Origin of the sequence: Paenibacillus vini, assembly GCF_018403325.1 — a bacterium.
Lineage (GTDB): Bacteria > Bacillota > Bacilli > Paenibacillales > Paenibacillaceae > Fontibacillus > Fontibacillus vini.
Genome location: NZ_BOSL01000025.1, coordinates 1 through 53919 on the forward strand (window position 1 = coordinate 1; position 53919 = coordinate 53919).

Below are 53919 nucleotides of genomic sequence, written 5' to 3' on the forward strand. Positions count from 1 at the left end.
CCGTCTTTCATTATTTCACCATGCGGTGAAATAAATTATCCGGTATTAGCTACCGTTTCCGGTAGTTATCCCAGTCTTACGGGCAGGTTGCCTACGTGTTACTCACCCGTCCGCCGCTAACCATCAGAGGAGCAAGCTCCTCATCAAGTCCGCTCGACTTGCATGTATTAGGCACGCCGCCAGCGTTCGTCCTGAGCCAGGATCAAACTCTCCAATAAAGGATGAACAAATCATTCGATCAACGACCGAAGGATTTTTCATCCAAGATGGAAGGAGTCTCATACCCGAAGGTAAGAGGTGTTCCATCAAGGTGTTTGACTTGCTCATTTTGAAACTGACGATTATAAAAATCGTTCATTTTTTGACGTGTTCCATTTGTTCAGTTTTCAAAGAACTTGCTTGCTTTTGTTCAACATTTTTAATGAATATCATAATTTGTCGAACAGTTACTTATTATATCGAATCTTTCTTTCAGTGTCAACTTCTTTTTTCTCGATGCAAGCAATTCAGCAAGCAACCGTCCGAAGCGACAAGAAATAATTTATCACGCCTGAACAAGGAATGCAATAAGTATATTTTTCCAAAATAATATTCAGTGAGCCGGATGAAAATAAATAAGACTAACCCGCCCCGTTCAAGGTTCGGATTAGTCTTTTGTAAACTAACTTTATTATTCAGTAACTGTCTCTGTCTCTGTTTCCGTTACATTGACGGAACCCGCATCTGAAGTGGCAGCATCACCGCTGCCTTCTTCCGCCTTACCTTCCTTACCCGCATTAGCCTCTTTATCCTTGATGGCCTTGTCGAGCGCTACCTGGCTTTCCTGCTCCATCGTTTTCAACGCTTCATCCAAGGATTTCTTCTTTTCTTGAACAAAGGCTAACTCACGATCTTGTATCTGCTGGAATTGGGAGTAGAACTCAACTGGAATTTCATCCGTACGCGAGTACATATCCGCTGACACTTTAGGTTTCAGCTTGTAGAAAACATCCAAGCTGTGCCCGTCAAACTCTTTATTGTATCCCATCCGGGACAGCAACCCGTTGTTCATAGTTCTGGATTTGATCTTTGCAAAATCCTCCCCATTAATAAACTTGATGAAATCCCATGCAGCGTCTGCATTCGGGGAACCCGCCCTAATTCCGAAAACATCATACAAATATACGCTTCTCGTAGTTTCCGGATCGGCCGGATCAACCGGTCCTGATACCATTCCGAGTTCAAACGGCTTGTAATCTTTGAGAGAGCTTTTAACTTCTTTTAAATTTTGCAGGATGTACGGGTCACCCGTCGTGATGGCCATCCGGCCCATAAGGAACAATTGGCTCTGGTAATACTCCTCCATCGAGCCCCCCATAAACCCGCCATCTTTCGGATTATAAACCGTCTTCGAATCTATAGCATCGAGGGCGAGCTTATATACTCTTTTCCATGAGTCCGTATTGAGCGTGACCTTTTTGGTACCTGGATTAACCGCAGTCAACCCTTCCGCCGAGGAGATATTCTGTGCCAGCATGCTTAGCGACATTCCGTAATTCGTGCCGTAACCATAAATCCTCGTTTTGTCATCTCCATCCGTCGGGAATCTCCGGGCCAAATCGAGAATATCCTGCCAACTCATCCCGTCGTGTGGAAGTTCTACGCCATGCTTTTTGAACAGATCCGCATTATAAAAAACAGCGCTCCCGCCAAAGGTTGGACTTAAACCGTAAAGCTTGCCGCCCCCTTTTTCCTTCAGGATCTCAAGGAGGGCCGGGTAAATCGTCTCGGTATCATATTTATCCCGTTCAATTAATGTATCCAATTCCATCAGTTTGCCGTCGTTGGCCAATTTATCGTAGTTATCCGTGCCCACCATAACGACATCCGGTTGTTCTTTGTCGATGAAATCCCGTACAGCCTTGTTATAATCCATAACCTCCCCGTTATTGCCGGAGTAAATCGATTGAGTGCTGATTACTTCAATTTCGGTGTTGGGGTATTTCATCGCAAACAAATCACCATACTGCTGAAAAAAATAGCTTTCGTCGTAAAACATAACTTTAAGGCTCCGCTGGGTTTCACTTTCTTTCGCGGGACCGGTCGAGCAACCGGCGGCAATCACCATTAGACTGGCCATTGCCGTCAGCGTAAGTTTACGAACCAATTTACTTTTCAACATAAAATAAAAGATCCCCCCATCATAAAATATCATTTCCTAATAAACTCTAATTTGCGGATTTAGTCTCAACTGTTATGCTCTGCTCTCCAGCAGCTCCGTCTCCCGCGCCTTCTGCGGAATCCGAATCTTTCTTGCTAGCCTGTTCCTTTACCGCTTTATCAAGTATGACTTGCCCTTCCTGCTGGATCGCCTTCAGCGCTTCGTCCACGGATTTACTCTTGCTTTCGACGAGGCCTATTTCTTTAGAGACGATCGGATAATATTGGGTATAAAAATCATTCGGAATTTTCTCCATATTCCGATAAGTGTCCTCGGGGCTCGGCTTCAATTTATAGAACGCATCCAGACTTACACCATCAAATTCCTTGGACATGCCCATTCTGGACAGAACTCCATCGTTCATGGTTCTGGATTTGATCTTCGCGTATTCATCGCCGTTTACAAATTTCATAAACTCCCAAGCTGCGTCTACATTCGGTGAATTCGCCCGGATTCCAAAGATTCTGCCCAGGTAAATATCGCGGGACGTATCCGGACTTGCCGGGTCCGCCGGCCCTGCGGCTATGCCGATCTGAAACGGTTTATAGTCTTTGATCGAACTCTTGGCTTGCTTTAGATTCTGTAAGAAGTAGACGCCGTCCACCGTCATGGCCATGCGACCCATCAAAAACGGCTGGCTTTGATAATACTCTTCCATGGTCCCGCCTTGGAAGCCGCCATCCTTCGGATTGTAGATAGCATTTGAAGCTAATGCATCCTGCGCAAGCTTATAAGTCTGTTTCCAGGAATCCGTATCCAGCGTGATCTTCATCGTATCCGGATTAATGGCCTTCAGCCCTTGGGTCGAAGCAATTCTGGAAGCCAGGTTCTCAAGAGTCGTGCCGCCGTATTGTTCACCGTATCCATAAATCCGGGTCTTCTCATCCCCGTCGGCCGGAAAACGACGAGCCGTTTCCAGAATTTCCTGCCAGGTCATTCCATCGTGCGGTACTTCAACGCCGTGTTTAGCGAACAAGTCGGCATTATAATAAATCACGCTTCCGTAAAAGGATGGAGCCAGTCCGTATAACTTTCCGCCACCCTTTTCCTTCAACATTTCAAGCAGGCCGGGAAAAATCGTATCGGTGCTGTATTTATCCTTGTCAATTAGCGTATCGAGTTCCATCAACTTGCCTTCGGACGTAAATTTCTCAAAGTTATTGTTATCCATCATGATAACGTCCGGCTGTTCCTTCTCTACAAAATCGCTAAAAGCTTTATCCATATCGGTTTGCTCGCCGTTATACAAACTGTTCGTGCTTACGACTTCAATATCGATATTCGGGTATTTCATCGCGAAGAGATCGCCGTAGGTTTGATAGAAATATCCTTCATCTCCGAACATGACTTTGAGGCTTTGCTGTGTTTCCTTTTCCTTGGCCGGTCCGGCGCTGCACCCCGCGATGAGCACTAGACTAATTGTCAAGATCAAGGACTTATGTACCCATTTGAATCCCATTGTTACCCCCTAAGTTATTGTATAAATTTGGACACTCTAGTCATATAACGTACACCGCTCAACTAAAGTTACATATTAATTGTTATAGTTTTCCACGATTTGTTACATATTTTGGAGAGTGTTCTCTAAAGAAAGGTCCAAAGCGGCTTGTCCTTCAGCCTGCATTGTATTCAAAGCTTCTTCCAATGATTTCTCCCCGCTTAGAAAGAGTTGGGTTTCCCTATTCCTTATAATCTGAAATTCGCTAAAAAAAGAAGAAGGAATCCCCTTCAGGTCTGCATTGTTAGAATTTATCGTCGGCTTTAAAGTGTAAAACGCATCGAGCGCGACTCCGTTATACTCCATTTTGTAATCGCTTCTCGACATTAAACTGTAAGGCGTTTTTGATTTAATCGCTGCCAGTTCGCCGCCATGCAGAAACCGGAAAAACTCCCATGCCGCCTCCGGATTTGTTGAATTTGCATTTATTGCTGTAATGTCTCCGAAGCTGATTTCCCGGGTTGTCTCCCGGTCTGCAGGATCGACAGGTCCAGAGACGAGTCCCACCTCAAAAGCCTCGTAATCTTTAATCATCTCCTCCGCTTGCTTCAACTTCTGAAGAATATGGGAGCCATTCACCGTCAAGGCGGCGCGCCCCATGATAAAAGGTTCTCTCAGCATCGACTCTTCGGTTGTTATTAACGAAGCCCCAGCCTCATCAGAAGGGCCATATATTGCATTCGAATGATATGCGCTTAGCGCAGTCTCATAAACTTTTCTCCAAGAGACTGTATCTATAGTCATCTTCATTGTCTCGGGGTTCACATACGTCAAGCCTTCTGCATGGGAGAATAGTGAGAGCAAATTTTCAAACGTCAGGGAATAATTCGCCCCGTAACCGTAAACCCGGTTCAGTTCATCTCCTTCCGCCGGAAAGTGGCGTGCCAACTCCATAATCTCTTCCCAAGTCATCCCATCTTGCGGCGGTTCAATTCCATACTTCGTGAACAGGTCTTTGTTGTAATATACGGCGCTTCCGTAAAAAGAAGGGGGTAGTCCATATAATTTCCCGCCACCGATCTTACGCATCGTATCGACAAGACCAGGAAGCATGGCTTCCAGGCTGTAATGGTCTTTTTCAAGGAGGGGATCCAGTTCCGCAAGTTTGCCTGCACCTGCATATCGTTCAAAGATATCGGTACTAACCATAAGAATATCCGGCCGTTCCCGCTCTACCAATTCATCCAAAGCATCATCATAGGTTTTGTCCCCCAAATTATTACGCAGGTCTTGCGTGCTAACGACCTCAATGTCCACATTCCCGTTCTTCATCACAAATAGATCGCCATATTGCCGAAAGAAATAATCCTCATCCGAAAATAACACTTTAAGGCTGGTCTTCGATTTCAGCTCTCCCCGCGGCTCGTTTCCGGCACAGCCGGCAGCAAGACCAAGGCTTAGCGTCATTAAGATCAATTTCATTGCAATCATCCTTTTCAAACGAACACCCCCAGAATATGGATAATTCTCTTGAATTGAACGTATTGCGATCATAAAAGTTACAGAGATGAAAAAATCCCTCGCCGCCAACGGCCAAGGGATCTTCACTGAAGCAGATTTGTTAGCTCAAATTACCCGGCACCGACTTGGAGACACGGCCCGTTTTAATTAGTGCAGCTTGAGCTGCGGAACGAATTACCTTCACAATGATTCACCTCCTTGAAAAAAAATGGGCATGATGCGTTGTGATTCAGTTAGAATGCACCACTTCATTCGCTTCGTCCGCTTCGTTCTGAAGCCAGATCGTCCGGAGCGCACGTTTAATCTGTCGTTTCTCGTAAGAGCACGGACGCTGTCCGGTGCGCATACGGAATAAAGGACAATGATTACCATGACAGGCAGGGCGGAAGAAGCAAGACTGGCAATTCTCGTCGCTCTCCTCGCCGGAAGTCGTCCATAGCGCCAGCTTGTCGTAATCCATGTCCAGTGTGCCGTCTTGATGAATCACGCCCAGCCTGTTATTGTCCTGCTCCATAGCCACGGAACATTTGTACAACAAACCGTCGGAACCGATGACCAGAGAATTCGGCTTCGCCGCATAACACACGGCACCTGTTGGCAATAACGTATCCGAAATAAAAGAACTGACGGTAAGCCCAGCCGCAATCGCCTGCTCATTGAACTCCCAGATTTTAATATCCTTGGTCCGCTCATCGCATACCGGGAGGTTCAGATCATTCTCCCCTCCCATGCAGCCGACGGGGCGGAAATACACTTTAAACCGGGGATCGTCTCCGAACATATCACGCAGCACAGGAATGAACCGGGAAACGGAGTCCAGATTGCTGTTGTCAAAATTGACTCGGACATTGATTTCAAAATGACGGTTCACTTCTTTTAAGGACAATAGATTGTCGACGATGGTTTGATAGGTTCCGCCACCCCCATGGAGACCCCGGCGGGTGTCATGCACCTGCCCTTCGCCGTCCAGCGTTACCATAAACCGCTCGACTTGCAGATCCAGCATCTGCTCGAACCGTTCCCGGGTTAAATAATAGCCGTTGGTTGACATTTCGGCGCCGTAAACCGCCCCGCTCCGTTCACAAGCAGCCATAAAAGAGCGGGACAGCCGCTCAATGATATGCGGTACAAGCAGCGGCTCGCCGCCGTGCCAGCTAATCGTCAGGCGATTCAGCGTCTTTGCGCGATCTTCCATATAAGCTTCCAGGCCATTAATGACGTCCTGACGCATGGAGGCCCGTGGAAAGTGTTCGTAACAATAGTTGCAGCGGAAATTACACGCTTCAGTTACCAGGAGGACCAAATGCATCGTATCCTGAGCGTGCATGGATTGATGAAGGAACAGAGCCCGGCGGAGTTCATCCGTTTCTTCTCTGACGAGGAAACCGTGCTCAATCAGTCCGGAACGAATCTCTTCATCGCTCTCATCAACAACTTCCTCGGCTCCTCCTGGATACAAACAATCCAACACCCGATTTCTTTCTTCTCCCGTAAAGGATGCGATGGCCCCCGTATAGCTGTTGTAAAGCACCAGGGCGCCTTCTTCATTGTCACTCTGCGCATTAAAGCGCGATGGCTTCCACTGGAGCCGGAATGCATCCAGATTCATCGTGTCCATTCCAAATTCCCATCCTTCACTTCTTCATTTCTAAGTTTCTAAGTCTCCAGGTTCCAAATTCCTAAGTGCAAAGGGAAAGAACCTTTCGTTTGGCACTTTCCATCATGAAAGGAACCCCGGGTCGCTTCAATGACCTCAGTCACTTTGCACAAAAAAACTCCGGGCTTAAGGTTCCGCAAGGGAGCCTGCAAGCCCGGAGTTTCTCCGGCTTATGCCGACTTCTACTTAATGAGATGAGTATACCAATCAAAATCTAAGCCCATTAACCGTTCAACCTTTTGGTATGGAGTAGTAGGTAATGTAGAGTTTAATGACCTCAACTCTCTTTTTATATCATTTTTAAATTTTGTTAATTCCGTTTGATTTAAAAATAAAGATATGCAAAACATCAAAGAATAGATGCTGTGTCTATGGCGTTCAATTTTTTCAAATTGTCTATTGACTAAATATCGCGTTCCACCTTTTAACGTATTTATTTGAGTTGATTGAGGAAATTTACTCAAATATCCCATAAATTCATCATCAATAGGGATATGGACATTATTACAATAAAACCGTTCATTATGCGCACATGAATTACGATACAGCCCTAAAATATGTATTACTCTTGAAGCATTTAACACTTTTAACTGGTTTGATAAGCCACCGCCATTTAACTTCAACTTATCTAAAACTAATAATTGAACATCTAAAGTCAAGATCTCGAATAGTTTACTCACATTCCCAAAAGTCATAATATTAGTAAGTATCCACATAGGTAGATATGTATGTTTATCTAAGTAAGAACTAATCGATTTGTTTTTTTTACGTTGTTGACCAATTTGTTTATAAACGATAGCAATCAATGAATGATATATTTCGTCTTTATTAATTATGTATTGTTTTGGGTGCCGTCTCATCGTATCATTACGCCCTGGATCCGTGCCAATTACAGTATATTTATGTCCACTTTTCTCATTCACCACATATGTTTTTACATCTGTTAAATCATAGTAACTACGTCTTAAATATTCACTTTCTCTATGTAAGATGTTAACTAATTTTTGTTTCTTCCCCATATCTGTATGATGTTCATAAAAAGATTGTACAATTACATCTTTAAGACACTCTTCAATTATTAATATTCTCTCTAGGAATATCCTTCTTAATTTTTCATCGAATATATACAATGCCTCTAAATGAGATGGAGTTGTCCCTGGTATATAATAATCTTCATTGGGATCTGCATGAGCCGGATAGTTATTTCTATCAAGCAAGAAAGGGTCTTTATAGCCATTAACCAAATTATAATAATTATAACGTTTAATGACTCCACGTTCTTTTTCTTTGTCTTTTGGTATTGCCATTCCACGAGCTCTTAGTTTATCTAATCTACCACGAAGTGTATTGTAATGCTTTTCCATACTTTTCCTCCCTACAACGAGAAAACCCCATACATACTCGAAGGTACATACAGGGTTTTCTAACTGATCTCTAATATTATTATACAAAACAATAAAATATATGTCATCCACTTTTTTATTTACAGAAAATATTCCTCGCGCTATATGAAAAAATCCCCGCCATTCAGCAGCCTGATAAATTCGTTCTCATCCTCGATCACCGGAATGCCGAGTTCCTGTGCCTTGGCCAATTTGCTTCCGGCTTTCTCGCCGGCGATCACCAGATCCGTCTTCTTCGAGACGCTGCCGGTAACCTTCGCGCCGAGCGCTTCCAGCCGCTCCGTCGCCTCGTCACGGCCGAGCAAGTGCAAGGTGCCGGTCAATACGACGGTTTTGCCGGAGAAGAAGGAATCCGTCACCGGAGCCGTTACCTCCGGCGCTTTGGCCTCAACGCCTTGGGACAGCATCTTTTGAATGCCGGCTTGCATAAACGGGTCGGCAAAGAACGAAACGATGCTCTCGGCCACAATGCCACCGATATCCGGCAAGGAGGTCAGCTCCTCGACAGTGGCGGACATGATCGCGGACAAATCGCGGAAATGATCGGCCAACACTTTCGTTGTCGACTTGCCGGTGTTTGGAATACCGAGCGCGAACAGGAAGGAAGCGAGGTCGCGTCCCTTGCTCTGCTCAATCGCCTGGAGCAGATTATTCGCCTTTTTCTCTCCGAACCGGTCCAGCTTGATCAAGTCCTCAAACGATAGAGTATACAACTCAGCCGGTTCGCGGACATTCAGTTCGTCATGCAGCTGTTCGGCGGTTTTCTCGCTGAACGTTTCGATATCCATCGCGTCGCGGGACGCAAAATGCGTGATCCGGCTGACGATCTGCGGTTTGCAGTCCAGCCGGTTGTTGCAGAACAGATGAGCTCCGCGCTGCTCTAACGGAAAACCGCAGGCCGGGCAGTTTTCCGGATAAACGATCTCCCCGCCGTCCTGTTCCTCGGTCACTTTGCCGAGGATTTCCGGAATAACGTCGTTGGAGCGGCGGATGAACACACGCGTGCCAAGCGCGAACTTTAGATTCTTGCGTTCAATATCGCCCACATTGTTGAGCGTGCAGTTCTGCACGGTGACTCCGGCGAGTTCCACGGCTTCCACCTTCGCGAGCGGCGTGATTTTGCCGGTGCGTCCCACGTTCCAGGTCACCGATTCAAGAATCGTGGTCGTCTCCTCGGCTTCAAACTTGAACGCAACCGCCCAGCGCGGGAACTTGTCGGTATAGCCGAGCGCCTCACGTGTGCGCATGTCAGTGATCTTAATGACGGCCCCGTCGATCAGATAGTCCAGCGAAGAGCGCTGTTCCACGATCGAGTGAAGCACCCCCATCACTTCCTCAAAGCTCTGGTGATAAGTCACGTAAGGGTTCACCTTGAAACGGTTCTCCTTGAGGAATTCCATCATCTCCCGGTGATCGCTAAACTGAATGCCGTTAGAGTACCCTACATTATAGAAAAAAGCACTCAGCTTCCGCTCCGCCGTCGTGCGCGGATTCAAGTTACGAAGAGCTCCTGCCGCGGCATTGCGCGCATTCTTGAGCGGCTCCGCCGCAGTCTCGTTATATTTGGCGAGGACGGACAAATTCATAATGCCTTCGCCCTGCACTTCGATCGTACCATCTTTGTACGGAATCGTAAGCGGTACGGAACGAATAGTTTTAACCTGGGCCAAAATGCCTTCTCCGACGGCTCCGTTCCCCCGCGTGGAGGCTTGCACCAGCTTGCCGTCGGTATAAGTCAGGTTGAGTGTAAGGCCGTCAAACTTAAGCTCCACTACATATGTGGGCTGAGGCAGCGGGTTGTCGGGATGTTTGCTGTTGTAGTCGGCGACCAATTTTTGAACCCGATTATTCCAGTTGATCAGCTGCTCTTCATTTTGCGCTTTGTCGAGGCTCCATAATGGAGCCAGGTGCTTATGCGGCTTAAAGCCCTGCAGCAATTCGCCGCCGACCCGAAGCGTAGGGGAATCGGGGAGCTGCACTCCGGATTCCTTCTCTAAAGCGACCAACTCGTCGTACAGCACGTCATACTCCTTGTCGCTGACGAGCGGCTGGTCCAAAGTATAGTAGTGATAGCTGTACTGATTCAATTGCTCGACAAGCTGTTCCATTCTTTGCATAGCATCCATGCGGGACAACCCTCCTTATATGTATGGAAACGAAGGGACCCGGGGCTTCCGGGGCCGCTTGCGTCTCGATTTAACTATCATTTTCTCTGGCTCTGGCTGCTCTTGCAGGCTGGCTGATAAAAAACCTGGGCGGGTACAATATATCCATTTGTCCACTTTTAGGTGGACACTTTTCCGTTTTGTCCTCCTCAGGCGCACAAAACGACCTGGAAGTTGCAACAGCCAGTGCTTGGTACACTGGCTGTATGGCTGAATGCCTGCTGAGCTTCTACTACTCCGTCACCTTCGTGATCGGAGCGAATCCCGCCAGCAGGCGCTTCACGCCGACCGGCGCCGGAAAGGCGATTTGCAGCTCCATGTCATTGCCGGAGCCTTTAATCGCCACGACGGTGCCGATGCCCCATTTGCCGTGCGACACTTTGTCGCCGGCGCTGAAGCCGTCGCCGGAGCTGCCGGCGCCCGGCGTTGATTTCCTCGCGGTGGACGGGCCGCCGGAGGTACCGGCCATGCCCGGTACCGTCACGGTTACGCCGCCGCTGCTGCCATTGCCGCTTCGGCCGCCTGCGGCAGGCCGCGAGGCCGGTGATTCGGCCCCGCCGCCGCGGTGGCCGAAGTTGCTGCCGCCGCTGGCGCCGAAGCCACGGCCGCTGTACGCGCCGCCGATGCCCGCCCCCCGGCGGTAGCGGTCGCGCTCAATGCCTGTATCTTCCTTGAGTTCCTCAGGAATCTCCTCCAGAAAGCGCGACGGCGGGTTCGCCGTAGTGCGGCCGAACAGCGTGCGCATCTGCGCGCAGGAGAGGAACAGCTTCTCCTCGGCCCGCGTGATGCCAACATAGGCGAGGCGGCGCTCCTCCTCCAGCTCTTCATTATCAAGGAAGGCCCGGCTATGCGGGAACACGCCTTCCTCCATCCCGATAATGAAAACGATCGGGAACTCCAGTCCCTTCGCGCTGTGCATCGTCATCAGCACAACGGCGTCATCGTTTTGTTTTTCCGCATCGCTATTGTCGTTCATGCTGTCGATATCGGCGATCAGCGCCAAATCGGTCAGGAAGGATACGAGCGTCTTATCTTCATTATTATTCTCAAATTCCATCGTTACTGACAGGAACTCATCAATATTTTCGAGCCGGGAACGTGACTCCAGCGTATTTTCACTTTGCAGTTCCATCCGGTATTGAGACATTTCCAGCAGTTTCTCGGTCAGTTCAGTCACGGACAGATACTCGACCATTTTGTGCAGCGCGGCGATCATGTCATAGAACTCAACCAACGCATTACGCGTACGTCCTGCGAAGCCGAGGTCGTCCACCGTCTCCAGCACGCGGAAAATGGAAGTGCCCCGCTGCGCCGCCGCATCCGCCAGCTTGCCTACCGTCGTATCGCCGATCCCTCTTTTTGGCACATTGATGATCCGGGTCAAGCTGATATCGTCGTCCGGATTGGACAGAAGCCGCAAGTAACCGAGCAGGTCCTTAATTTCTTTACGATCGTAGAACTTGATGCCTCCGACGATCTGATACGGGATATCCGATTTGATGAGAATTTCCTCGATTACCCGGGACTGGGCATTAGTCCGATACAAAATAGCATGATCGCGGTGTTGCTTGCCGTCTTTTACATTTTTGGCGATCTCCGAGGTTACGAAATACCCCTCATCATGCTCCGAATCTGCGCGGTATACTTTGATTTTGTCCCCGTCGCCTTTGTCGGTCCACAGTTTCTTCGGCTTGCGTCCGGTATTCCGCCCAATTACGCCGTTCGCCGCGTTCAGAATCGTCGAAGTGGAACGGTAGTTCTGCTCCAGCATAATCGTGCTCGCTTCAGGATAATCCTGTTCGAAATTCAGGATGTTACTGATGTCCGCCCCCCGCCAACGGTAGATCGACTGGTCGCTATCGCCCACGACGCAAATCCGGTGATGCTTGTCAGCCAGCATGCGGCACAGCATATATTGGGCCCGGTTTGTATCCTGATACTCATCGACGTGGATGTATGCGAATTTTTTTTGATAGAAATCCAGCACTTCCGGCGTCTCTTTAAACAGCTCGATCGTCTTCATGATCAAATCGTCGAAATCGAGCGAATTGTTGTTGCGGAGCTTCTTCTGGTACATGGTATATACTTTAGCGACGATGCCTTCAAAATAGTCCCCGATCTTTTGCTCATACTGTTTCGGGGTGATCAATTCGTTCTTCGCCGTGCTGATCATCGACTGAACCGCCTTCGGCTCAAACTTTTTCGTGTCGATGTTCATCTCTTTCATGCAATTGCGGATCACGGAGAGCTGATCGGTAGAATCCAGAATGGAAAAGTTCGACGTAAACCCGATACGCTCGATATCTCTACGGAGAATCCGTACGCACATGGAGTGGAAGGTGGATACCCAAATGTCGCGGCCTTCCGACCCGCCAACCAGCCGGGAGACCCGGTCCTGCATTTCGCGGGCGGCTTTGTTCGTAAACGTGATCGCGAGAATCGCCCAAGGCGGGGCCTTGCGCGTAGCGATCAGGTAGGCGATGCGGTGCGTGAGCACGCGCGTCTTGCCGCTGCCCGCGCCGGCCATAATCAGCAGCGGGCCTTCCGTCGTCTCGACGGCTTTGCGCTGCTCCGGGTTTAGGCGGGCCACCGCCTCTTGTATATTAACAGGTTGCATAGAAAATGCTCCTTTCCAAATGCTCAATACTTAATGTGAAGTGAAAGTGACTCCACGTTTTATCGAATAATATAGGATGAATTGTGAAGAAGATTAATGATAATGACGATGGACGATGGCGATGATGATTCGCTGGATAAACTAGTTGATAGGCTCTAGGACAAGGTAGATTGATGCTTGTAGATTAGTAATATGATAATAAATATAGTGTTTAAATCGAGTGTTGGACATTAACTGGAAAATATACAGCTAATTTCGCCGTCTTCGTGCAATCTCATTAACTAACTGTAAAACCTACAGCTAATTCGCCTTCTACACGCCAAAGTTGCCTAATTCGTCTTAAATAGATGGAGGTTTTACAGCTAATTTAGTCGTAGGCTGCAATTTTGCCAAAATAGCTGGAGAAAATGCAGTTAATTTGTTTTCGGTAGGGCTTGGGTTACTTGGGTTACTAAGGTTGCTCTTACCTGCTACCACTGCCGTAGAAACTACCGTTACTGCTACCGCCAGTAATACTATTCCCTTTCACCGCCCGGACTGTGCTCAGCGCACCTTGAAGGTCGCTGTAAATTGCGTTACCGACAACGATTGTGTCGCTGACGGCCGCCGCTCGGCGTGCTGTTTCGGCATCGTGAATCCCCCCGCCATAAAAAAGACGAGCACCCTCAAGACATCTGCGCACATCCGCTACAAGCTCCATGTCGCCGAATGTCCCGCTATACTCTACATAGATGATCGGCATCTGCAGCAATTTGTCCGCAACCTGGGCGTACGCGGCGGCAGCCGCTGCATCCAGGCCAGTGGTGGCCTCCGTAACTCGGGCAACCGTGGAATCGGGGTTCAGAACGAGGTAGCCTTCCGGAACCAACAACTCCCAAGGAATCATATACCCGTACTGCTCGACCGCTCGGGCATGCTGACCGACCAGCCAATCACTCCGCGAGGTGTTCAGCACCATCGGTATCATATATAAATCAAATCCCGGCACGACGGCTTCCAAATCGGAAACCTCCAGCACGCATGGAATTTCAAACCGGCGGATGCGCGACAAGAGATCCACCGTATTCTCATACGTCACTCCGCTGGAGCCTCCCACCATAACGGCATCGCTCCCGGACATACAAATGGCTTCCAGCACCTCGTCTTCCAATGGACGATCGGGGTCCAACTTGAATACATGCCGCCAAGACTGCAAACTTTGCTTCAACACCGACTCCTCCAAGCTTGTCCAAACTATTCATATACCCGTTTCGGTCACGAAAAACGGGGCCTCTCTCCCGCCCCGCTCGTGCTTTGTCCGCTGTATTAGGTCAACCTTTATTTCGTATCAGCTGATTCATGCAAACCGGCTATTTTTCATAGCCACTTCTAGTCTAAGTGACTGTTAGAATACTGTCAATGTTCGTATGAAATGCGAACAAAAAGAACCCGGTCTCCTGAGCTGATCCACAAAGAATGAACGTTCATTATGAAGCTTCCTGGATTTATTATCCCTCAGTAGAAAAGAGCATTTGCATTCTTCCTTCTTTGCATTTATCTGGGAAAAACTCGGATTGTCCTTTAATTTTGAGTAAGACGGTTCAAATTCGAAATGGTATGCTCCGGAAGGGAGGAGGTGAAATTTACATTTTTGTAAGCGCTTTACCATTTTCGACAAATTTGGTGCAGGAGGAATGCTTTAAATGAGGAGATCGTTCAAACAAATTGCTTCAATCTTACTTACAGCGGCCTTGCTAATGCCGGCGGGTCTCATTGTCCGGACCGCGCAGGCAGCGGATTCAGCAGCACCTAATTCGGTAATCGTATACCACGAAAACTTTGAAAATGGCCCGGGTAAGGCAACCCAATCGGGTAGTGCCAACCTGGAGGCGGTAACTGGCAAGAAATTCACCGGCAATGAGGATGGAGCAGCATTATCAGTAAGCAACCGGTCCAATAATTGGGACGGCGTTGACTTCGCATTCGGTGACATCGGCTTGGCGGCTGGACAGGAATATACCGTAACAGCTTCCGTTTATGTTGAGGATGATTATAATCTGCCTCAAGGTGCGCAAGTCGTTCTTGAAGTTGTAAGCAATAAAGGCAGTGATGATGAATCGTACAATGGAATTAGCTCCACAGCGTTTAAAGCAGGACAAGGCGTCTCACTCTCTGCTAATCTCCCAGTTACGAACGTAGAGGGTACAGCTCTTCGGATAAAATCCAATGATGAAGGTGCAAAAGTTCCCTTCTATATCGGGGATATTTTAATCACCACAGTAGAATCCCCTCCCTCATCTGCTGTAGTGCTTCAACAAAGTTTTGAAGATGGTGCTGCCGGGGGATGGGCTAGGCTCTCTTGGGGCACCAGCGGTGAAGTTTCCGTTATTGACGGTATCGCCTCCGCTGGCACTAAATCATTAAAGTTTTTTAACCGGGCCAATGAGAAAGCAGTTCCTGCTCTCGCCCTGACGAACATTGTCAAATCCGATCGAAAATACGACATTTCTCTCAAAGTCAGACTCGGTTCGGATTCAGGCAATTTCCATATCGCCTCTAAAATAGATTCCGACTTGCTCGAAAACAAGTATCCCTGGATCGTTGGAAATAAGGTAGTAAACGCTCTTGAATGGACCACATTTGAAACTAAAGGCTACGAGATTCCATCTAACACCAAGGAAGTCATTATTTACGTTGAACCGGCCGAAGGCAATATGTTGACCTCGGATATTTACATCGACGAAGTGATCATCACGGATGTCACGCCGGGCGGGACTAACCCTCCGGAAGTTGTAGACAAAACAGGCATATCCGCCGACTTTGAAGATGGCCTGGATGGTTTCAAAGCACGGAATGGCCGGGAAACTGTAGTACTTTCCAAAGAGGACAACCATACTTCTGACGGCAGCCAGAGTCTCCTTGTTACTACTACAACCCAATATGATGCTGCATTGGTCGACGCCGGCGGCAAAATGGCCAAGAACCACCAGTATGAGCTGTCGGCATGGGTAAAAATGAAATCAGGCGAGGCCCCTACCACTCTGCGCATTAGTGTCCAATACGCAGACAGCGGCTTTGCAAACGTGTCACCGAATGTAACCGTAACCGATCAACAATGGGTAGAACTGAAGGGCAAATATACTCTTACGACTACCCCAACCGTACTCAATGCTTATGTTGAGACCGCAAATAATGATGGAGGCAACCGTACCTTCTTTCTGGATGATTTTAAATTGTCCTATTTGGGGCCGGTAGCTGCGGCGCCTCCGATTCAAGAAGGACTCCCTAACATAAAGGATGTTTACACTGACGATTTCCTGATTGGTAATATTGTTAACCCGGGAAGTTTTGACGAGAATCGGCTCAAGCTTCTGAAGAAGCACCACAATGTCGTCACGTTTGAGAACGATATGAAGCCGGACTATGCCTATAACAGCAATAGAGTGTTTGACTTTACCGCAGAAGATGCCCTTGTACAGAGAGTACAAGATGCAGGCCTTGACTTGCACGGACACGTACTCGTATGGCATGCGCAGTCACCAGAATGGCTTCATACCGCAGCCGATGGTCAACCGTTGAGTCGTGAAGAAGCTCTGGACAATCTAAGGACCCATATTCAAACCGTCATGGAGCACTTCGGTGACCAAGTAATCTCCTGGGACGTTGTCAATGAAGCGATGAACGATAACCCGGCGAATCCGCAAGACTGGAAAAAGGCATTGCGCAATTCGGGCTGGTTGAAAGCCATCGGCGATGACTTTATTGAGCAGTCCTTCCTTGCGGCCAGAGAAGTCATTGATGAAAATGGATGGGATATCAAGCTCTACTACAATGATTACAATGATGATAACCAGAATAAATCCACCGCCATCTACAGCATGGTTAAAGAACTCAATGAGAACTATGCCAAGACTCATCCAGGCAAAAAGCTGGTTGACGGGATCGGCATGCAGGCCCACTACAATCTGGGCACCAGAATAGACAATGTCAAGAGTTCGCTCGAGCGCTTCATATCCCTGGGCGTTGAAGTCAGCATTACCGAACTGGACATTATGGCGGGCACCAACTCTACAATCACTGACAAAGAGGCGCAGCAGCAGGCATATCTTTATGCCCAGTTGATGGATCTCTATAAGAAAAACAGCGATCATATTCCGCGTGTAACCTTCTGGGGATTAAATGACAGCACGAGCTGGAGAGCCGAGCAGAATCCAACCCTGTTCGATAAGGATCTGCAAGCGAAAAAGGCTTACTACGGGGTAATTGACCCCGAGAAGTACATGGAGGAAAATCCGCCTCAAGGTATTGATGCCAAACAATCCAAGGCGTATTATGGAACACCGTCTATCGACGGGTCTGTTGACAGCGTATGGAGCAGTGCTCCCGAAATGAAGCTGGATACGAAACAGATGGCCTGGTCAGGTGCTTCAGGAACAGCCAAAACGCTATGGGATGACAAAAATCTGTATGTATTGATTCAAGTCATAGACGACAAACTGGACAAATCCAGCGTCAATGTCTGGGAGCAGGATTCGGTCGAAGTATTCGTCGATGAAAACAATGCAAAATCAACCAGCTATCAAGACGACGACGGACAATACAGAGTGAACTTCGACAACGAGACTTCATTCAATCCGGCGAAAATCGCTGCAGGTTTTGAATCCAAAACCTCTGTTTCCGGCACGAATTACACGGTTGAAATGAAAATCCCGTTCAAAACGATTACACCGGCCAACAATGCTAAAATCGGCTTTGATGCCCAGATCAACGATGCCAAGAACGGCGCTCGTATCAGTGCCAATGCATGGAATGACCCTTCAGGCCAAGGGTACCAGGACCCGTCCGTATTCGGGGAAGTTACACTCGTTGGAGGCCAGACTCCGATTCAAGAAGATCTTCTTAATATTAAGGACGTGTACGCCAACGATTTCCTGATTGGCAATATTGTTAACCCGGCCACTTTTGAAGGAAATCGGCCTAAGCTTCTGACGAAGCACCACAATGTCGTCACGTTTGAGAACGATATGAAGCCGGACTATGCCTATAACAGCAATAGAGTGTTTGACTTTGCCGCTGAAGATGCCCTTGTCAAAAAAGTACAAGACGCAGACCTTAAACTGCACGGACATGTCCTTGTCTGGCATGCGCAGTCCCCTGAATGGCTTCATACCGGGGCCGATGGTCAACCGTTGAGTCGTGAAGAAGCTCTGGACAATCTAAGGACCCATATTCAAACCGTCATGGAGCACTTCGGTGACCAGGTAATCTCTTGGGATGTCGTCAACGAAGCGATGAACGATAACCCGGCGAATCCGCAGGAATGGAGAAAGGCATTGCGCCAATCCGGCTGGTACAAAGCAATCGGGGATGACTATCTCGATCAGGCGTTCCTAGCAGCCAGAGAAGTCCTCGATAAACACCCGGACTGGGATATCAAGCTCTACTATAATGATTACAACGATGATAACCAGAACAAATCCACCGCTATCTACAGCATGGTTAAAGAACTCAATGAAAACTATTCCAAGGATCATCCAGGCAAGAAGCTGGTTGACGGAATCGGCATGCAGGCCCACTACAATCTGGGCACCAGAATAGACAATGTCAAGAGTTCGCTCGAGCGTTTCATATCCCTGGGCGTTGAAGTCAGCATTACCGAACTGGACATTATGGCTGGCTCCAATTCTGTACTCACTGACAAGGAAGCGACGCAGCAAGGTTATCTTTTTGCCCAACTGATGGATCTTTATAAGAAGAACAGCGATCATATTCCGCGTGTAACCTTCTGGGGGCTGAGTGACGGAACCAGTTGGAGAGCCGAGCAGAATCCGGTGCTGTTCGATAAGGATCTGCAAGCGAAAAAAGCTTACTACGGGGTAATTGACCCCGGGAAGTACATGGCTGAAAATCCGCCTGAAACCATTGATGTCAAGCAATCCAAGGCGTATTATGGAACACCGTCTATTGACGGGTCTGTTGACAGCGTATGGAGCAATGCTCCGGAAATGAAGCTGGAAACGAAACAGATGGCTTGGTCAGGTGCTTCAGGAACAGCTAAAACGCTATGGGATGACAAAAATCTGTATGTATTGATTCAAGTCAACGACGACAAACTGGACAAATCCAGCGTCAATGTCTGGGAGCAGGATTCGGTCGAAGTATTCGTCGATGAAAACAATGCAAAATCAACCAGCTATCAAGACGATGACGGACAATACAGAGTGAACTTCGACAACGAGACTTCATTCAATCCGGCGAAAATCGCTGCAGGTTTTGAATCCAAAACCTCTGTTTCCGGCACGAATTACACGGTTGAAATGAAAATCCCGTTCAAAACGATTACACCGGCCAACAATGCTAAAATCGGCTTTGATGCCCAGATCAACGATGCAAAGAACGGCGCACGTATTAGTGTAATTGCATGGAATGACCCTTCGGGTCAAGGGTATCAGGACCCGTCCGTATTCGGGGAACTCACCCTCCTCGGCAAATCGTCCGGCGGCAACAATGGAGGAGGTAATAACGGCGGTGGCAATAACGGTGGTGGATCTGGCGGTTCGGGTTCCGGAAACTCCAATTCCGGAAACAGCGGCTCCGGTACGCAGCCTGGCACACAACCCGGCACGGTCAACAATAACAACGGGGTTGTATCCATCCAGCCTACTGTAAAGGTTGAGAACGGAAACGCTTCGGCAACCGTATCCAGCGAAAGCCTGAATAAAGCAATCGGGCAAGCTTCACTGGGAGCAAATGGCAAAAAGCAGATTGTTATTGAAGTACCGAATCAAGCAAATGTGCAATCTTATGTTGTTCACCTGCCGGCTTCAAGTCTGCAAAGCAACAACAATGTTGAATTTGTGCTCAAAACGGAGTACGCAACCCTTCATGTACCATCGAAAATGCTATCTAATATGACGGAGGAAGCCGGGCAAGTCTCCATTCAGATCAGCAAAGGTTCTGCGAATGACCTGAATGCCGATGCACGTGGAAAAGTGGGCAGCCGTCCGATCGTCGATCTTAGCGTGAAGGCTGGCGACCGTGTCCTTGCCTGGAACAATGCTGCGGCGCCTGTAACGGTATCCTTGCCGTACACCCCTGCCGCACAGGAACTTGCAAACCCGGATCAAATCGTGATCTTGTACATTGGCAGCCAAGGGCAGGCAACGGCCGTGCCAAGCGGAAGATACGATTCGAAGACAGGCTCGGTTACATTCACAACCACCCACTTTAGCACTTATGCTGTAGCTTATGTAACCAAATCTTTTGCCGATCTACAAAACACGGCGTGGGCGAAACAAGCCGTTGAAGCGATGGCGGCCCGCGATATTATTAAGGGAATCTCTGATGAGAACTTCGCCCCTAAGGCTTCCATCACGAGAGCAGACTTCATCACCTTGCTTGTCAGAGCGCTGGAATTGAAGGGCTCTGGCGGAAATGCGGCAGCCTTCAGTGATGTTCAGCCAACCGCTTACTATGCGGAAGCCTTGGCTATCGCGAAGGAGCTTGGAATTGCTTCCGGATTTAATGACAACACCTTCAAACCAGGCAGCAGTATTTCTCGTCAAGATATGATGGTCCTTACAGCAAGAGCCTTGAACGCGGCCGGTAAGCAAACTGGCGGCCAAGGAAGCCTGGATCCTTATTCGGATGCCGCAAGCCTTGCCGCTTATGCCAAAGACAGCGCTGCTTCTCTCATAGGAAGCGGAATCGTCAACGGCAAGGACGGCAAAATTGCACCAGCGGATACATTGACCCGCGCAGAAGCAGCGATGATTCTGTACCGGATCTGGAAGCTGTAAAATTCGTTTAAAAGCAGTTGATTCTCAAAAAAGCTGCCCCCGTCGGTTCAAGACGGGGGCAGCTTTTATATTTTATAAGCCCAGGTATTCCAGCCAGCCCACACGCCCGGCATCATCCTCTTCCAAAAAATCAGTATAAAAGCCGTAGACGCCCATCCGCTTGAACTTAAGGATCGTTTTGGGATCGTTAATGGTATGAACATATGAAGGAACGCCGATCTTGTTCAGAGCGGACACCAGGTTTTCATTCGCCCGGGTCTCGGACATCGTAATGGCCGCAAGCCCTTTTTCCTTGGCAAAACGCACAACCTCGTCATCCGAATCATGGGTCTGATAAAGCGTAAAAATCACCGATTCAAAAGGATAGATGTCCTCGATCGCATCCCACATCGACTGATAATAAATTTGCGGCACGATCCGCTCCAGTAACGCCGGGTCTTTTTGCTTCGCGCTCTCGACGATTTTGGTGAAAATCCGGTCGATCTCCTCCGGTTCAATCTGTTTCGTATCCGTGACGAGATACATATCAGGGTGCTGCTCCATAAGATCAAGGATATCGTCCCAACTGAGCGGCTCATACTTGCCCATGATTTTAGCATTTTTAAATTCCTCGAAGGTCCATACCGCAGCATGGGTGCCGGGATCCATTACTTTCTCTTGGCCCATCATCTTTGTAAAGCTCTCTCCCCACTCGTGCCGGGCGATGAGCTCATCATCCTTGCTGAGCAGCAGATCCGCCTCGAACACGCGGGTCCCTTTGGCATAATTGGCTTCAAAAGCCTCAAAGCTGTTGCTATACGTCAGCCCTTCAATCCCGCCCATGGCATGAGCCACCATGCGGTGGGCCCGGAAGCCCTCGTACCGCGAGGCTTGAGGGCGAAAAAGGGTAACGATCAATATGATGGATAAACCTAGAATTAGTGCGATAGAGTAGAGAGTTCTTTTTTTCATGATAATATGCATCCTTTAGTTTGTAATTTATGACCTAAATCTATAACTCTATTATACTATACACGAAAAAAAGCCTGCGGACTCATTGAGAGACCACAGGCTATAATAACATATCAAAAAATTAGTAGGCATTCTTGTTTACAAATCCATTAACTACTGTTTTCAAAATGATCTTGATATCCATTAGAATTGACCAATTTTCGATATAAAAAATGTCGTGTTCAATTCGTTCCTCGATCGAAGTGTCTCCACGAAGCCCATGAGCTTGGGCATATCCGGTAATTCCTGGACGTACGTGGTGCTTCACCATGTATTTCGGAACTTCCTCCCTGAATTGATCTACAAAATATGGACGTTCAGGACGAGGTCCGACTACGCTCATATGGCCAGCCAGAACATTAAAAAATTGCGGAAGTTCATCAAGGCTTGTTTTGCGCAAAAAAGTACCGAACTTGGTTCGTCGGGGATCGTTCTCTGTAGTCCAGCGGGTGTCAGCCATACTTTCAGGTAGCAACCGCATAGAGCGGAATTTATACATTCGGAACTTCCTGCGGTTCAGACCTACCCGTTCTTGCTTGAAAATTACCGGACCCTTTGAGGTCATTTTTACACCGATAGCGATTATTAACATAATCGGAGAAGTAATGATAATGGCAATGGAACTAAATACAATATCAAACAATCGCTTTGCAAGCCGGTTCCCAGCCAAGTCGAGCGGAATATCGCGGACATTGATCATCGGCATCCCGGCAAAGTTATCAAACACAGGGCGTGCGGGCAAATAATCGAAAAAGTCCGGAATGATCAGTGTGCGAACCCCTATCTTTTCACAAATCGCAATGATCCTTGCATATTTGGAATGTGCAGCTAGCGGCAATGCAAGCACAACCTCATCAATGAGCTTCGACTCCAATATCTCCTGCAACTGATCTAAGGTCCCGAGAATCGGCTTATATCTGGACTTTTCATCAGCCGTCCATTCCCGATGATCATCAAGAAATCCAACGATATCGTAGCCGAGCTCCGGGTATTGCCGGAGGTTATCATGAAATTTTTGTCCTAGCGATCCCGCACCTAAAATGAGCACAAACTGCTTGTTGAAGCCCTTTTTTCGGAGCTGTTTCAGTGAACTTTTTAGAAAATAGCGGTATAACATGATGAACATCAAATTCAAAGTCATATAAATGGCCAGATAGGTACGCGAGATATCTACCTGTTTTACAAAAAACATTAATCCGAAAAGGATGAACAAGCTCGAAAAGTGAACCTGGATCAACTTTAGCACTTCGTCGGAGAAGCGTTTTTTGCGTTTAGGAGAATAAAGCGAGACCAGAATCCCGACAAATACGGAAATAGCGCCATAAACGATGCTCCAGAATGCATATATCTCCACGGACAATGGCTGTTCGTAACGAATCAAGCCACTTTCAAACTTGATCCACCAGGCCATAAGGAATGAAATCTGAATAACCGCAAAATCCGCCAAAATATACAATTGTGTCAAAAACCGCTGATTTTTGCGGATCATTGCTTCACCTCCATTTGGCGACTCGATGTCTCAGCGCTGGTGTCCAGCGTGCCCCTTACCGGGATACCCGGTTTAAGTTTATTACTGATAAAGGATAAGGAGAACTTGAGGGCGATGCCGCTGAATACGGCCATGTTAGTGAACCAGGAATAGTGCCGTTTGAAATGCTTGCGGTGGAACACCCACATCGCTCTATGAAATTCGTAGATAATTTTCATAGGCTTGCGGCGACTGCTTGCTCCCTTGTAATGGACAATGTAAGTGGCCGGATGATAGTGGATCTCCCACCCTGCCTGCTTGATCCGGTAGCACCAATCTATGTCTTCTCCGTACATAAAAAAAGTCTCATCCAGAACCCCTACCTCCCGGATCGTCTCCTGACGCAGCAGCATAAAAGCCCCAACCAGACAATCGATTGGATAAGTCTCATTCGGGTTGAGATAACTGAGATGATATTGATTAAACCGCGGGTTCTCCGGATAAAGCTTCGAAAATCCGAATGCGTAATAAAAAGAAGCTGACGGCGTAGGAAAGCCTCTTCTGCACGCTTTATCCAGCGAGCCGTCCGGCAGAATCACTTTGCAACCTGACGCTCCTACCTTCGGGTGTTCCTCCATATATGCAAGCATCGTCTGCAAAGTGCCCGACTGCATAATCGTATCTGAATTGAGCAGCAGCACATAGCGGCCGTTCACGATCTCCATCGCCTGATTATTTCCTTTGGCAAAGCCGGTGTTCGTGTGATTCTCGATCAGCCGCACCTGCGGGAACTGCTCCTTGATGGCCGGAACCGAGTCGTCCTTGGAAGCATTGTCGACGACAATGACCTCATAAGTATATTCCGTATCCGATTCGAACACGGATTTCAAGCAATCTATAGTTAAGTCACGCGTATTATAGCTGACGATGACGATGCTCAAATCCATAATCCAAGACTCCTGACAAATATAGTAATCTATCGACATTATTATAGCATAGGTGAAGGAGCTCCGGGGAGGATGGAAGGATGAGAAGAAATGGGGGGGATGGTGAATCATATTTTGATCAAGGGATAAGGCAAGAAACAAAGAAAAAGAGCCCTGAATATCGGGCTCATGGTACAATTTGTCTTGTACAACTGAACTTGGGTAGGAAGTATTGCCTCTAGATTGGAGGTGGTGCTTATGACATCTTCACTTCCAGAAGTGATCAACTGCGTCACGACTCATTGTGCACTGTTTAGCTTTTCTATAATTTCTTTCCGCTTCTCCCTCAATTCCGGAAACTTCTTGCGGAAGTCCAGCCAAGCGCCGAGAACCTTCGGTTCTCTCAACAGCATATAGGCATGCACGACTATTTCGTAGGCAAGTAAAGGTAGGAACTGCTTTTTCCATGCTGACGGGCAAAGATTTTTATACATCATCTTGTAGCGATTGATGAAGGAATGAAGGCGAATGAATAAAGGCTGCTGTTTGCGGCTACCTTTTTTCCAGCCGCGTTTATGATACCCAACGGCTTCTGCACAGTAATATGATCTATAACCGAACAGTCTCCCTCGCCAAGCAACATCTACATCCTCTTTATAGGCAAAGAAATCTTCGTCAAAAAATTCACCCTGAATGGAGATGGCTTCAATCATCTCTCTTGAGTATATCGCCGCAGCTCCGGACACACCGAATACATCGCCGGACACCTTCCATTTATCTGCCGGCTCGCCGGCTCCCCGGTCAAAGGCTCTCCAGATCCGATTCATGACAAGTCCTGTCGAGTCAATGATTCCCGGCTGATTCTGGAATACCAGCATACCTGTGGCACTTCCGATTCCTTGATCCTTATTCATAATACGGATAAGATATTCCACATAAGTTGGAGAGAGAATCACATCCGGGTTAAGGATTAGCATATAATCTGCACTGGACAATCGTATTGCCTGGTTATGTGCCGGGGCGAAGCCTACGTTATCGGCATTAGTAACGAGACTAATTTGCACCGGAATACTCGCGCGCGCTCGAATCGCTTCAACCCGCTGAATCGTATCGTCTGCAGAGGCGTTATCGACGATAATGATTTGATTGATGGGGTATGTCTGTCCAAATATAGCCTCTAGGCAAGCTTCTATATCGTTGCCGCTATTAAAAGTTACAATATGTACGCTGACAGCTGCAGACATGGGTTCTCCTCTCACCACAGAAATAAGGAGCACTTCATTTCCCAGTGCCCCCGTACGTTAGTTATATAATGTTTTCTACATCAAACTTCATTATACCAAATTGCCCTATTTCTTCAAATACTGCTGGAGAAAGTCCTGCAGCCCCTCCTGCCATGATCTCAAATCTTTAAATCCACTATTTCGAATGGATAAATGGTCCATGACTGAATTGGCCGGCCTAGGGGCAGGGAGTGAAAACTCCTCCGTCGTGCAGGGGATGAGTTTTGCTTTTAGTGGGTCGTTCAAAATCTCTGAAGCCTCGGCAAAGATCTCCGAAGCGAACTCATACCATGTGCATGTATCTGAGTTGGAAGCATGATAGATACCATATTGCTCCGTTGCGATTAACTGTAGCAGAAATTCAGCCAAGTCTGCCGTGTACGTCGGCGATCCTTTCTGATCAACGACAACCTTGATCTCATCGCGTTCTTGCCCCAGTCTAAGCATCGTTTTGACAAAGTTATGCCCATGCAGACCGAACACCCAAGATGTCCTTACAATAAAATAGCGCGAGGATAATGTCTGGACAAGCTGTTCTCCTGCTCTTTTGGATTTTCCGTATATACTCTGCGGGTTCGTATCGTCATACTCGCGGTAAGGCGAATCAGAACGTCCATCAAACACATAATCCGTACTAATATAGCAAAACTTGGCCCCTACGCGTTCACTGGCAACTACCATATTCCGGGTTCCGGCCGCATTGATGGCATAGGCGGATTCCACCTCTTCCTCCGCACGATCCACTCCCGTATAGGCCGCACAATGAATGACGGTCTCTGGCCTGGATTGCTGAAGGAGCGACAGACATGCTGCCGCATCTGTAATATCAAGAGTATCCCGATCAGACGCAATGACTTCGTGTCCGCTATATTTAAACTGTGCTACAACATCCGTCCCCAGCTGCCCTGACGCCCCAGTAACCAGTACTTTCATGCCAGACCACCACCAAGACGCGCACCATATTGTTTCGCATAATAGTCCTGATAAGTCTCGCTCTGAATTCGTGTCCACCAGTCTTTATTATCCAAATACCAGCGAATTGTCTCCTGAATTCCTGTCTCGAAGGAATGCTTCGGCTTCCAGCCTAACTCCTGCGTCGTCTTCGTAGGATCAATGCCATACCTGCGATCATGGCCAGGACGATCCTGTACATACTTAATCAAGGATTCAGGCTTACCAAGCTGCTCCAGAATCGTTCTTACAATATGGAGGTTAGTTCTTTCATTATTTCCACCAATATTATACACTTCTCCATTGCGCCCGTTATGGATCACAAGGTCAATGGCACTGCAGTGATCCTCCACGTACAGCCAGTCGCGAATGTTTAACCCGTCGCCATACACTGGCAGCGCCTCACCCGCAAGCGCCTTGGAGATCATTAATGGGATTAACTTCTCCGGGAATTGGTAAGGTCCATAATTGTTTGAGCAACGTGTAACGTTTACTGGCAAGCCAAAAGTCTCATGATAGGCACGGACCAACAAATCTCCACCAGCTTTGCTGGCAGAGTAAGGGCTATTCGGTTGAAGCGGAGTCTCTTCCGTAAATAATCCAGTCTCCCCTAATGACCCATATACTTCGTCTGTCGATACCTGAACGAACTTTTCAACATTATGCTTACGAGCAGCCTCCAGGAGCACCTGAGTACCAAGCACATTGGTTTTTACAAAAATATCTGGCTCCAGTATGCTTCGGTCCACATGTGATTCTGCAGCAAAATTGACGATCACATCAACATCTTGACCCATCAGTTCTTCCATAGCCTTGGTGTCTGTAATATCCGCCTTCACAAAGGTATGATTCGGATTGCCTTCCACCGACTTCAGGTTCTCTAGGTTTCCGGCATAAGTAAGTGCATCCACGTTTACAATCTGGTAGTCGGGATGTTGGCGGAGCATATATAATACAAAGTTGCTGCCGATAAAACCGGCACCGCCTGTTACAAGCAGCTTCATTTATAAGTCCCCCTAATCAAAATTAATCTCCGCATCAGCGAATGTCGGATGGAGCCTGTCTTTATCCGAAAGTAGCGGCTCACTTATCGGCCAGTCGATTCCCAGAGCAGGATCATTCCATAGTATGCCGCGGTCGTGTTCAGGGGAATAATATTCGTCCACTTTGTATAAAACTTGGGTGTTTGGAACAAGAGTACAGAAACCATGGGCGAAGCCTTTCGGAACCAATAACTGACGCTTATTATACTCGCTGAGAATGATCCCGACCCATTGGCCAAATGTTGGTGAATTTCGGCGAATATCGAGAATCACATCGTATACAACCCCTGATAACACCCGGAATAGCTTCGTTTGTGCTTTGGGATTCAACTGGTAATGCAAGCCTCGCAGTACGCCTGGTTCAGCTGATAATGACTGATTGTCCTGAACAAACGAATAATTCTGTCCCAAAGACTGCATCATTTTGTTATTATAACTTTCCATAAAAAAACCCCGGTGATCGCCATGTACCACCGGTTCCAGCAATGCTGCGCCTTGCAGCTTTAACGAGGTTATTCTCATAGCCAAGCATCCTCCCTATACTAAAGCTTGAGTGTGCCGAACTCCTCACCAAAAACTAAATCTTTTGCCAACTCATTGGCTTTTGCCAGAGAAGCATGTGTCCCGGCATCGGTCCACCAACCTTCAAGCACATCAAAGGTCAATTTTCCTCGTTTAATATATGCATTATTGACGTCGGTGATTTCCAGTTCGCCTCGTGATGAGGGGGTTAAGGTCTTAATAATTTCAAACACCGTACGATCAAACATGTAAATGCCCGTTACAGCAAAATTTGACTTAGGTTGCTTAGGCTTTTCCTCAATAGAAACGATGTGTTCACCTTGAAGTTCCGGGACTCCGAAGCGGGTTGGGTCGGGAACTTGCTGAATCAGGATCTTGGCTCCTTTTTTCTGTTCGCGGAAATTAGAGACATACGGTGTAATATCATCAGCAAATACATTATCCCCCAGGATAACAATCATTTGGTCATCACCCACAAACTGCTCGGCTAAGCCTAACGCTTGCGCAATCCCACCAGCCTCGTCCTGAACTTTGTAGGTAAATGAAACTCCCATCTCGCGCCCGCTACCAAGAAGACTTACGACATCGCCCATGTGTTCTTTGCCGGTAACCAAGAGTATATCGGTAAGTCCGGCTTGCTTTAGCTTATAAACAGCGTGAAAAACCATTGGGTACCTTCCCACGGGCAGGAGGTGTTTATTGGTTACCTTGGTTAAGGGAAAAAGGCGGGAACCAGTGCCGCCTGCTAAGATAATGGCTTTCATAGGTAGCCTCCATAATCGAAAAAGTATAAAATAAATCTCTATATGTTGTGGCCTGTGCTCTCTGATTGCCTAGACGTTGTGCTGTTTTTAATCCGAATAGGTTAGTTTATTGAGCTCGATTTCTGTGATGGTTCATCGAACCAGTCTTAAAAAGTGTTCTGTGTATCCCTATCTGTTACCACATTTTCATTAAAGGGAATAATCCCCAATATCATGTCAGAAATTTCACGGAAACATCCTTGGCCCCCTTGTTTCTGAGTAACATAACGAGCTTTCCTTTTAATATAATCATTAGCACTTGATGGTACACATCCGAAAAGGCACTTTTCTATAGCCGGAAGGTCAAAAATATCATCACCTATATATGCAACTTGATTTAAGTCGATTGTATTCTTTTGACACAAATCCTCTAATGCACCTAGTTTATCTCTAGTCCCCATAATCAGGTAATCTATCTTTAGCTTGTTTGCTCTATGCTGAATAAGGGGATTATTCTCTGCTGTAATAATTGCTGTTTTTATCCCATTTCTTTGAAGTTCCTGAAACCCAACTCCATCTAACACGCAGAATCTTTTCATCTCTTCTCCGGACTCTGTATAGTAGAGCCCTCCATCCGTAAGAACTCCATCACAATCTGTTGCGACGAGTTTTATTTTCGATAAATCCACTTTACCACCTCTTAATAAACTATGCCTAGCTTCAAGATATCTGATGCAGTTATAAGACCTAATGAACCATTATTCTCATCAACCACAGGTAGCACAGATGCTTTTTTTCCGCCTTTCTGCATGATAATCAATGCATCAATGGCTAGTGAACCACCTAATACAGTTATAGGTGTTTTAGTCATAACCTCTTCAACTGGACAAGAATAAATATTAATATCATTGTCCATACACCTTCTAATGTCTCCATCAGTGAGTATACCTTTGAGCTTACCGTCCATATCAATGATAGTTACAGCACCAAGTCCTTTTTTGCTTATTTCAACAATTGCGTCTTTGAGTGTAGAACCAATCTCTATAGATGAGTTTTCAGAACCGCTGTGCATTATATCACTAACTCTTGTGGTAAGTCTTCTTCCTAATGCTCCTGCCGGGTGAAATATCGCATATTGATTTTTCCCGAAATTATTTATCTCAGAGAGGATTACTGCTAGAGCATCACCTAAAACCAGGGTAACTGTTGTACTTGACGTTGGTGCCATTTTTAAAATGCACGCTTCGTCGACTACTGGTATTTTACAAATTATGTCACTGTGTTTTGCGAGACTTGAAAATCTATTATTGGTAATTGCAATAATTTTTGCACCAATGAGTTTCATATTTGGAAGTAATCTTAATACTTCTTCACTCTCACCACTATTACTAATAATAATCACAACATCATTGTTAGTGATCATACCAAGATCACCGTGAAGAGCATCACCTGGGTGGAGAAAAAAGGAGCTAGTTCCGAGACTAGCCATGGTTGCTGCTACTTTTCTTGCTATGTGTCCTGACTTTCCAACGCCGGTAACCACCGTTTTACCATGGCAATTTGAAATAGTATTAATAACTTGACTGAAACCATCGTCTATCTCATCTCGCAATTTCTGTAATGCCCTGATTTCAATATCTATGATATTCTTGGCTCGGGAAATGTAACTATGTTCATTCATTATGATTCACAGCTTCGTATATTTTAAGAATGCGGCTTAAAATGTCTTCTAAATTGTCCAACCGGACCATATTAGGACCATCAGAGAGCGCATTGTCAGGATCAGGGTGTACTTCCATAAATAACGAATCTGCCCCTACTGCAATAGCGGCTTTTGCCAAATATTCAACATACTCACGGTTCCCACCTGTTGTTGTACCTTTCGCCCCTGGTTTTTGAACACTGTGAGTAGCATCAAATACAACAGGGTAACCAAATTTCTTCATCTCAACGATACCGGTCATATCTACTACAAGATTGTTATATCCAAAGCTTGTGCCTCTTTCACAAAGCAATATATTTCGGTTCCCAGTACTTTCAAGTTTATCTACAACATTCTTCATATCCCATGGGGCAAGGAATTGGGCCTTTTTCACATTAATGATTTTGCCCGTTTTACCCGCACTTACCAATAGATCTGTTTGACGGCATAAAAATGCAGGTATCTGAATAATATCGGCAACCTTAGAAACTGGTTCAGCCTGGTTAGGTTCATGAATATCAGTAGCGATTTTAACATTACATTCATCTTTAACCTTCTTTAGAATTTCAAGGCCTCTTTCTAGCCCTGGTCCACGAAAGGAATCTACAGAAGTACGGTTTGCTTTATCAAACGATGACTTAAAATAGTAGTCGATTCCAAACTTCTCGGTAACCTCTTTAATCTTCGACGCCGTTTTGAGAACTAGTTCCTCAGATTCAATTACGCATGGTCCGGCTATTAGCATAAATTTGTTATTCACAAGAATGTCTCCTTATGTTCTAGTATATAATCTCTAACTCGCTCAAGGTCTTTCTCTGTGTCAACTGCTACAGTGTCTGAACGAACTTCCCCAACTCTTATTTTCACTCCATTTTCAACAAGCCGAAGTAATTCAATATCCTCAATCCTTTCTATTCTTCCGCGTTCAAGGCTTGAGTAATATTTTAATACCTCTCTCTTAAATGCATAAACGCCAATTGGTTTATAATATTTGTAGTCTAGTGAAGCTTTTGGATATGGTATAGGTGCTCTTGAGAATAACAATATATCTTCATTAACATCACAAACCACTTTCGGTGTTGTACCATTAACCACATCTACCGGATTTTTATATTCGGTTTTTAATGTTGCACACGGTATGTTATCTTCACTTAAAATCGTATCGATAACTGCTTCAATATCCGAAGGCTCTAACAAGGGTTCATCCCCTTGGATCGTCACGTAGATATCAGCTTCTATTATTTCTGCAACTTCTGCGACACGCTCTGTTCCATTTGAATGGCTTTGGGAAGTCATTATATGCTTGATACCGTATTGGTCACAAACCTCCGCAATCCGAACATCATCAGTTGCAACATAGACATCTTTCAGTCTCTTTACCATTTTAGCACGCTGGTAAACCCACCAAACCATAGGCCTACCACAGATGTCAGCCAAAGGTTTTCCAGGGAGTCTACTAGAACTATATCTAGAAGGAATAACCCCAATTATATTCATCTTCTCTTCCTCCAATGTTAATCAAGTTCGTTATTTACTAATTCTTGTTTATCATTTCTTTCTTTTTCAATATAATACAACAACCTTTGTTCAGTTGCTTTGAGGATTCCTTCAAGCACTTTAATTTTCACCTGTTCAGGGCTCATTTTTTCAATTGTTAAATTCACCTGTAAATTTTCTAACTTTTTCTCGAACTGCAACTCTGTAGCCATAGTCATATACTCCTCATTTTTAGAATAAAAATATATCGACTGTTCCTCTGGTTTAACAAACATTTCATCCGCAAAAGGTTTTCTATAATAAACAAGAGGGTGCATTTTTTCCATAATATTTTTGTGGTAGTAATCATAAAAGCAATAGTCTTCATGGCTATTTAAAAATATTAAGATGTTATTTTGGTCAGTACTTTCAATTAAATCGATAACTAATTGTTGATTGAAGCTTTCCGATTTAGATATGTCGTCAACAATAATAATCTTGTTTTTAATTGTCTCAATTACAGAAAGTGATTTGACAGAAATATTTTCTATAGCCAGATCACTATACTTCGCCATAGTAAACAAATGATCATTATCAACCCCAACAGTATAAACAGTATCTAAATCCTTAATGTTCAGGTTCTTGATGAGCTTTAAAGCAACATAATACTTAGCCGCTTGCTTATAGGAAGTTCTAAACTCTGGTGATAACACTATCACTTGTTTAAAGCAATCACTAATTGTGTTAATAGATGTAGAATAAATAGTTGCCGCCGACTCAATTTTTTGATCAAAAATAAAAGGCAAAAACTCGGTAGGAAATTTCCCATTCAGAACAGTAGACCTAGGTAGTATTCTATCGTAGTACATTACATCTTCTGGATGAGGTTTTATATATAAATTTCGATTATTTATAAAGAAGTCGACAAATGTCTGGTAAATTTCAGCATGTTCTTCGAATGAAAGTATTTTTAAATTCATAAAATGCTGAGTCAACAATAGAAAAGCATTGGGTTTAATACTAACTTCACGGTTTACTGAGAAGCAATCAAAAAGTGATTCAAGCTCCTCAGAAGACAAAGCTTTCATGCTTTCTACTACATTAAAGTCCAATAGCTTCTCACTATAAAAGCCATCTACTTGAGTTCTTGCATCACATATAACTTTTTCGATAAGATGGTTTGAATAATCTACTAATTTAAATTTTTCGGCGTTTTCTCTGTGCAAAGGAACAGCATTATCTAAAGCGTCTCGTAGAATTTCAGGTCTACTATAAGCTCCGTTCGCTTCTTCAAATGCATAAAATTTCCGATTATTATGAATCAGATAGATTGAAAAATAATAATGCACTCCGCCTACGTAAATATTCCCAAGCTCATTAAGACTGTAATTTATTGTTTCTTCATATAATTTTTCTACATCTTCTACTAAATTCATAGAATTATGAGAGAGGCTTTTGTAGGGGAATTTAAAGATTTCTTTAAATACACCCTTTTTCGCAAGTAAATCCAAACTCTTTTCATCTTGCCCAAATGAAGCAAAATCAGGTATTACCAGGATTGCATTTTCGTTCTTATGAAATATAAATCTATGAACAATGCAATTTAACAACTGGTAAGTTGTCACTGCATGGTATAAAACCAAATCAATCACCCCTATAACATTCTTTTTCTTAGTGTTTCACCTAACGTATCTACATTTTTCTTCTCTAAATCGCCACCAGTATTTAAATTGAAGACAAAGTCAGAAAAGAAGTTTTTAATGTAAGATAAATCTCGGATAATCATTCTAAAAGGCAAGTATGCATCATAACCAGCTATATTGAACATATAAGGATATTTATTAAATGTAGTGAAGTAACTCTTAACAAAATCTATGATTCCTTGGTGTATTTCTTCAATCTTTGAATAATTCTCAACCTCAGCTAGATCAAAGGTAAACTCAAAATCCAACTCAGAGTTATTAAATCCAGAAAAGCTCGGAGATTTTGCTTGCGTGAACAACTCGAAAATAGCACTATTAGCGCCTTTATTTGTCGAAAAATGGGTGTCATAGAGATTACGATTGTTAGAGCGGGAAAATATATAACTCTCTATCTTTTCAGTCTGTATATTAGCAATAATATCAGTAGGAGGTCCTCCACTTGCAGCAAGAAGACAACTAACCTCACAAGATAGATTCCATTCTTCTTCTATAAGAACTTTTAATCCAAGTGGTCCAGTACCATTCCAACCCACATCAACAATGGCTACTTTTTTCGCTTCACCAATTAACGAGTGAACGTACTCTTTTGCTAAGTCGCTTCCTTTTTTGTAAATAGCAATTATTTCATCGATATTATCTATAAAAAATTTTTTTAGATGATCGGCATTTTCCTGAGTAATTTTATCTTCTCTATTTAAATTCCAATAAATAAGCTTGTTACTCAATTGGGACAAACCAATACTTGTAAGAATGGAGGAAATAGTAATGTCTTGTTTAGAAGAAATTCTATAATCAATATTTCTTTTCAGAAATATATTTCTATCTTTTTGTAGTAAATATTTCATATGAGCAATTCTTGACCAAAGAAGATATTCACTTGGAATGTCATCGAATAATTCATCATACACTTTTTTGTAGATATCGCCATCACGAGCTAGAAAGATAACCTTATCAATATTGTTTACTTTTGAATAGCTATGAATCCAATTGCAGAATCCAGCAATATATAGTCCACCGTAAATAAATCCGTATTCATATGCAGGGCTGAACTCTTTGGTTCCATTATGAAGATGTGTGTTTACTACTCCAGAGTACCCACTTCCAATTAACTCGGACATACCATCAGCACGATACTGATTTCCAATTTCATGAACATTCTTGTAATAACGAGTTTCAAATCCCATTTCTTTGGCATTGTTTATGTCAGCATGAATGTTATCTCCAATGTGCACAATCCGCAAATCATCGCCAAACTCATTTCGCACGACATTGTACAGATCTTTACGCGACTTGCTAATTTTATAGTCACAGGATACAAAAATATTCTCGTAACCTGTGTAACCACACTCTTCCAGCAACTTGTTCATCATATTTTTCGGATAGTACATATCAGAAACAATAATCATTCTTTTTTTATGACTTTGTAGTATATCAAATACACGCTTCATGTAGGGATTGGCAAAACAAAAGTCAATCTCTGTTTCAAACTCGGCTTTAATACCTTGCTCTTTCGGAATCCCTGTATTTTTTTCAATGTACTTATAGATTTCCTCTATTGTTATTTCTCTTGTTCCTTCATTGTCATCACTTATAGCTCTAACCGCTCGCTCTGCTTCAATTCGTAAACTATAAAATCCATTGTAATTCAACTTTTGCCCTACAATCATAAATAGGTCAACAGGTTTTGTAAATGGACGTAAAACTAATGTGTCAAAAATATCAAATGAAACAATATCGTATTGCAATAAATCTTTCGCAAAATGGTGAGGAGTTGCTCGTTTATATACAGAAGACTCTGGACCTTTTAAATACGGAACACGAGGTCCTTTTATTTGGACTGTATTGCTGCTATTATTTTTTTTGAAATTTCGGTACTTCCAATTGAGACGTACTAATAAACTCCATGACTTCAACCTATTCTTCCTATGTAGCTCTTCATTGTTCCATCTGTACTGTTGGTACTCCCGCAATATATGTGGATTCTTTTCTGCAACATAATAAAACAACTTTTCCTTTATTCTTTTCAGCATCTCTTCACTTCCTTAATTTTCTTAAAATATATCTAAAAGCTTTTTTAGGATTCCTTATTCCTCGTATTATTCGTTCTCTAATGAACCATTCCATTCGATCTAAAAACGCAAAACGGAAATGTATTCCTATTTTTTCAAGATCCTCCCCAGTTCCATAAACGACTAGAGCATTTTTCCACAAGTTTTTTTGAACCTGAATCCTGATTTCCTTTTTACGGTTCTGATATTCTTTTAAACTCACGAAAGTTACAAAGGGTTGCTTGTCCTGCGTGTCACCTATTCCGACAGAACTAGTTAACTCTTTAAATTGGAAGAGATCGTCATAATTTTTGTGTTCAATAAATTCAATATAATCCCCGAGGCAATCATCCACTGTAACATTTTTGACATACGAAAAATAGTCGATATAGGATTCAGTTGCTTTAATAATACCTTTAATAATTGAAGACAGGTACCCTTCGATACGATCTTCTTCCTTAAAACATGGGGTTATTTCTCCTTCAGAATCTACAAGCTTAATTAAAGACCCGTGGGGTGCCGAAAAAATAAATTCATACATCATGACATTTTCCATCACGACATTTTGTCGTTGTTTGGGTTTACCAAGATTAAAAGCATAACCCAACACATCTTTACTAATGTCAGGATAAACGATATCCGTTGTTCCAAAGTAATACCCCGTTACTTTTTTACCAGTTAGATCTCTGATAGCTTTATGCGTTGAGCCTCTCCAACCAACATCAACTACATTAATTTGTTGGAAATCAAAAATCCCGCTCTGCCTCAAATACTTAAGTAAGGTCTCTTTTTCATTTTGTAGGACTTCCTCAACTTCAGGATAAATGCTATCTAGCATTTTTTTGACTTTTTCTCTTTGAAAGTCACTTTTTAATTCATCCTTGAAGCTGACAAAACCAAAAGAATTCAATAAAGATTTGTATTTGGATTTATTTAATCCGATGTTATCGAATATCTCCTCCAAAGTTATTCTTTGCCCCAATGACGGGTTAAATGCAGTCAGTAAATCTAACGCATCCTGACGTTTCATATTCAATATATTGGGAAACTGATACACCCTTCTAGAAGCCTGGATATATCTCGCAGGAGGTAAATGAGAAATAACGCCGTTAAGTTTTTCATAAATTAGATAAGGCAAATATCCATCCCTAGATAAAAAAAATAGATTGTCTTGCCCCTTCTCTTTAATATTTTCAATCAACCAATTTGTGAATCCCCACAAAACAGAGGATACTGTATTTATCCCAAACTTTTCCCAATAGTCTAACTCTTCAGATGTTTCAACTATATTGATTTGTAGAGCCTTTATTATTGAATACTCTAGGGTATAAGAATTTTTAACTAATGCTCGTTCTCTCAATGAACGATAATGATAAGCTGATATTCCTAGGTTGATGGCAGCTTCATAGTCGGATACATAATTGTCCCCGATATGCAACCAACCATCTTTAGTTAAATTATTCAATTCTGCAATGTAACTGTATAGCCCGCCTGTCCCTTTGCACTTTTCCACTTCATTAGAGACGTACAAGATAAATTTATTGTATCCAAGATTAGCTAGAAGTTCTTCAATAAAAGACCGTGGAAGGTACATATCAGAAATAAAAAAAAGAGGTTTCCCTTTAGAAAACGCATATTCATAGGCTTTTTTAATCACAGGATTAGCTATTGTAAATTCTCTCTCTGTCTCTAACTCAATTTCCTTAACGATTTGGATATCTACACTTTTAGTAAGTACACTTAGTTGTTTATAAATCTCTTCGAGAGTTATGTCCTCTTTGGGTGAGGTTAACCTTGCTGATTCTTCGGCTTTTATTCTCTGTTGCTTAAAATTATCAATGTTCCCCACTCTGCGTTCTTGAATTTTTCTTTGAACGATATCAAGTAAATCCGTAGGATTTATAACATTTCTAAGCAAAGCAGTATCATAAACATCAAATGAGATCGTTTGATGTCTATCAATTAACTCGTATAAAACTTCAATTTCATCTTTTACAGTTATTTTCATAAATTAACATTTCCCCCAAAGCACATTAACCTAAGCTACTGTTCTAATAGAAACTAAACCGATTAGGAAAGTGTTCGTGATTGCATATATTTCAAACTACTCATATAATCTCTATAGCTTTTGCAAACAACTGAGGACTCACCATACTCACGTATCTCTCCATTGTGGAGCCACACAACGTTTTCCGTGAGTTCCTGTATCTGATCAAGGCTATGTGATACGAGCAGTACAGTTTTTCCGCTATTTATCATTTCTTTCATTTTTGCGGTGCTTTTGTCTCTAAAATTCTGATCTCCCACTCCCAATATTTCATCCAGAATTAAAATATCAGGATCGATTTGAGTAGCGACGGCAAAACCCAATCTTGCTCTCATACCGGAAGAATAATTTTTCACAGGGACATCAATAAATTCGCCTAAATCTGCATAATCAACGATTTCTTTAAATTTTTCCTCAAGAAATCCTTTATTCCGGCCAAGTATGGCTCCGTTTAGATATATATTTTTTGCACCAGTAAGATCAGGGTCAAAACCGGCGCCAAGTTCTAATAAAGGAGAGATGGTACCATTAATCGTTAATTTACCAGAAGTAGGCTTCATCACACCGGAAATCAATTTTAGTAAAGTACTCTTTCCCGCTCCGTTGTGACCAATAATCCCCAGTCTCTCTCCTTTTTTAACCTCTAGGCTTAAAGAATTTACAGCATTGAACTCTTTGTACTTAATCTTCCCCTTAAGAGATTTAACAAAGAATTCTTTAAAACTGTCGATTTTTTCTTGCGTGATTCTATACGTCATGGTTACATTATCCAACTTTATAGCCAGTTCTTCCATTTCATCACCCTAAACATGCAGAATAAATTTATGTTGGTTTCTTTCAAAAACAACAAGCCCAATCACAATACTAATTGCCCCAGCAATAAAGCAGTATAAAAGATTCATTAGTTCTATGGGCTGTCCATAATAAATCACCTGTCTGAATCCGGTTATAAACTGGTATATTGGATTCGCTTGCAAGACAAATTGAAACCGTTGCGGAATTATATTTGCGGGATAGAATATAGCCGAGAAATACATCAGTATCATGATGAATATCCCATATAGATGTTCAATATCTCTAAAAAAGACGGTAATTGTCGATAAAATTAAGCTTATACCAGTTGTAAATACAAACAACAAAAATAGGTACAACGGTACATAAATTAAGTTAATCGTAAAATCCGCACCTGTAATAAGCATAACAATTAGCAAGTCAATTAGGGAGATAAGAAATATTATAAAGTCTGCTAATACTTTCGATATTGTTATTAGGTATTTAGGTATATAGACCTTTTTTATTAAAGACGAGGAGTCCACAATAGATTTCATTGCTCCATTCGTACCCATTGAGAAAAATTCATAAATTAATCGGGCAGTAATCATATAAAGAGGGAAATTATCAATGTGATTCTTGAATAATGTTGAAAAGATTAAAGTTAGCACAATCATCTGAAACAATGGATTTAACAGACTCCAAAGAATTCCCAAAAATGATCCCCTGTATTTTTTACTGATATGACTCCGCGTTAACAAGAGTAATAGATATTTATAATTTTTGAAGTTATTTATATAAGTTATATATTTATTCATTTTTCCACCTATAGTATTTTTCATTTTTAAATCCAAAGTCTTATTCAACTGTCAGACAAAAGTTGGTCCTAATCAATATAATTATGCTAAAATAATACCCGTATCTATTAGCAAAGGAGATAAATACGTGTCGAATCCAGTATACGGGAAAAAGCCCGGAACGTCGAGAAACGGGGAAAATTTGCCTGTCGCGTTATGGGTGTTGATGGTTGGACTGATTTTACTCCTGGTTTGGGCACCGTTCCAGGCCGGGTTGTTTAATGGACTTGTCTTGAACTTTGAGAAACCGATATTTTGGGCGGTAATGATCGGAAGTCTTTTGTTGATCGCCTGGGTGGCGGCGTTCTTTAAAAAAGTTAAATTAAAGGATCAAAGAGACTTGACAGCGATATGGGTTATTTTGATTCCCGTCACTTATGTTTTGGCGCTGATCTCGGCGGCGAGTCATTATTTCGCCATGAATGCAGTGTTGATTCAATGTCTGTACGCGATGCTGTTTGTTATCGGCCTTTATTTGCTGCAAAACAAACGGGCTAATGGCCTAATTGAAACCTCTATAATTACGATTGCCTACATTATTGTATTATTTGGGTTGTTTAATTGGCTCGGCCAAGGCAAAACTGTCTCCGCGATGGTCGGCTGGTTTACAGAAACGGTCATTAATGGCCAGTATAACCAGGCTGTTTGGATCGATTCGAACGGTCCACGTCTGGCCTCGGTATTCCAATATCCAAATACTTATGCGGCGTTTCTAATGGCTTTCTTTTTCGTAGCCGTATTTGCAATCACACGCTCGAACAAATGGTATAGCCAAGCGATCCATGGATTCATGCTCGTTCCGATGGTTCTGTCGATCCTGCTGACGCTCTCTCGTGGTGGATTAGTGTTCCTCCCGGTTGTCTTCATTATCCTACTGTTTTTTTTAAAACCGGCCAAACAGATTCTTTGGATTTTGTATAGCGTAATAGCTGTAGTAGCAACACTAGTAATTGCCAAACCAGTCACCGATTTGGGGCAGCAATTTCACCTTGGTCAGATCGGTGATCCCGCCAAAGGCTGGGGATATCTGCTTGGAGCTTCCATCGTAGTGGCTGCATTGGCTTGGGTGATTCAGCGTTATTTGGCTCCTATGCTGGAGCAACGTACCGCGGGCTGGGCGGCAAAAAAACTAGCTAACCTTTGGTTACCACTGGCTTCAGTTGTTGCCGTCGTCGTTCTAATCGTTCTTCTTCTGGGGACGAATCTCAAGCACGTATTGCCTGGAAACATCGGTGACCGCTTGGAAAATATCAATTTACAGCAGCACAGTTTGCTCGAACGCTTAACGTTTTACAAAGACGCAGTGAAGGTTATCAAGGACTATCCTGTCATTGGTGCAGGCGGTGGTGCTTGGGCTTCGATTTATGAGAAATACCAGAACAATCCATACCAAAGCCGTCAGGCGCACAGCTTTATCATGCAGTATCTAGTTGAAGTCGGAGTGTTAGGCTTTATAGTGCTCGTTGCTTTTCTTGCCTTCATTTTCTACAAATATATTCGCGGATATATTCATTCCGACGAGACCAAGCGTAACGATTATTTCATCTACTTTATCATTGTTCTTTCCATACTGATTCACAGTTTAATGGACTTTAACATGAGTTACGTGTTTATCGGCATGCTAGTCTTCCTGGGATTGGGCGGGATGGCCGCTGCGATGGATACTAAGCCGGTAAAACGATTTGCGTGGAAGTCATCCGGATTCCGAACTCTATACAGCGCTGTACTGGTTGTCGGGGCTCTAGTGTTAATCTTTACATCTATCCGGTATATTCAAGCCAACAATGCCATTGAAAAGGGCAGAAGCTTAATGGCAACAAGCTCGGATTTCCAAGAAATCCAGGCTCCATTTGCGGATGCGCTAAAGAAGCGCGGTAACCAGCCCGATGCCGTACTGAATTACAACGTTCTTCTGAAGGCGGCATATGAACAAAGCCAAGATGAAGCTTTCTATACTCAGGACCTGAAGCTGCTTACGGACGCGCTCAAACAAGATGCTTATAATAAGAACATGTATAACCAGCTCATCGCTCTGTACCAGTTAAAAGGAGAGGCGGATAAAGCCTACAATGTCCTGAGAGACAATGCCGACAGATATACGTATGATCAGGATTGGTATGAGAGACTCATTGTACAATCCTTCGAATTAGGTTATCAGGCACTTGGTAGCCAAGCCGTCGATCAAAAAGACAAATACTTCGCAACTGGCCTTCAAGCCTACGATCACGTAGTCCGCGGCGTAGAGCACCTGAAGAACCTGCCTAAGGGGCAGTTCCAAGGGAATCCGTTTGCTGTAACTCCAGCTATGGCGCTTAACGCCGGGAAAATGCAGTACATGATGAACAAGCCTGCCGAGGCAGCAGAGATCTTCAAGCAAGGGATCAGCCAGGATCTGAATGATCCGACCAACCGGGAAATCGCCCGCTGGTACCTGGCAGCTCTGCAGAAGACCGGAAGCACAGACCAGGCGGTATACGATCAGTTGATCCAACTGGATCCTCAAGAAAAGGATTCGATTACACAGCTTGCTGAGCTTACCTTCTAAAAAAGGCACCTAAATCAAAAATCGGCTTCTCCTTAGGAGAGGCCGATTTTTTGATTTTCAATCTTTGATTTCATATACTCCAATAATCCCTCGCGTAATTCCTTATTCTGCAGCGCATAATGAATCGTCGTTTGAATGAAGCCCAGCTTCTCACCAACGTCATGTCGCAAACCGTCGAAGTGGTACGCTACAATTCGCTCCGTCTCTCTTAAACGGGAAATGGCGTCCGTTAGTTGGATTTCTCCGCCAACTCCCTCATGCTGTCCGTCCAGAATGTCGAAAATAGCCGGCGTTAAAATGTAACGGCCCATGATTGCTAGATTGGATGGTGCTTTATCGGCCGGCGGCTTCTCTACCAATTGCTTGGCCTGATAGACACGGTCTCCGATTTCGTTTCCGTCTACGATGCCATAACGGGATACTTCTTCCCATGGAACCGGCTGTACCCCGACGACAGAGGCCTTCTGGAAGTTGTATACGTCGATCATCTGTTTCAGGCAAGGGACTTCCGATTCCACGATGTCATCACCCAGTAAGACTGCAAATGGCTCATTACCGATAAACTTACGTGCGCACCAGATCGCGTGCCCCAAGCCCTTTGGTTCTTTTTGCCGAATGTAGTGGATATCGGCCATTTCCGAGGATTTGCGAACCTCGTTCAGCAGATCCCATTTGCCTTTATCGGACAAGTTTTGCTCTAGTTCAAACGAGTTGTCGAAGTGGTCCTCGATCGCGCGCTTTCCTTTACCGGTCACAATAATGATGTCTTCGATCCCGGAAGCCACAGCTTCCTCTACGATATATTGGATCGTCGGCTTATCCACGATCGGGAGCATTTCCTTCGGCATCGCCTTCGTGGCGGGCAGGAACCGGGTACCGAGCCCGGCTGCAGGAATAATCGCTTTCCGGATCTTCATCGCTTAAATCTTCCTTTCCCTTAACATCAAGATGGTGCAATTATAACATAACTAGCGTCAAAAAAAGACAGGTTAGAGAGAACTTTACACTCTATCCAATTGAGTTTCTCCAATAAAAAAAGCCCCTCACGGAACCCATTTCCGTAAGAGGCATCTGCATCATCAATAAGTTAGTGCGTCCAAAATTTCAAGCGTGTTAGGATAGGCTGGGGTGCTTCCTCGCAGCGGTTGCGGCTTCCTGGCTCCGGAGTATGGAGATGGCGCTCGGTTCCGTATTCAATTCTCCGGTACTCTTGATCGCCGCCGATTTCCAGCCGTCCATGAACTTTAGTTACCACCGATTGCATTTCGAGGAATCCTTCAAACATCACTTTCACCCTCCTGATAAATGGACTTTAGACTTTATTACATTATCCATTCAAATTGTTTACGCTTTCATTATACCACATCATCTATTTTTTGCTTACTGATAAATATCGTTTATCGCGGGATTTTTGCGTTCGTTCACAGAGTTTTGACAATTAGAAACCCTTATATAGCTTGGATTCAAGGCATGTCTCCATATAAAACACATGTGTCCTCGTACAGTGATCATGAGGTGTATACATCTAAAAAACAGAAAAACGGCCCCTGTGACGTTAGCACATAAGGCCGTTTTTCTCTTATTCACAATTTGCATTATTAAGCTATTTGACGAGTTGTCCGCGTGTTACTCCGAGCTGGTTTGTCGCTTTCAGCGTTTTCCAGACTTGAGTGCCGCTGATTTCGCCGCGAAGGGCCCGGTTGTACAGATCAATGACCTCGTGAACCTGTTCCGGTGTCTCCTCCAAGAACTCTACCCGGTAGTTGGCTACGCCAAGCTCCATGAAGTTGCTCAGGTATTCCGCGCCGGACTGCTCGATGGCGTTGTAGACCGTATTCCGGCAGCCTTCGTCGACGCGGACTGGGTGGCTCATGCCGATCCGGTCCTGAAGCGAAGCGCGGTGCTCCTCGCAGGGACGTCCGCAGTTGGTGTAGTCCGTACCTTCGCTCAGGAAGGTGCAGTACACGCAGTGCTCGGTATGGAACATCGGCAGATGCTGATGAATGACGATTTCCAGGTTGGCCGTCCGGCTTTGACGCAGTAGATCGACCATCTGCTGGATGTTCAGATCGTAGGACGGCGTGACAAGGTCACAGCCCGCCTCGAGAAACAGCTCCACGGTTTTGTGGTTGGCGATGTTCAGCGAAAAATCGCCAATCAGCCGCGGATGCGAGGCGGACGGGTTTTCCATACGGTGGCGCAGGTAGAAATACAGCGCACCGGTGTTGCGCACCAGCACCGCGTCGGGCTGGAGGCGCAGGATGTTGTTATGGTAGCCGTTCTCGCCCGGCATATGGATGCGTGGCGTCGCCAGCGCGATTTGCTTGCCGGCCGCCCGGACGGCTTCCACTGCTGCCGGGAACTGCTTGATAAATTCGAAGTCGGCGTAGATCATTTCGACGCCGGCTTCCAGCGCAGCCTGCACCTGCGGCAGGCTGCGGCACAGCGCGGTGAGCTTCGCCTCACCGCGCGGCACCGGCGCCCCGCCAACGGCGGGGGCGCCAACCGCAGCTGCCGCCGCCCGCGTGTACACGGGCGGCTTCGGCCGCTCGCCGGCTAGCAGCTCCACTGCGCGCCGGCGAATGCCGTTCAGCTCTCGCATGGGGAGGATCACGTCGCCATACAGCTCCGTGTCCAGCCGCTCGAGCTGGAACACCGTGCCGCCGAGACGGCCGAACTGCTCTTCGAGCAGCGCCCCGTCCATCGGCCGTTTTTGCGCGATCTCGAGCTCCAGCTCCGAGTCGACGCGCACGGTCGTCCCCTTCTGGACATCGGTCCAGAAGGTAGACAGCGGCCCGCCGGCGTGGCCGACCGCCCGCACATGTACCGGGAACACCCGGTACGGCTTGTCGGTCTCGAACGTTTGGCGGAGCCGTTTATCCAGCGCCGGATCGCTCGTCTTCCAGATCCGGTCGCCCACATGCACCCGGCGCAAATCCACGTCATTGCGCCCCGGAACGATGTCGACGATCCATGTCTCGCCGGCCTCTCCCTCCAACTTCACGCCCTTGCGGCGCAAATCATAGACACGCCCGCCCTCTTCCTTCTTCGTCGGATCGCCGGCGTCAAACACAATCCCGTCGCCGCGCTTCAGCGGCGCTTCCAGCTTACAAACGACGCCGTCGCGGAGCACCTGCTCCACCCGGCCGAGGTATACGCCACGGCTCTTAGGAAACGTGCCGTCAACCAATTGCTTATTGTTTGTCCCTTCCAGGAAGCCATGCGTGAACCCGCGCGAAAAACTTTGCTGCAGCTCACGGATTTCCTCTTTGGAAGGACGCGTAGCATCCCCCTCAAAATACCGGTCAATCGCCTTCCGGTACTTGCTCACCACATTGGCTACATATTCAGGGCTCTTCAATCGACCCTCAATTTTAAATGAAGTCACCCCTGCTTCGATCAATTCAGGCATAATGTCGATCGCCGCCAAGTCTTTAGGCGACAACAGATAAGTGACATCGCCCATCGGTTTTTGCTCCCCATCGACCATCAAGTCGTAAGGCAATCGGCAGGCTTGTGCGCATTCGCCGCGGTTGGCCGACCGTCCGCCCCACATTTCCGAAGTCAAACACTGGCCGGAATAGGATACGCAAAGAGCCCCATGCACAAAAACCTCCATCGGCAGCTTCGCCTGATCCCCGATCATCTTGATCTGCTTCAAATTGTTTTCACGCCCAAGGACCACACGTTCCATATTCCAAGGCTTCGTGAATTCCACCGCTTCCGGCGAAGTAATCGTCATTTGCGTTGAGCCATGAATCGGGAAGTCCGGCGACAGCTCGCGGATCATCCTTACCAAGCCCAAATCCTGAACAATTACCGCGTCCACTCCAGCTTCGATACAGGCCTCGATCAACTCCTGCGCATCTGCCAATTCATTTTCAAACACCAGAATATTGAAGGTCAGGAATCCCTTAACCCCATAGCTGTGTAAAAACGCCATGATTTCGGACAGCTCGTCCATACGAAAATTGTTCGCCCGCGCCCGGGCATTGAACTTCTCCACGCCAAAAAATATCGCATCGGCTCCGTTAGCCACCGCGGCCCGCATGCAATCCCAATCGCCCGCCGGAGCCAACAGCTCCACGTCTTGTCTTGTTAATGTTGTGTTGCTCATTTATATCCTCCCGGATGTCCCGCCATTTATTACTGCGTTCCATCGAATTTGTTTATCTACACGACATGCATAAAATTTAAAACTCCGATAACTTATCTATTTTAGCAGACATCGCCTGAAGTCTCTACCCACCGGCAACGGGAACCTTTGGCACACGCAAAAAGACACCCCATCCCTCCAACCGGAACAAAGTGTCTTCCCTGTACCCCTTGTTTCTGCTCGCACCCTAGGCTTAGACTAACTGAACCAGGATTTGATCATGATTGCATCGGACGCCAAAAAAATCAGCAAGCTGAGGATGCCAAATCCGATCGCAAACAAATTCTTCTTGGACTCTTTCAGCAGTCTTAATACCCCAATCAGGATAACAATGGTGAACAAAATCATAAAAATATCAAAACCGTTAAATGTCGTCGTTACGGCTCCCGCTTCTGCGAGTAACATGGCAAGCCCTCCTCAGTAAAATTCACGGAAATTTCCACCTTCTTATATGTTATCTTCTCCTCAAGACGGATGCAAGAGAAAAGTCAAAAAAATGTTGCATTTATCATCTTAATTGATAAAAAAATCATATCATTCAACAACTTTCTAAAATCAGACCCTCTTCTCTATTCCGGTACTTTATGAACATTCATATTTCGTCTCCCTAACGCGCACAAATCCCTAAAATGTCCACCTAAAAGTGGACAATAGGACATCCTATACCTCACCAAGGTCTAATCCCCCATATCTAGCGCCATACGACAATCCTGTTTTTATTGCAAACGTTCCTTACCTATATTCTAACCTGTACCTGTTCTCCCTCAATCTCCCGCTTTAATCTTATCCTTAACGAATATACCCAAATCCATTCCCGTCAAAATAAAAATGACCCGCAGTCAATGCTTCGATAATCAAGCATTGTCGCGGGCCACCCAGTCTTCCTAAACTTAAGCGCGTGCCTTTAATTCTTCCGTCCGTTTCGTGTCTCGCTCCAAAACCGGTGCGAGGTAACGTCCCGTATAGGATTGTTCCACCTTCGCAATCTCTTCCGGCGTGCCTGTAGCGAGGATCGTCCCGCCACCGCTGCCGCCTTCCGGACCGAGGTCGATCAAATAGTCGGCCGTCTTGATGACATCCAGATTGTGTTCAATGACGAGCACCGTCTCTCCGGAGTCAACCAGGCGATGCAGCACCGACAACAGGCGGTCGATATCATCCACATGGAGACCGGTCGTCGGTTCATCCAGGATGTAGATCGTCTTGCCCGTACTCCGCCGGTACAGCTCGGAAGCGAGCTTCACGCGCTGTGCTTCTCCCCCGGATAACGTAGTTGCCGGCTGCCCCAAATCGATATAGCCCAAGCCAACATCGAGGAGCGTTTGCAGCTTGCGGTGAATTTTCGGAATGTTCTCGAAAAATTGCGTCGCATCCTCTACAGTCATCTCCAGGACGTCCGCAATACTCTTGTTCTTGTATTTCACTTCCAAGGTCTCGCGGTTATACCGTTTACCTTTGCACACTTCACAAGGCACGTAGACATCGGGCAAGAAGTGCATCTCGATCTTGATGATCCCGTCGCCCCGGCAGGCTTCACAGCGTCCGCCCTTAATGTTGAAGCTGAAGCGGCCTTTCTTATAGCCGCGAACCTTCGCCTCGTTTGTCTGCGAGAACAAGTCGCGAATATCGTCAAACACGCCGGTATAGGTAGCCGGATTCGAGCGCGGCGTACGGCCAATTGGAGATTGGTCGATATCTACCACTTTATCGATATGCTCCAGGCCCTTGATTTCCTTATATTGACCCGGACGAACACGGGCCCGATTCAGGTCGCGCGCCAATGTCTTGTACAGGATCTCATTGACTAGTGTCGATTTCCCCGAGCCGGAGACGCCCGTTACCGCCGCAAATACGCCTAGCGGGAACTTCACGTTAATATTTTTCAAATTGTTCTCTTTCGCGCCTTTGATCTCCAGCCACCGGCCATTCGTCTTCCGGCGTTTCTCGGGCACTTCGATAAATTTCTTGCCGCTCAGATACTGGCCGGTCAACGACTTCGGATCATCCATGACCTCCTGAGGCGTCCCCTGCGAGACTACCTGTCCGCCATGGATTCCGGCGCCCGGTCCGATATCAATAATATAGTCTGCTGCCAACATCGTGTCTTCATCGTGCTCTACCACGATCAGCGTGTTGCCGAGATCCCGCATCTGCCCAAGGGTAGAGATCAAACGATCATTATCCCGCTGATGCAAGCCGATGCTCGGCTCGTCAAGAATATACAGCACGCCCATCAGACTGGATCCGATTTGGGTTGCCAGACGAATACGCTGGGCCTCCCCGCCGGACAACGTTCCGGCTGCACGGCTCAAGGTTAAATAATCGAGCCCGACATTGACAAGGAAGCCTAGACGGCTATTGATTTCCTTCAGGATCATATGAGCGATCGCCGTTTCCTTCTCACTAAGAACGAGCCCATTAAAGAACTTCATGGCTTCCCCGATCGACAGCGAAGTAACAAATGCCATATTCTCGCCGTTAATCGTTACCGCAAGCGTCTCCTTCTTCAGGCGGTGTCCTTTGCAGGTGCCGCATGGCTTGGAACCCATGAATTCTTCAATGAATTCGCGAATTCCTTCCGAGCTGGTATCCCGATAACGCCGCTCCAGATTGTGTACAATACCTTCGAAGGTTACATAAGCATCTTTGCTCATCCCAAAATCGTTTTGATAGCGGAAGCGAACCTTAGTCGTGCCTGTACCGTAGAGCAGCTTGTCCATCTGATCCTTGGTTAGTTCAGATACGGGAACATCCTGCGGAATATTAAAATGCTCGCAAACTGACCGCAAAAATTGCGGATAGTAGTTGGAGGTACTGCCTGCCCATGCTTCAAAGGCGCCTTGCTCAATGCTTTTGGAGGTATCGGGAACAAGCAGATCCGGATCGATGATCATCTTCACGCCGAGACCGTCGCAATCCGGGCAAGCCCCGAACGGACTATTAAACGAGAACATCCGCGGTGATAATTCCTCAATGCTGAAGCCGCAGATCGGGCAGGCAAAATTGGAGCTGAATCGCAGCTCCTCCTGTCCCATAATGTCGACCAGCAACTGGCCGCCCGACATTTTGAGCGAGGTTTCTATGGAATCAGCCAACCGGCTGCGTACATCCTCTTTAATGATGATCCGGTCGACGACGACCTCGATCGAATGCTTTTTGTTTTTTTCAAGTTCGATATTCTCCGACAGATCGCGCTGTTCTCCGTTTACGCGTACGCGGACAAATCCCTGCTTGGCGATTTCGGTGAACAGGCTCTTGTGCTCTCCCTTTTTCCCGGACACCACCGGCGCCAATATCTGGAGTCTCGTCTTCTCGGGATACTGCATGATCCGGTCTACCATCTGCTCTACTGTCTGGGATGTAATCTCGATCCCGTGTTCCGGACAATGAGGATGACCCACTCTTGAAAACAACAGACGCAGATAATCATATATCTCCGTTACCGTTCCTACCGTGGAACGCGGGTTACGGCTTGTCGTTTTCTGGTCAATCGAGATCGCTGGCGAAAGCCCCTCGATGGAATCCACATCCGGCTTCTCCATCTGTCCTAAAAACTGACGGGCGTATGCTGATAAAGATTCCACATACCGGCGTTGTCCTTCCGCGTAAATGGTATCGAATGCGAGCGACGATTTGCCTGACCCGCTGAGCCCGGTCAGGACGACGAATTTGTCGCGAGGAATCGTAATGTTCACATTTTTTAAATTGTGCGCTCTGGCGCCTTTAATGACGATATTCTCATTAGCCAATTGCTTTCATCTCCCAACTCTTATTCCGCCCGCAGTTCCATAATGGCATCGCGCAGCTCCGCGGCTCTTTCAAACTGCAGGTTTTTGGCGGCTTCTTTCATTTCTTTTTCCAATCGTCCGATCATCGCTTCGCGGTCGCGCTTGGACATCTTGCCCTTGGCGGCATCCGACAGATAATCGCTCTTGCTTTCGGCCACCCGAGTCGCTTCGATGACATCCCGCACTTTCTTGCGGATCGTTTGCGGCGTTATGCCGTGTTTCTCGTTATATGCAATCTGAATGCTGCGGCGCCGCTCGGTCTCCTTGATCGCTTTGTCCATGGATTCGGTGATATGGTCACCGTACATCAACACGCGCCCTTCCGAGTTCCGCGCTGCCCGGCCGATCGTCTGGATCAGCGATCGCTCGGAACGCAGGAAGCCCTCTTTATCCGCATCAAGAATCGCCACCAGGGAGACCTCCGGAAGATCCAGGCCTTCCCGCAGAAGGTTAATCCCGATCAGCACGTGGAAGGTTCCCAATCGCAGATCCCGAAGGATGCTCATACGCTCCAGCGTCTTAATATCGGAGTGAAGATACCGGACCTTGATTCCGATTTCCTTCAGGTAATCGGTCAGATCTTCCGCCATCTTCTTCGTCAGCGTCGTCACGAGCACTCGCTCATCCTTAGCAATCCGGTCGTTAATCTCGCCGATCAAATCGTCGATTTGTCCCTTCGTCGGACGAACCTCAATGATTGGGTCCAGCAGGCCCGTCGGCCGGATAATCTGCTGTACCATCGTATCGCAATGCTCGATTTCATAAGGTCCGGGCGTAGCCGACACATAAATCAGCTGATCCGCCTTCCCCTCAAATTCTTCGAATTTAAGCGGCCGGTTGTCCAGCGCCGAAGGTAGACGGAAGCCATGGTCGACGAGCACATTTTTGCGCGCCTGGTCCCCGTTGTACATTGCGCGGATTTGCGGCAGCGTAACGTGGGATTCGTCGATCACGATGAGCATATCGTCCGGAAAATAATCCATCAGCGTATAAGGCGTAGCCCCGCGCTCACGGAAGGTCAACGGTCCCGAGTAGTTCTCGATACCCGAGCAAAAGCCGACCTCTTTCATCATTTCAATATCGTACCGGGTGCGCTGTTCCAAACGCTGTGCTTCCAGCAGCTTGCCCTGGGAGCGGAACACCTCAAGCCGTTCTTCAAGCTCCCTTTCTATATTGACCAGTGCAACTCGCATAGTCTCTTCCTGGGTAACGAAGTGAGATGCCGGGAAGATAGCCACATGTTCGCGTTCCCCGACCAGCTCGCCGGTCAAAACGTCGATTTCGGTAATCCGTTCGATTTCGTCACCAAAAAACTCAATCCGTACGGCCTGCTCTCCTTTGGAAGCCGGAAAAATCTCCAATACGTCTCCGCGCACGCGGAAGGTTCCGCGAACGAAGTTGATATCGTTCCGCTGATACTGGATATCCACCAGTCGGCTCAGAATCTGATTCCGGGATTTTTCCATGCCAACCCGCAGCGATAACACCAGATTCCCGTATTCGGTTGGAGAACCGAGACCGTAAATACAAGATACACTCGCTACAATAATGACGTCGCGCCGTTCGAACAGCGAGCTCGTCGCGGAGTGTCTCAATTTGTCAATCTCTTCATTGATACTGGAATCTTTCTCGATGTAGGTGTCGGAGGATGGGATATATGCTTCCGGCTGGTAGTAGTCATAGTAACTGACGAAGTAGTCTACGGAGTTGTTCGGGAAGAACTCTTTGAATTCGCTGGCCAACTGCGCAGCCAGTGTCTTGTTGTGGGCGATGACGAGCGTGGGCCTTCCAAGCTTGGCAATGGTATGGGCAATCGTAAAGGTCTTCCCCGTTCCGGTCGCACCCAAAAGCGTCTGGTGCTTTTTACCCATTTTTACGCCTTCAACCAATTGTTCCACCGCGGCTGGTTGGTCGCCCTGCGGCGAAAATTCGGAAATCAGCTCGAATTTATTGTTACTAAAGACAATATCACTCATTGTCCAACATCACCCTTATCGTCTAAAATGGAAACTGTACTTCTAAATAGATTAAAAGTCAGTTTTTTTGATCATGAAGCTACTATTATCTATATTAACCTTAATTCTTCTGCTTTAAATGTAAGTAAGACGAGAAGCGCTAATATCACCACTCCAAAATAGGAATGGGTGTTCCCATTGATTATACCTTTTTTGCAGTTGGGATGCAAACGATAAGTCGTGAATAGGAGTTGTAAAATTACAGATGGATATCACAACAATTATAGGTATCATTATTGGATTGGCCGCGTTGATCGGCGGCTTTTTATGGGAAGGCGGGGAACTGGCGGGTTTAATGCAAATTGCGGCTGCCGTGATTGTATTCGGCGGTACGCTGGCCGCGGTCATGGTGAGCTTTCCTCTGGCCAAATTGAAAACCGTCCCGCGGGCGTTAGCCCTGGCCTTTACCTCGGGACAACAGAAACCGGATGAACTGATAGAAGATATCGTAAGCATGTCGACGGTAGCGCGGCGCGAAGGAGTTTTGGCGCTGGAAAGGCGGGCCGCGGAGCATGAAGACCCTTTTTTGCGGGAAGGCATCCAACTCGTCGTTGACGGTACGGAGCAAAGCATGGTCGAACAAATCATGGATTTAGAAATTGACGCCATCCAAACAAAATATGAAGGTTATGCCAAAATATTCGAATCGGCCGGCGGATATGCCCCGACCATGGGAATTATCGGTACGGTCATGGGTCTTATCCATGTGCTTGGCAGCCTTACCGAGCCGACCGCACTCGGCCCGTCCATTGCGCTCGCCTTTACGGCAACCCTTTACGGGGTAGCCAGCGCCAACCTTATCTTTCTTCCGATCGCCTCCAAAATCAAAGCGCGCGGAGAAGATGAAGTCGGCCGGATGGAAATGATGCTGGAGGGAATACTCTCCCTTCAAAACGGCGATCACCCGCTCCTCGTGCGTCGCAAGCTGGAATCGTTCACGGCCGAAACGCTCCGGGATTTGCCCGTATCCGGGGAGAATGAGAGCCTATGAGCCGGAAGAACAGAACCCAGAACCCCGGCCAACGTTCCCGGCATCGCCAGGAAAGTAAGGATACGAGAGACCGGTGGATGATCACCTATGCCGATTTGATTACGCTGCTACTCATTTTTTTCGTCGTGATGTATGCCATGAGCCGTTTGGATGTGGAAAAATACGAAGTCGTCACCCAGTCGCTCCAGCTTACGTTCAAGAGCGGAGACTCCTTGCTGGAAAAAGGAAGCGGCATCCTAGGCAGCGACGGCCCCCACACTTCCAAGAACCCTCCGTCTGCCGTAGATGACAAGAACGGAGCATCGGGAGGACAGGCCGGCCAGAACGGGACTGCAGTTCCAAACGGCACAAACCAGCCCGTTATAAACAGCGACGATGCCTCGCAAAAGCCGATGACCGAACGCGAGCTGGCTTTCCGCAAGCAGGAAGAAGAACTGCAAACGCTCATGAGCCGGATCGAGTCTTATATCAAGGACAATCAGCTTGATGATCAGATCAAGGTCGCAGATCTGCCTAAAGGCATTTCGATCACGTTAAGCGACCGCTTCCTGTTCGATGCCGGCAAGGCCGATCTGAAATCCGGTTCCGCCAAAACACTGACCAAACTAGCCAGCCTGTTCAGTCAACTCAATACCGTCATCAGCATCGAAGGGCATACGGACGATCTTCCGATCGTCCGCGCCTCCGAGTTTAAGGATAACTGGGAACTGTCGGGCGCACGCGCCTTATCCGTCCTCCGCTTTTTCATCGATAAGGAAAAGCTCGATCCGGAAGGCTTCCAATATGCCGGCTACGCCGACACCCGTCCCGCCGCCGACAACTCCACCTCCGAAGGACGCCAAAAAAACCGCCGCGTAGAGATCACAGTGCTGCGCCAGTTGCAGCAATGAGTGTGATGGGGGCAGTAATCTTTCAGCGAAAGAAAAAGCTTTCTCCGATATCCGGAGGAAGCTTTGTTTTTCTTAGATCCCTCTACTCCTACTTCACCGGGTCTGTCAAGATTTTTGTGTAAACTCATTGTCAAGCAAATCCCCCGAGGGGGATTTGGCGTTTCTAACGTAAATAGTTACTGATGCGATCCGGAAAGAAGACGGATAGCTGGAGTAGCATTTGCC

The 53919-nt window shown here is 46.0% G+C and carries 35 protein-coding genes and 1 rRNA gene; 4 read left to right on the forward strand and 32 right to left on the reverse strand.

What is annotated here, in order from left to right; translation table 11 throughout:
- The 9 genes from KJS57_RS24330 to pcrB all read right to left on the reverse strand — a co-directional run.
- A 16S ribosomal RNA gene (locus KJS57_RS24330) occupies nucleotides 1-218 on the reverse strand; the annotation flags it as partial.
- Nucleotides 219-670: 452 nt separating this feature from the next.
- Nucleotides 671-2161, reverse strand: coding sequence for an ABC transporter substrate-binding protein (locus KJS57_RS24335; RefSeq protein ID WP_213656614.1), 1491 nt, complete (start codon nucleotides 2159-2161; stop codon nucleotides 671-673).
- Nucleotides 2162-2207: 46 nt separating this feature from the next.
- Nucleotides 2208-3659 carry an ABC transporter substrate-binding protein gene (locus tag KJS57_RS24340; protein WP_213656615.1) on the reverse strand — a complete coding sequence of 484 codons (1452 nt, stop codon included), beginning with the start codon at nucleotides 3657-3659 and terminating at the stop codon, nucleotides 2208-2210.
- Between the two features lie 102 nt (nucleotides 3660-3761).
- Nucleotides 3762-5120 (reverse strand): ABC transporter substrate-binding protein, encoded by a 1359-nt coding sequence (locus KJS57_RS24345; protein WP_213656616.1) that lies wholly within the window; start codon nucleotides 5118-5120, stop codon nucleotides 3762-3764.
- Nucleotides 5121-5388: 268 nt separating this feature from the next.
- Nucleotides 5389-6768 carry a radical SAM/SPASM domain-containing protein gene (locus KJS57_RS24350; protein ID WP_213656644.1) on the reverse strand — a complete coding sequence of 460 codons (1380 nt, stop codon included), beginning with the start codon at nucleotides 6766-6768 and terminating at the stop codon, nucleotides 5389-5391.
- Nucleotides 6769-6998: 230 nt separating this feature from the next.
- Entirely contained in the window at nucleotides 6999-8180 is a 1182-nt protein-coding gene (locus tag KJS57_RS24355; protein ID WP_213656617.1) for an Abi family protein, read from the reverse strand.
- A gap of 140 nt (nucleotides 8181-8320) precedes the next feature.
- The gene (gene ligA, locus KJS57_RS24360; RefSeq protein ID WP_213656618.1) at nucleotides 8321-10345 is read right to left on the reverse strand and encodes an NAD-dependent DNA ligase LigA; all 2025 of its coding nucleotides are present in this window, start codon (nucleotides 10343-10345) and stop codon (nucleotides 8321-8323) included.
- Nucleotides 10346-10616: 271 nt separating this feature from the next.
- Nucleotides 10617-13001: a DNA helicase PcrA gene (gene pcrA / locus KJS57_RS24365; RefSeq protein WP_213656619.1), complete on the reverse strand. Its 2385-nt coding sequence runs from the start codon at nucleotides 12999-13001 to the stop codon at nucleotides 10617-10619.
- 463 nt (nucleotides 13002-13464) lie between these two features.
- Nucleotides 13465-14208 (reverse strand): heptaprenylglyceryl phosphate synthase, encoded by a 744-nt coding sequence (gene pcrB, locus KJS57_RS24370; RefSeq protein ID WP_213656620.1) that lies wholly within the window; start codon nucleotides 14206-14208, stop codon nucleotides 13465-13467.
- A gap of 475 nt (nucleotides 14209-14683) precedes the next feature.
- Between pcrB and KJS57_RS24375 the strand changes: the two genes are divergently transcribed.
- Nucleotides 14684-20779 carry an endo-1,4-beta-xylanase gene (locus tag KJS57_RS24375; protein WP_213656621.1) on the forward strand — a complete coding sequence of 2032 codons (6096 nt, stop codon included), beginning with the start codon at nucleotides 14684-14686 and terminating at the stop codon, nucleotides 20777-20779.
- A gap of 72 nt (nucleotides 20780-20851) precedes the next feature.
- On the opposite strand, the gene KJS57_RS24380 is transcribed toward KJS57_RS24375, so the two are convergent.
- The 17 genes from KJS57_RS24380 to KJS57_RS24460 form a co-directional block, all read right to left on the reverse strand.
- On the reverse strand, nucleotides 20852-21730 hold the full coding sequence (locus tag KJS57_RS24380; RefSeq protein WP_213656622.1) for a phosphatidylinositol-specific phospholipase C/glycerophosphodiester phosphodiesterase family protein: 879 nt from the start codon (nucleotides 21728-21730) through the stop codon (nucleotides 20852-20854).
- 121 nt (nucleotides 21731-21851) lie between these two features.
- Complete coding sequence (locus KJS57_RS24385) at nucleotides 21852-23258, reverse strand: undecaprenyl-phosphate glucose phosphotransferase (protein WP_213656623.1); 1407 nt, start codon at nucleotides 23256-23258, stop codon at nucleotides 21852-21854.
- Complete coding sequence (locus KJS57_RS24390) at nucleotides 23255-24184, reverse strand: glycosyltransferase family 2 protein (RefSeq protein WP_213656624.1); 930 nt, start codon at nucleotides 24182-24184, stop codon at nucleotides 23255-23257. The genes KJS57_RS24385 and KJS57_RS24390 overlap by 4 nt, the downstream gene beginning before the upstream one ends.
- A gap of 278 nt (nucleotides 24185-24462) precedes the next feature.
- Nucleotides 24463-25407 (reverse strand): glycosyltransferase family 2 protein, encoded by a 945-nt coding sequence (locus KJS57_RS24395; RefSeq protein ID WP_213656625.1) that lies wholly within the window; start codon nucleotides 25405-25407, stop codon nucleotides 24463-24465.
- Nucleotides 25408-25512: 105 nt separating this feature from the next.
- Complete coding sequence (gene rfbD / locus KJS57_RS24400; RefSeq protein WP_213656626.1) at nucleotides 25513-26379, reverse strand: dTDP-4-dehydrorhamnose reductase; 867 nt, start codon at nucleotides 26377-26379, stop codon at nucleotides 25513-25515.
- Nucleotides 26376-27401 (reverse strand): dTDP-glucose 4,6-dehydratase, encoded by a 1026-nt coding sequence (rfbB, locus tag KJS57_RS24405; RefSeq protein ID WP_213656627.1) that lies wholly within the window; start codon nucleotides 27399-27401, stop codon nucleotides 26376-26378. The genes rfbD and rfbB overlap by 4 nt, the downstream gene beginning before the upstream one ends.
- Before the next feature lie 12 nt (nucleotides 27402-27413).
- Nucleotides 27414-27962, reverse strand: a complete 549-nt coding sequence (gene rfbC, locus KJS57_RS24410) for a dTDP-4-dehydrorhamnose 3,5-epimerase (protein ID WP_213656628.1) — start codon at nucleotides 27960-27962, stop codon at nucleotides 27414-27416.
- Between the two features lie 20 nt (nucleotides 27963-27982).
- The gene (locus KJS57_RS24415) at nucleotides 27983-28726 is read right to left on the reverse strand and encodes a sugar phosphate nucleotidyltransferase (RefSeq protein ID WP_213656629.1); all 744 of its coding nucleotides are present in this window, start codon (nucleotides 28724-28726) and stop codon (nucleotides 27983-27985) included.
- Nucleotides 28727-28872: 146 nt separating this feature from the next.
- Nucleotides 28873-29394, reverse strand: a complete 522-nt coding sequence (locus KJS57_RS24420; RefSeq protein WP_213656630.1) for a KdsC family phosphatase — start codon at nucleotides 29392-29394, stop codon at nucleotides 28873-28875.
- Between the two features lie 11 nt (nucleotides 29395-29405).
- The gene (locus KJS57_RS24425) at nucleotides 29406-30386 is read right to left on the reverse strand and encodes a KpsF/GutQ family sugar-phosphate isomerase (RefSeq protein ID WP_213656631.1); all 981 of its coding nucleotides are present in this window, start codon (nucleotides 30384-30386) and stop codon (nucleotides 29406-29408) included.
- Entirely contained in the window at nucleotides 30379-31152 is a 774-nt protein-coding gene (gene kdsA, locus KJS57_RS24430; RefSeq protein ID WP_213656645.1) for a 3-deoxy-8-phosphooctulonate synthase, read from the reverse strand. Before kdsA ends, KJS57_RS24425 begins: the two co-directional genes overlap by 8 nt.
- Before the next feature lie 11 nt (nucleotides 31153-31163).
- A complete protein-coding gene (gene kdsB, locus KJS57_RS24435; protein WP_213656632.1) occupies nucleotides 31164-31904 on the reverse strand; it encodes a 3-deoxy-manno-octulosonate cytidylyltransferase in 741 nt (246 codons plus the stop codon).
- Nucleotides 31905-31921: 17 nt separating this feature from the next.
- On the reverse strand, nucleotides 31922-33535 hold the full coding sequence (locus KJS57_RS24440) for a polysialyltransferase family glycosyltransferase (protein ID WP_213656633.1): 1614 nt from the start codon (nucleotides 33533-33535) through the stop codon (nucleotides 31922-31924).
- A 2-nt stretch (nucleotides 33536-33537) separates the two neighbouring features.
- Nucleotides 33538-35616 (reverse strand): HAD family hydrolase, encoded by a 2079-nt coding sequence (locus KJS57_RS24445; RefSeq protein WP_213656634.1) that lies wholly within the window; start codon nucleotides 35614-35616, stop codon nucleotides 33538-33540.
- 4 nt (nucleotides 35617-35620) lie between these two features.
- Entirely contained in the window at nucleotides 35621-37642 is a 2022-nt protein-coding gene (locus KJS57_RS24450) for a hypothetical protein (protein ID WP_213656635.1), read from the reverse strand.
- A gap of 62 nt (nucleotides 37643-37704) precedes the next feature.
- Nucleotides 37705-38475, reverse strand: a complete 771-nt coding sequence (locus KJS57_RS24455; RefSeq protein WP_213656636.1) for an ABC transporter ATP-binding protein — start codon at nucleotides 38473-38475, stop codon at nucleotides 37705-37707.
- A 9-nt stretch (nucleotides 38476-38484) separates the two neighbouring features.
- A complete protein-coding gene (locus tag KJS57_RS24460) occupies nucleotides 38485-39294 on the reverse strand; it encodes an ABC transporter permease (RefSeq protein ID WP_306434267.1) in 810 nt (269 codons plus the stop codon).
- A 103-nt stretch (nucleotides 39295-39397) separates the two neighbouring features.
- On the opposite strand from KJS57_RS24460, the gene KJS57_RS24465 reads away from it, so the two are divergent.
- Nucleotides 39398-41854, forward strand: a complete 2457-nt coding sequence (locus tag KJS57_RS24465; RefSeq protein ID WP_213656637.1) for an O-antigen ligase family protein — start codon at nucleotides 39398-39400, stop codon at nucleotides 41852-41854.
- A gap of 32 nt (nucleotides 41855-41886) precedes the next feature.
- Here KJS57_RS24465 and galU read toward each other — a convergent pair whose 3' ends face one another.
- The 6 genes from galU to uvrB all read right to left on the reverse strand — a co-directional run bounded on the left by galU (nucleotide 41887) and on the right by uvrB (nucleotide 51774).
- The gene (gene galU / locus KJS57_RS24470) at nucleotides 41887-42771 is read right to left on the reverse strand and encodes a UTP--glucose-1-phosphate uridylyltransferase GalU (protein ID WP_213656638.1); all 885 of its coding nucleotides are present in this window, start codon (nucleotides 42769-42771) and stop codon (nucleotides 41887-41889) included.
- A 170-nt stretch (nucleotides 42772-42941) separates the two neighbouring features.
- Nucleotides 42942-43139, reverse strand: coding sequence for a hypothetical protein (locus KJS57_RS24475; protein WP_244861697.1), 198 nt, complete (start codon nucleotides 43137-43139; stop codon nucleotides 42942-42944).
- Nucleotides 43140-43457: 318 nt separating this feature from the next.
- Nucleotides 43458-45971 (reverse strand): U32 family peptidase, encoded by a 2514-nt coding sequence (locus KJS57_RS24480; RefSeq protein ID WP_213656639.1) that lies wholly within the window; start codon nucleotides 45969-45971, stop codon nucleotides 43458-43460.
- A gap of 237 nt (nucleotides 45972-46208) precedes the next feature.
- Nucleotides 46209-46415 (reverse strand): DUF2759 family protein, encoded by a 207-nt coding sequence (locus KJS57_RS24485; RefSeq protein ID WP_211022586.1) that lies wholly within the window; start codon nucleotides 46413-46415, stop codon nucleotides 46209-46211.
- A gap of 485 nt (nucleotides 46416-46900) precedes the next feature.
- Nucleotides 46901-49759: an excinuclease ABC subunit UvrA gene (uvrA, locus tag KJS57_RS24490; protein WP_213656640.1), complete on the reverse strand. Its 2859-nt coding sequence runs from the start codon at nucleotides 49757-49759 to the stop codon at nucleotides 46901-46903.
- A gap of 20 nt (nucleotides 49760-49779) precedes the next feature.
- Nucleotides 49780-51774: an excinuclease ABC subunit UvrB gene (gene uvrB, locus KJS57_RS24495; protein WP_213656641.1), complete on the reverse strand. Its 1995-nt coding sequence runs from the start codon at nucleotides 51772-51774 to the stop codon at nucleotides 49780-49782.
- A 244-nt stretch (nucleotides 51775-52018) separates the two neighbouring features.
- On the opposite strand from uvrB, the gene KJS57_RS24500 reads away from it, so the two are divergent.
- The gene (locus KJS57_RS24500) at nucleotides 52019-52804 is read left to right on the forward strand and encodes a flagellar motor protein (protein ID WP_213656642.1); all 786 of its coding nucleotides are present in this window, start codon (nucleotides 52019-52021) and stop codon (nucleotides 52802-52804) included.
- Nucleotides 52801-53694, forward strand: coding sequence for an OmpA/MotB family protein (locus KJS57_RS24505; RefSeq protein WP_213656643.1), 894 nt, complete (start codon nucleotides 52801-52803; stop codon nucleotides 53692-53694). The genes KJS57_RS24500 and KJS57_RS24505 overlap by 4 nt, the downstream gene beginning before the upstream one ends.
- Nucleotides 53695-53919: the final 225 nt, after the last annotated feature.

What these genes read in the sequence shown, in the direction of transcription:
- KJS57_RS24335 (WP_213656614.1), bottom strand. Translation starts at nt 2,161, where the DNA reads ATGTTGAAAAGTAAATTGGTTCGTAAACTTACGCTGACGGCAATGGCC.
- KJS57_RS24340 (WP_213656615.1), bottom strand. Translation starts at nt 3,659, where the DNA reads ATGGGATTCAAATGGGTACATAAGTCCTTGATCTTGACAATTAGTCTA.
- KJS57_RS24345 (WP_213656616.1), bottom strand. Translation starts at nt 5,120, where the DNA reads ATGAAATTGATCTTAATGACGCTAAGCCTTGGTCTTGCTGCCGGCTGT.
- KJS57_RS24350 (WP_213656644.1), bottom strand. Translation starts at nt 6,768, where the DNA reads ATGAATCTGGATGCATTCCGGCTCCAGTGGAAGCCATCGCGCTTTAAT.
- KJS57_RS24355 (WP_213656617.1), bottom strand. Translation starts at nt 8,180, where the DNA reads ATGGAAAAGCATTACAATACACTTCGTGGTAGATTAGATAAACTAAGA.
- ligA (WP_213656618.1), bottom strand. Translation starts at nt 10,345, where the DNA reads ATGGATGCTATGCAAAGAATGGAACAGCTTGTCGAGCAATTGAATCAG.
- pcrA (WP_213656619.1), bottom strand. Translation starts at nt 13,001, where the DNA reads ATGCAACCTGTTAATATACAAGAGGCGGTGGCCCGCCTAAACCCGGAG.
- KJS57_RS24375 (WP_213656621.1), top strand. Translation starts at nt 14,684, where the DNA reads ATGAGGAGATCGTTCAAACAAATTGCTTCAATCTTACTTACAGCGGCC.
- KJS57_RS24380 (WP_213656622.1), bottom strand. Translation starts at nt 21,730, where the DNA reads ATGAAAAAAAGAACTCTCTACTCTATCGCACTAATTCTAGGTTTATCC.
- KJS57_RS24385 (WP_213656623.1), bottom strand. Translation starts at nt 23,258, where the DNA reads ATGATCCGCAAAAATCAGCGGTTTTTGACACAATTGTATATTTTGGCG.
- KJS57_RS24390 (WP_213656624.1), bottom strand. Translation starts at nt 24,184, where the DNA reads ATGGATTTGAGCATCGTCATCGTCAGCTATAATACGCGTGACTTAACT.
- KJS57_RS24395 (WP_213656625.1), bottom strand. Translation starts at nt 25,407, where the DNA reads ATGTCTGCAGCTGTCAGCGTACATATTGTAACTTTTAATAGCGGCAAC.
- rfbD (WP_213656626.1), bottom strand. Translation starts at nt 26,379, where the DNA reads ATGAAAGTACTGGTTACTGGGGCGTCAGGGCAGCTGGGGACGGATGTT.
- rfbB (WP_213656627.1), bottom strand. Translation starts at nt 27,401, where the DNA reads ATGAAGCTGCTTGTAACAGGCGGTGCCGGTTTTATCGGCAGCAACTTT.
- rfbC (WP_213656628.1), bottom strand. Translation starts at nt 27,962, where the DNA reads ATGAGAATAACCTCGTTAAAGCTGCAAGGCGCAGCATTGCTGGAACCG.
- KJS57_RS24415 (WP_213656629.1), bottom strand. Translation starts at nt 28,726, where the DNA reads ATGAAAGCCATTATCTTAGCAGGCGGCACTGGTTCCCGCCTTTTTCCC.
- KJS57_RS24425 (WP_213656631.1), bottom strand. Translation starts at nt 30,386, where the DNA reads ATGAATGAACATAGTTACATTTCCCGAGCCAAGAATATCATAGATATT.
- kdsA (WP_213656645.1), bottom strand. Translation starts at nt 31,152, where the DNA reads ATGCTAATAGCCGGACCATGCGTAATTGAATCTGAGGAACTAGTTCTC.
- kdsB (WP_213656632.1), bottom strand. Translation starts at nt 31,904, where the DNA reads ATGAATATAATTGGGGTTATTCCTTCTAGATATAGTTCTAGTAGACTC.
- KJS57_RS24445 (WP_213656634.1), bottom strand. Translation starts at nt 35,616, where the DNA reads ATGCTGAAAAGAATAAAGGAAAAGTTGTTTTATTATGTTGCAGAAAAG.
- KJS57_RS24450 (WP_213656635.1), bottom strand. Translation starts at nt 37,642, where the DNA reads ATGAAAATAACTGTAAAAGATGAAATTGAAGTTTTATACGAGTTAATT.
- KJS57_RS24455 (WP_213656636.1), bottom strand. Translation starts at nt 38,475, where the DNA reads ATGGAAGAACTGGCTATAAAGTTGGATAATGTAACCATGACGTATAGA.
- KJS57_RS24460 (WP_306434267.1), bottom strand. Translation starts at nt 39,294, where the DNA reads ATGAAAAATACTATAGGTGGAAAAATGAATAAATATATAACTTATATA.
- galU (WP_213656638.1), bottom strand. Translation starts at nt 42,771, where the DNA reads ATGAAGATCCGGAAAGCGATTATTCCTGCAGCCGGGCTCGGTACCCGG.
- KJS57_RS24475 (WP_244861697.1), bottom strand. Translation starts at nt 43,139, where the DNA reads ATGTTTGAAGGATTCCTCGAAATGCAATCGGTGGTAACTAAAGTTCAT.
- KJS57_RS24480 (WP_213656639.1), bottom strand. Translation starts at nt 45,971, where the DNA reads ATGAGCAACACAACATTAACAAGACAAGACGTGGAGCTGTTGGCTCCG.
- KJS57_RS24485 (WP_211022586.1), bottom strand. Translation starts at nt 46,415, where the DNA reads ATGTTACTCGCAGAAGCGGGAGCCGTAACGACGACATTTAACGGTTTT.
- uvrB (WP_213656641.1), bottom strand. Translation starts at nt 51,774, where the DNA reads ATGAGTGATATTGTCTTTAGTAACAATAAATTCGAGCTGATTTCCGAA.
- KJS57_RS24500 (WP_213656642.1), top strand. Translation starts at nt 52,019, where the DNA reads ATGGATATCACAACAATTATAGGTATCATTATTGGATTGGCCGCGTTG.
- KJS57_RS24505 (WP_213656643.1), top strand. Translation starts at nt 52,801, where the DNA reads ATGAGCCGGAAGAACAGAACCCAGAACCCCGGCCAACGTTCCCGGCAT.